Origin of the sequence: Vibrio sp. T13N (assembly GCF_032970445.1) — a bacterium.
In the GTDB taxonomy this organism is placed as follows: domain Bacteria; phylum Pseudomonadota; class Gammaproteobacteria; order Enterobacterales; family Vibrionaceae; genus Vibrio; species Vibrio diabolicus.
The window spans coordinates 1-57,671 of the sequence record NZ_JAWJYE010000004.1 but is presented as its reverse complement, the minus strand read 5'-3'; the positions used below and the strand labels follow the sequence as shown (position 1 = coordinate 57,671).

The following is a 57,671-nucleotide window of genomic DNA, read 5'->3' as shown; positions in this document are numbered from 1 at the left end:
TTGTGGATCTTTCCTCTATTACTTTTGATCTTTTTTATCCTATTTTCGATCAAAATGATAAAGCGTCAATAATGTGACCACTATTCCACTATGGGAAATAAATCGTGCAGATAACAAACAGAATGTTATCATTTTTCCGAATTTATGAAGATTCCAGTATAAAGAAAATCAACGATTTGAGCTGGAGAAGTAATAAAAGAACTAAGTAGGTGCACGCAGTGGATTCAGTTATATTACAGTTAAAAAAAGACTTTTATTCGCAGATTCGTGCATTGCAAACCTCGAAACTGCCTCAAGTTACATCGTCTCTCGCCGTATTAACCGAAGAAGAAATTCAAGAACTCGAAGCGGTATGGATAGAGCTTACGGTTTGGAAACGTAGCCAAACACATTAAATCATCACCCCTACATACAACTCATTATCAACCCCRGACAAAATTTGTCTGGGGTTTTTTATTGTAGTTTTTCAAAATTGTTATACTATAACAATTCGTCAGCGCGGGGAGTTGTTCTCTTTGGCTGTCTTTAGGGGATAACTGCTCTCAATTGTGATCTCTATATTGAAAAATGCGGTATCAATCCCCATAGTTGAAGAGCAATGAGTGAATCCCATGAATGCAATAACGAAAACGCATCAAGCGCATCAAGCAATAAATCGAGTGAGTATAGATATGGCGGAAGTACGTGCCAGAGTAGATTTTAAAGTCGGGGCTAAAAGTAATATCGATGCTGAAATCCTGTCTTTTCGTGGCCTGAAGACAGATAAAGAGCATGTGGCAGTTATCTTTAGGCAAGCGGATCAAACGCAAGAAACGCCTTTGGTGCGTATGCATTCAGAATGTCTTACTGGTGATGTTTTTCACTCATCCCGTTGTGATTGCGGTGAGCAATTAGAAGAAACCATTCAACGCATGGGCGAATCTGGCGGTATTATTTTATACCTACGTCAGGAAGGTCGTGGTATTGGTCTATACAACAAAATTGATGCGTACCGTTTGCAAAGCCAAGGTATGAACACCTATGAAGCAAACAACCATTTGGGTTTTGACGATGACCTGCGTGATTTCACTGAAGCAGCGCAAATGCTCGAAGCATTAGGTGTAAGTAAAATTCGCCTTGTGACCAACAACCCTAAGAAAATCCGTGAATTAGCAGAATACGGCATCGAGATTGTTGAGGTTGTCAATACCTCTGCACATATTAAAGATGGTAATGAAAGCTACCTAAAAGCAAAAGTTTCTCATGGTAAGCACAATCTAAAATTCTGATTTTATTTATTAAATTATCAGTTTTGCATGTTAAAAGCCTCACAATGATGAGGCTTTTTTTGTATCTAGAGTTGAAAATAAATTGTAAATTTGTATTATCTCGTGACTAATAGTGCAAATAAGAATAATTAGCACTACGAATAAAACAAATAAATTGCTCAACAAGGATGCTTCAGATGAATGCAAAAACAGTTTTAGTCCAATCTATTGCTGCATCACTCCTCATTGCCAGTGGTTCTACCGTTGCTGCCCAAGTAACGAAACAACAAGTCGTTGAACATTATGCAGACGTTGCACATGCAGTCTTTGCTGACTCAGTGACAACGGCGAAAACGCTCGACGTAAAAATCGACGAATTTCTAAAATCGCCATCAGCGGATAAGCTTGAAGAAGTAAAACAAGCGTGGCTAGACTCTCGCGTTCCGTACCAACAATCTGAAGTATTCCGTTTTGGTAACGCGATTGTTGATGACTGGGAAGGGCAGTTAAATGCATGGCCACTTGATGAAGGCCTAATTGACTACGTAGCGACAGATTACCAATATGAACTCGGTAACGAAGGCGCTGCTGCAAACATCATCGCAAACACCAGTTTACAGATTGGTGCTTCTAAACTAGACGTTTCAAAAATTACTCCAGAATTGCTAGCGGATCTCAACGAAGTAGGTGGTTCTGAGGCAAACGTTGCGTCAGGTTACCACGCGATTGAATTCTTACTTTGGGGTCAAGACCTAAACGGCACAAACGCAGGCGCAGGTCAGCGCGCTTACACAGACTTCGTTGTCGGTTCTGAGTGTACGAATGGTCACTGTGACCGTCGTGGTGAGTACCTAAAAGCGGCAGCCGATCTACTGGTTCAAGACCTTGAATGGATGGAAAAACAGTGGTCTGCGGAAGTGAAAGGCAACTACCGTGAAACACTTCTTAATGATTCTGCTGATAATGGCCTACGTAAAATGTTGTTCGGTATGGGGTCATTGTCTTTAGGTGAGCTTGCTGGTGAGCGCATGAAGGTGGCGTTGGAAGCAAACTCGACAGAAGATGAGCACGATTGTTTCTCAGACAATACGCACAACTCTCATTACTACAACGAGCAGGGCATCTATAACGTTTACACAGGTCTTTACAAGCGTGAAGACGGCACATTGCTTTCTGGTCCGAGTATTGCTGACCTAGTGGCTCAAAAAGACAAACAAGCAGCTAAAGAGATCCAGAAGCAGTTTGATGTTACGCGTAATCAAGTTGGTAAATTGGTTACGTCTGCGGAGAAGAACAACCAACACTTCGACCAGTTAATTGCAGCGGGTAATGCACAAGGCAACACGTTAGTGAATGACACCATCATGTCATTGGTTGCTCAAACCGGTTCAATTGAGCGTGCTGCGGGTATCATTGGCATTGATAGCCTAAGCCCTGATACTGCTGACCACGAGTTTTAATCAAAGTACAAAAAATAATTGAAAGGGCTCGTTTGAGCCCTTTACCGTTTTAACTCGCTGTTATCCCACCCCTCTTGTTGTGTTTTAGAGCAATGATATGAAGCCTTACTTAATTTCGGTCTTGGCCGTGATCTTTTCTTCTACTGCTATCGCGTATGATGTGAAATCTGGTGGACAAACGAGCGTGAAAAAAGAAGGCGCCAACGCGTATTCTCTTCCTGCCGCGAACCTTCCTATGAGTAAACGTCTTGATTTTAGCGTGGGCAATAGTTTTTTCCGCAACCCTTGGGTACAAGCGCCAGCGTCTACCGATGCCAGAGATGGTTTGGGACCTCTTTTCAATACAAATGGTTGTCAAAACTGCCACATCAAAGATGGTCGTGGTCATCCTCCAGAGCAAAATGATTTGCATGCGGTGTCCATGTTAGTGCGTTTGAGCATCCCTGCGATGACGTCAGAACAAAAAACAGCGTACATCAGAGACGGCGTTATACCTGAGCCGACTTATGGCGGCCAGCTCCAAGACTTTGCCCTGCAAGATCAAACGCCAGAAGGAAAAATCGAAATCACGTACACCGATGTGCCAGTGAAGTTTAAAGACGGCACGACGGTGACACTAAGAAAACCTCATTTGAATATTACCGATCTAGGTTACGGCGATATGCACCCTGATACGGAATTTTCAGCGCGTGTTGCACCGCCAATGATCGGCCTTGGTTTGTTAGAGAGTATTCCTGACGAAACGCTACTTGCATGGGCTGATGCACAAGATGCAAATAAAGACGGTATCTCAGGTAAAGTAAACAAGGTTTGGGATATTGAGAAGGACGACTTCTCGATTGGTCGTTTTGGCTGGAAAGCCGGACAACCGACGTTAATGCAGCAAAATGCAGCAGCATTCAATGGTGATGTGGGTCTGACGAGCCATTTATTCCCCAATGAAAACTGTACCTCGAAACAAAGTATTTGTGACGACATGCCAAATGGCGGCAAACCCGAAGTGAGTGAAAATATTCTCGACTTCGTTGAGTTTTACAGCCAGCACTTAGCCGTACCTATTCGCCGAAATATGAACGATCCTAGCGTGAAACTCGGTCAGAAAATCTTTGCGGCTTCTGGCTGTGAAAGCTGCCATAAGACCAGTGTCAAAACGGCGAAGCGACCAGAGTTACCAGCGCTTTCTGAGCAGCTTATCCATCCATATACAGACATGCTTCTGCATGACATGGGTGAAGGTTTAGCCGATAACCGTCCTGAGTACTTAGCAAACGGCCGTGAATGGCGAACGGCACCCCTATGGGGCATTGGTTATACCGAAGAAGTAAACGGGCATAGTTACTTCTTACATGATGGCCGCGCCCGTAATCTGATGGAAGCGGTATTGTGGCACGGCGGTGAAGCGGAAACGGCCAAACAAAACGTGCTAGCACTGAACAAAAAAGAACGTGATGCATTGATTGCGTTTCTGAATTCTCTATAAGGAAGCAACCATGAAAAAAACACTGTTAGTGAGTGCGATTGCCGCAACGTTAAGTTTGGTTGGTTGCCAATCGACAGTCGGTTCAAGCTCTGCCAAGCCTGAGAGTACAAGTCATATTTCTCAAGCGGTCTACGAAGTTGAGTTTCAATCTGCGCAGACGTTTTTAGCGCAAACCACAGAACTTGAACAAAGCTTCGCGGATTACTGCTCATCAGAGACGAAAGATGATGCGCAAGTAAAACAGCAATGGCACCAAACTATGCTGACGTGGATGGCATTACAAGGTCAAGAGCGTGGCCCTGCTACGGCGTTGGAGCAAAGTTGGAATGTCCAGTTTTGGCCAGATAAAAAGAACACCACTGGCCGAAAAATGTCTGTGCTGACGAAATCTGACCAAGTTTGGAGTGCGGAAAAGATCTCCACGCAAAGTGTTACTGTACAAGGCCTAGGTGCACTAGAATGGCTGCTTTACGATAAAGCGTCGACCTTATCTAGCAACAGCAATACCTGTGCGACAGGTGTTGCAATTGCTGAAAACCTAGAGAACAAAGCGCAGATCATCGCAGATTCTTGGGCACAAAATCCTTGGAAGTCGTTAGAGATGACGGAATGGAAATCCGAATACATTTCGCTGCTCTCTAATCAGCTTGACTACAGTATGAAAAAGCTGAGCAGACCGTTAGCTAAAATTGGTCAGCCTCGTCCTTACTTTTCTGAATCTTGGCGTTCAGAGACGTCGCTTTCAAACTTAAAAGCAAACCTTGAAGCAATGGAAGCGCTGTATCTTGCCAACGGTAATGGTCTAGATACTCTACTAAGAGAGCAAGGCCATGCAGGTCTCGCAGACCGTGTTGTTCACCAGTTTGAAATGGCGTTGGAAACATGGCCGGAAGATAAGAGTTTGTTCACGGCTTTACAAAGTAAAGAAGGCTACCGCATGGTACTCGCTCAATACAATAAGCTAGAGCAATTGAAGTACTTGATCCATGAAGAGGTGGCGATCGAGCTTGGCGTGGTTATAGGATTTAATGCAACCGATGGTGACTGATCAAACCCGCCGAACCTTACTGAAAGCCGCACTCTTTGGTGCGGCCGCACCTATGATGCCATTTGGTTGTGCTTCAACACGTTCACGTCAACCAGCGTTGATTGGCTGCTCAATCATCGGCCGAGATAAATACGCAGCGGTAGTGGCCGATGAGCATGGTATGCCGCTATCTTCGTTGCCGATTCCTGAGCGTGGTCATGGTGTGGCGACCAACCCACAAGGTCACGCTGTGGTCTTTGGTCGTCGACCAGGAACTTTCTTCATGGTGTTTGATTATCGCTCTGAGCAGATGATCAAGCTGCAGCTAGCAAAACCGGATCGCCATTTCTATGGTCATGGTGTTTACTCCCGTGACGGCACGTTGCTATTTGCGACAGAAGGAGAAAGGGGCACAAGCCGTGGGATCATCGGTGTTTATGATGTGCAAAAGAAATATCAAAAAATCGATGAGTTAACGGGTTTTGGCCTTGGCCCTCATGAAGTGATCATGATGCCTGATGGCGCATTAGCGATTGGCGTCGGTGGCGTACACACCAACGGCCGTGAACCGCTCAATCTTGATAGCATGAGACCAAGCCTGAGTTACCTTTCACAAGAAGGTGAGCTGTTGGATCAAGTCTCTTTACCAGATCATAAGTTGAGCATCCGTCATTTAGCGCATGATGGTGCAGAGACGGTACTGTGTGGTCAGCAATATCGTGGAGAGCCGGATGAATACCCAGCTTTACTTGCGATGCACACTCGTGGAGGCGTGATGCAATCTTTGCATGCGGAACCCGAAGAGTGGGCGAGATTTAATCACTATGTCGCGAGTATCGCGGCGACGGATGAATGGATCCTTGCGACTTCTCCTCCGGGCAGTTGTTATGGGATATGGTCCAAAGCTACAGGGAAGTTGGTTGAGTTAAGTGCTTTGCCAGATGCATCGGGAGTGGTGACATATGGAAAGGAATTCAGGGTCAGCTCTGGTGCTGGCAAAGTGATTGAGCAAAGGCCAACGACACATGAAAGCGCTTCTTTTAGTGGTGTTCAATGGGATAACCATTGGTCAAAGATTGTTTGAACCCAAGTAGATAAAGAAACTTGATGTTAATTTCGACATCAGATTCTTAATTTTAAACCTGCAAGCTGTGAGATATTTGCCATACTTTTCATTATGGCAAGTAGCGCAAGGATCGTTTCAGTGTTTGCTAGGGTTTTAATCATGACGGCACTTATGGTGCCGTTTTTCAGCTTTTCTACCGTCGTTTCTCTCGAAGCTTCTGCACAAACAGAGCAAGAGGGAGCGGTACAAAAGCTGTCTGTCGAAAAAATGATCCATTATCCAGAGGTGATTGACCAGCTTTATCAAAGTACTAATTACCGTTTGAACTGGGAAAATGAAAGCGATATTGAGCAGTTTCTTTTTCAAGTAAACCTGGTTGCTCTTGCTGGCGTCACGGACGAATTCGAGAATCAACTCCATCGTATAAACCAAGTTCGATGGCAGGGAGATAACCTCGACTTTGATTTGGTAATGACAGATTCACTCTTGATGTATCTCAGCTATCTCGAGCAGCTCCCTGAAGAAGGTATCAATTGGTTATTTGCAAACAAAGCCCACGTGATTTTACCTGCTCCTAGCATCGATACTTTGTCCGTACTGAGTAACGAAATTACGGTAGGCAAACTTAGTCAATTCTTAGCAAGTCTTCGTTCTCCTTTACAAACGGACGAAGCTTTTTATTCCGCTTACTCCTCTTTATCCGAGCACGCTCAGTATCAATATCCAATCTATGAACAAACGGGCCTTGCCCGTGTCGGTGACCAATTAGAAAATAAACCGCTTCTGATTGAGCGTATGGAAGTGGTTGGTGTGGATGTATCGTATTTAGATATCACGACCCAACAGTATGATGAAGAATTAGAGTTAGCGGTGAAAGAGTTTCAGCGTATTCATGGCTTGAAAGAGGATGGGGTGATTGGCCCGAATACCATTCGATGGATCAACTTTTCTCCTCAAGAACGATTGCATCTATTGGCGCTGAACTCAGAACGTTCAAGGATTTGGTCCAAAGACAGAGATAATGTTGTCTTTGTAAATGTACCTGGATACGAAGTAACGTATTGGCACGATGGTCAACCGTTGTTCGAGTCTAAAGTTGTGGTTGGCAGAGCCTCAAGAAAAACACCAATCATGTCGGGGACTCTTGACTCCGTCATTCTCAACCCCACATGGAATGTGCCATGGACCATAATGGTGAAAGACATCATTCCTAAAGTGAAACGTAATCCGATGTATTTGATTAACCATAACATTCAAATCATCCGGTCTTGGACGTCAAACGAAATTATTGACCCTACAACCATCAATTGGGCGACGGTGAATCCGAGAACATTTCCTTATCGTATGCGACAGGCATCGGGCTTACACAATGCATTGGGATTGTATAAGTTTAATATGCCAAACCCCCAAGCTATCTATTTGCATGATACGCCAAGTAAAAACTTGTTCGAACGAGATAGACGCGCATTCAGTTCCGGGTGTGTCCGCGTTGAACATGCCGACCAACTGGCGGAGCTCTTATTCAAAACTCAGGGATTAGAAGAACGCCTAGCGAAAAAACGGGAAAGTACGCGTCGCTCTAACACGTCGGTTCCTTTAGGAGAACGCATCCAAGTGCACATTATTTATCAAACCGCATGGCTAGAAGAGGGAACACTTTACTACCGAGATGATATCTATAAATACGATCACCGTAGTTGAAATCTTTAAATAAAATTTACAAAACTAAGAATCTTCTGTTTGTTCAATAATTAAGCGTTAATCACCACATCTTAAAATTAGGGTGGAGCGATTTATGCATTTGACGTGACAAATGTGTTTGGGTAATGTCCGCGACTTGTTTAGTTATTGAGCATTGTTTTTTGAAATGGTAAGTCGTAATTTTTCCCGCCGAGATTTCCTTAAAATGACCGCTGGTGGCGTAGTATTGGCATCTGCCTTGCCATCGATTTCATGGGCTTCATTCCCTGACGAGCCACGTGAGTTGGCGATGAACAACCTTAATACTGGAGAGCTCCTTGAAACATGCTATTTCGATGGTAGACGCTATCTTGATGATGAACTAAAAAAGCTGAATGAGTTTTGTCGTGATCACCGTCGAAACGAAGTTCATCCGATGGATCGACGCTTGTTCGATCAAATCAGCCAGATTCAAAAGCTGATCGGTACAGATGCAGAAGTCATTGTAATTTCTGGTTACCGTTCGCCTTTGACCAATGCGTCCCTGCGTAAAGGGGCTAGCGGAGTGGCAAAGAAAAGTCTTCACATGGAAGGTAAGGCCATAGACTTCCGTCTTGATGGAGTGAAATTGTCTACTGTACGCGATGCAGCAATTAGCTTGAAAGCTGGTGGTGTTGGGTATTATCCAAGTAGTAACTTTGTCCATATCGATACAGGTGCTGTGCGTTCTTGGTAAGTCAATAGTAAGCCTCAGCAGGTCTTGAAGTCGCATGGGGTTAGTGTCATAGTTGCGCCAGTTTTAACGCAAATTTGTTTGGTAATAGGTTTTCTATGGCTCTGAAATACCAAGTTGTCCCAGTGACATCTTTTTCTCAAAACTGTTCTATCGTCTGGTGTGATGAAACGATGAAAGGCATCGTTATTGACCCAGGCGGTGACGAAAAGCAACTTGCTATGCTCATTAAAGAGCTTGGCATCGAGATCGTCAACTTGGTGCTAACCCATGGTCACCTAGATCATGTTGGCGGAACAGAGCCGCTGGCTGCAATGCTTGGTGGTACTGAGATCATTGGTCCTCATAAAGCGGATAATTTTTGGCTACAAGGTCTAGAAGGGCAAAGCCAAATGTTTGGTTTCCCATTGACTGAAGCTTTTGAACCGCATCAATGGTTAAATGAGGGTGACACTGTCACATTTGGTAATCAAGTATTAAAGGTATTCCACACACCAGGTCATACCCCTGGTCACGTTGTTCTTTATAGTGAAGAAGCGCGATTGGCGTTTGTGGGCGACGTATTGTTTAACGGTAGCATTGGCCGAACTGACTTCCCACAAGGTGATTTCAATACCTTGATTAGCTCTATCAAAGAGAAACTGTGGCCTTTAGGCAATGATGTCACGTTTGTCCCTGGTCACGGCCCTCAATCGACTTTCGGTCACGAACGTAAAACTAACCCGTTCGTTGCTGACGAGATGCCGCTTTACTAAAAGCGCGTGTAGTAAGCATTATTCTGGCTCGGCGGCAGCTAAGTATCGCCGAGTCAGTCCCACAAAATCCTCTGCTTCACGATCTAGGTCACTGGCTGATATAAACAGATCGTAGCCGTAAAATCCTCTTTGATATTTCATACGGTTGGCGAGCATCGCCAGTAAGCCTTTATACTCAATCCCATTGCTGTTTATGTATGGCTTAGGATCAAGCACCATATCTTCAAACTTATCTTCACACTGATTTTGCTTCGCACCTAAATAAAGTAGTGCGCGTTGGCTAAGGAGAATTTCTGTCGCTATACGAGGGCAGATCGAATCCAAATAAGGTGAGTAGTGTTTTAGACGAATACCAATCCAAGGTAGCGGCTGATGCCACCCTTCCTGCTGGTAGCTACAAATACCTATTGACTCAACATTTCGCCATCGGACGACCCATCCGCCTTTAAAAAGGTGTTGTTGGAAGTGAGAAGCTGTCAGCGTAAAAGTGACTTGGCTTTTTTTGATCATCAAGATGGCGAAACCAACAATTGCAGACATCAAAATGACCGACAACATGGCTTGCTTCCATCCCGGAGAAATGACAACCAAAAACAAGGTTATCAGTGCAACGAGCAACAAAAGTATTCTGTTGATAGGGGAGTCGGGTTTGAAATGTGAATTTGTTAGGTGCAGCGTTTCCATGCTTATAACCTCATCGAATACTTGATCAAAAATGCGTGGATGACTAAATGTGCATTGACTTGCATTTGAAATAAAAGAAACCTCTGTTTTTATACCCAGTATTCAATAAATCCGTTCATAAAATATCTGATTAAATAGTAGACGTTCTATGCTTTGAGCGCATTTTTCATCGCGTTTCGCCGCTAAAACCTACAAATTGCTTGTGAATTTTGGTATAAAACGCGCTTCAAATTTTCATCCCTGCTGAGATGCAGTGAACTGGAGAAATATTCAATGAGACTTGCTCATAAGCGTAAAGTGCAGATGAAACTGCAAAAACGCATTAAAGCGACAGTAGCAAACTTAGCTGCAGCACCTAAAGCAGTGAAGCCTGTTGCCGAAAAAGCAGTAGCACCTTCTGTTGCTGAAAAAGCTGTTGCGGAGAAAGTAGTAGCTGAGAAAAAAGTAGCTGCAGTGAAAACAGTTGATGTTGCCCTTACTCCTAAGCAACAACAAGTATTAGACATCGTTGTAGCAAATGCTGAAGGTATTAACCCTAAAGGCATTGGTCTAGCTGCAGGTCAAGAAGATACTAAAGCGGCATCATGGGCTACTGGCGCACTGAAGAAGCTTCTTGAAGAAAACCTAGTTCAAAAAGAGCAGTTAGCAGGTAACAAAGTTATCTACAAAGCAGTTTAATTACCGCTACCGTTCTAGCTTGAATACCTCGGCCAATGCCGGGGTATTTTTTTATCTTCGTATTGAAAGTAATCCATTAGGTATTGATTTTAACGCTGCCAATAAGTGCTTTGTCACATTTTCTTAAATACTATGTAAATTTTTTGGCAGAGAAGTACGTACGTATCATTTTTCTTTTTACATCGTTAAGGGAAAAGTAACTCATTAATTTTATGATGGTTAAACTTGTCGCATAACAGCTGTCCTACGTAGTTATACGTAATACCTAAGGCTAATGTCTTATTGATGAATTACTCGCTTCCGTGTTCATGCCCATTTCGCATTCGACAACATTGTTACATCTTTTATACCGAATACAGCCAATCCTAATGAAATGGATGACAACAATAACCTTGGTGATAAAGGACGTGAACGATGAGTCTAATCCAAAAATCTTTAAAACGAGTGCTCAAAACAACCGCTGTCGTTGCCGCGATGACATTCGTTGTGACTTCTGCAAATGCTGCTGAAAAAGTCTATCGTTTAAAGCTTGCTGAAACTTGGGGACCTAACTTCCCTATTTTTGGTGATGCGACAAAAAACATGGCAAAAATGGCAGAGGAGATGTCCAACGGGCGTCTGCAAATCCGTATTGATTCCGCAAACAAGCACAAAGCGCCTTTTGGGGTGTTTGATATGGTTAAGTCTGGTCAATACGACATGGGCCACTCGGCGTCTTACTACTGGAAGGGCAAGGTTCCAAACACACTTTACTTCACTTCTATGCCTTTCGGGATGTTACCAACTGAGCAGTATGCGTGGTTTTACTACGGCGGTGGTATGGAGCTGATGGAGAAGGTGTACTCTCCACATAATTTGATGTCTTTCCCTGGCGGTAATACCGATACTCAGATGGGCGGGTGGTTCCAGAAAGAGATCAAGTCCGTCGAGGATTTGCAGGGTTTGAAAATGCGTATCCCAGGTTTTGCTGGTGAGATTTTGGCAGAGTTAGGTGCAAAACCAACGAATATCGCCCCTGGTGAGCTATATACCTCTCTAGAGCGTCGCACAATTGATGCCTTGGAGTGGGTTGGTCCATCATTGGACTTGCGCATGGGCTTCCACAAAATCGCGCCATACTACTACACAGGTTGGCATGAGCCAGCAACTGAGCTTCAGTTCCTTGTTAATAAGCGTACTTGGAACCGTCTACCTGATGATCTAAAAGCGATTTTACAAGTAGCAATGAAAACCGCCGCTTACGATATGTACACGCAATCGAAACACGAAAGTGGCAAAAACTGGGCATCTATCAAATCTGAATACCCAAATGTTGAAGTCAAAGACTTCCCGCCTGAAGTAGTAGCTGCGTTGCGAGAAGCAAACGATCGTTTGTTGAAAGAGCACGCAGAAAAAGATGCTTTGGCGAAAGAGATTCAAGAGTCGCAAGCGAACTACATGAATCAAGTTCGACCTTGGTCAGACATTTCACACCGAGCTTACTTAAACAGTCAAGCTCAACAATAACGTTATGACGCAGGCGACGCCGAGAGGTTTAGCCTGCGAACGAAGCCCAAGAAAACTTCATAATGAATGCTCCGCACCATAGCGGAGCGTATCCAAACGTTCCACGGAGTTCGGAATGAGAAGTCTTATTTATATTGAGCGATTATTTAACCGCTTTAGCGATTTTCTCGGATGGTTGTCCAGCATCCTGTTTATTTTATTGTTGGTGAATGTGGTTTACGACGTTGTGATGCGATATGTATTCAACGATGTATCCATTGCATTCCAAGAAATGGAATGGCATCTATTCTCCGCCGTATTTCTGCTTGGTGTGCCTTACGCGATTAAGTCTGGTGGCCATGTTCGCGTCGACATTTTTTATGAACGCTTATCTTACAAAGCACAATCCATCATCGACATCATAGGCACGCTATTTTTCTTATTCCCTTTTTGCCTACTGGTGGCTTGGTTTGGTGTCGATTTCGCCAAAGAAAGTTACGCGCTAGGCGAGACGTCTGGTGATCCAGGCGGATTGCCATATCGTTGGATCATCAAAGCGATGATTCCGCTGTCATTTTTCTTTATGGCAGTCAGTGGCATTGGACTGCTGCTGCATTCGATCAACAAGATTGTTAACCCTCATCTTATCTATGCCGGTAATAACGGTAAGTCGTAAAAGGAAGTCATTATGATCGGTATAGTGATGTTTTTTGTCGCGCTCTTTGCGCTTTTATTGGGATTCCCCGTTGCCTTTACTTTTGGCGGTATTGCACTGATTTTTGGTGTTTGGGCTGAAGGCATCGAGATGTTTGCTTTCATGCCATATCGTATTCAATCCATTATGGAAAATACGGTGCTAATGGCCGTACCATTGTTTGTCTTCATGGGACTAGTACTTCAGAAGACGAAGCTTGCAGAGCAACTGCTTGAGTCGATGGGACGTCTGTTTGGCGGCGTCCGTGGTGGTATTGCTATTTCGACAGTATTAGTTGGCGCATTACTTGCCGCGTCAACGGGCGTAGTCGGCGCATCGGTTGTTGCTATGGGGTTGATCTCATTGCCTGTGATGCTTAAATACAATTACGACAAAGGCTTGGCGTGCGGGACTATTTGTGCGTCTGGTACCTTGGGACAAATTATCCCGCCTTCTATCGTGTTGATCTTGTTAGGGGATGTACTCGGTGTTCCGGTCGGGGACTTATTCCAAGCTGCAATCTGGCCCGGTATCACGCTCGTCGGCGCCTATGTTATCTACATTCTTATTTATGCGAAGTTGAATCCTCAAGCGGCACAGGCGATAGAGCGCGATGAGTCGATTAGTCGAAAGCAAGAAGTGTTCACCGCGCTGAAAGCCGTTTTACCGCCACTAGCACTGATCATTGTGGTATTGGGCTCCATCTTTGCTGGGATTGCAACGCCAACAGAGTCAGCGGCTCTGGGCGGTGCTGGTGCGATAGTTCTGTCGTTACTGTATAAGCAGTTTAGTTGGTCGATGATTTATGATGCATCGAAAGAAACCGTTAAAGTAACCGCAATGGTCTTTGCTATTTTGCTAGGGGCAACCGCCTTCTCAATGGCATTTACCTACACTGGCGGTGATTATCTAGTCGAAGAGTGGATGTTAGAATTGCCTGGAGAAAAGTGGGGCTTCCTCATCATTACCATGGTGGTGATTCTGATTTTAGGTTTCTTTATCGACTTCGTTGAAATCTGTTTTATCATCGTGCCAATTATTGCGCCGGTCGCTGAGTTGATGGGCATTAATATGACGTGGTTTGCGATTCTTATCGCAATGAACTTACAGACGTCATTTCTAACACCGCCATTTGGTTTTAGTTTGTTCTATCTAAAAGGCGTCGCACCAGCAGGTGTTACTACGCGAGATATTTACAAAGGTGTGATGCCGTTTATCGCGATTCAAATTGTCGTGTTGGCTTCTTTGCTGTTTTTCCCAGGCTTTTATGGCATGAGTTGATCACTCGATAATAAAAGAGATTTTGTGAACTGAGAGTTTTTACCTTTTGAGACAAGTTGTTAAGCTGCTATTTATGTCTAGGCGGACGAAGTCGAGTTATTTGTGCTGCTAAGATAGTGAGCTGTAAAGCAGCGTTTCATGGAGGAAAGGGATGCCTCTCAAAGCAAAGTTAATTCTGCTGACATTGATACCCGTGGTATTGGTGTCAGCGAGTATCAGTTGGATTTCTATCTATCAAACCAAGACTCTTGGCAAAAGAGAGGTAGAGATCTTTCATCAAAACCTGATCCAATCAAAAGAGGCGGCGCTCAAAGACACGGTCGACGTCGCCTTTGACTCCATTTCTTATATCTACAACGATCCAACCTTAGAAGAGGGCGTTGCTAAAACACGCGTGAAAGCGATTTTAAACCGTTTAAGCTACGGAGCAGACGGCTACTTTTTTGCTTACGATAAATACGGCACCAACCTTGTACATCCTGTTCTTCCAGAGCTAGTCGGGGAGAACTTACTCTATCTTGAAGACGAGAATGGCGATCGTCTAATCGAAGCTTTGTTGTATCAAGCTCAATCAGGTGGTGGATTTCATCAGTACCTGTGGCAAAAGCCATCTACGGGTGAGGTCGTCCCAAAGCTTAGCTACGCCGCATGGCTCGATAAGTGGGAATGGATGATAGGGACAGGGCTCTATATTGAGGACGTCAGTCAAGAAGTCGCCAATATGCGTGCTGCGGTGAACAAAAATATCGAAACGACTTTTTTCTCGGTCGTCGTGATCTTAGCGGTGACCGTTGCTGTAATTATCGTTCTCACTTTAGCGATTAATCTGCATGAACACCGTCTTGCCGATAAAAACCTTAAAGAGTTGGCACATAAAACCGTCATGTTTCAAGAGGATGAGAAAAAGCATCTAGCGAGAGAGTTGCATGATGGAATCAACCAGCTGTTAGTTTCTAGTAAATGTCATTTGGATTTAATGAGTCATAGACTGGAAGACGAAAAACTCAAATCCCACTTAGATAAATCGCAACGCTCATTGGTCACCGCGATAAATGAAGTAAGGCATATTTCTCATCAACTTCGCCCTAGCGCCCTTGATGATATCGGCTTAGAGGCGGCACTGACCACTTTACTGCAAGACTTTCACTCTCACTCTGGGATTGATATCGAGAGTAATTTTGATACTCAGCAGTACAAACTGACGTCGGAGGTCGCGACGACCTTGTATCGTGTTGCTCAAGAGTCTTTGAACAACATCGAAAAACACGCAAGAGCGAAAAAAGTGACGGTTACTTTGCAAAAAATGGGCAATATGCTGCAATTACTCATACGTGACGACGGTGTTGGCTTTGTGGTTAACCAAGCAGTGCACCAACAAGGGATTGGGTTAAGGAACATGCAAGAGCGTGTAGAGTTCATTGGTGGTGAGTTTGAACTGATGAGTGAGCTTGGTTTAGGAACAGAGATTACCGTGCTGCTTAATTTGGATGAATTAGTTTATGGATAAACCGATTAGTGTGGTGATTGTTGATGATCATCAAGTGGTCTTAGATGGCTTCATGGCTCGCTTGGAGTTAGAGCCTGACATTGAAGTGGTCGGTACGGCAAGCAATGGGCTGGAAGCGATTGAAGTCGCAAAGCACCTTCAGCCTGATGTCATCTTGATGGACATTAGCATGCCGATAATGAACGGTATTGAAGCGACAGGGGTAATTAAAGAAGAGCGACCAGAGAGCAAAATACTTATGCTGACCATGCACGATAACCGTGAATACATCATGAAGGTCATGCAAGCTGGCGCAGTAGGGTACATGCTCAAGGAAATCTCGGCCGAGAAAATGGTGCAAGCAATAAAAACGGTGAATCAAGGTTCAACGTATTTCTGCGAGTCTGTCACACAAACGCTTTTTACCCAAGAGGTGGTGCCAGCCACTCAAAAAACGAATCCACTCAGCCGCAGGGAAGAGGCGGTGCTTAAATTAGTTGCTCAAGGAAACAGCAGTAAGAAAATAGCCACACTACTTAACATTAGCTACCGAACGGTAGAAACGCATCGCCATAACATTAAGCACAAGTTGGATTTACATTCGACGGCAGAGCTAGCGAAATATGCGTTTGAAACAGGGTTAACGGAGTAGGAGAGTAGTGCCCGCAAAAAGCGAGCACGTGAGAGCGAAATTAATCAACTTTTGTAATGCTGCCAAGCTCTAGCATTGGAGCGACATCGATATCCTCTGCATTCATCATTGTTGAGATGCGCTGAACGGAAGATAGCAGCAGAGACTGCTCCCATTCTTCCAATTTTTGGAATCGATTAATGAAGTGTTCCTGCAATGGCGTTGGTGCTTGCTTTAGGGCTTCTTGGCCTTTGCTCGTAAGTACAGCATGCACTTTACGCTTGTCTTGAACACTGCGCTGACGCTCAACAAACTGGCCTCGTTCTAGTCTATCTAGAATGGTCGTTGCGGTCGCTTGGCTCATGTTAGTGTGGCTAGACAACTGTTTAATCGTTACGTTATCTAACTCATTGATAGCACGCATCAAAATCAACTGTGGAGCGGTCAATCCAGACTCTTTGCTCAGCTTTTTAGAATGTAAATCAATAGCGCGGATGATCTGACGAATCGAGACCAATACTTCTTCGTACTTTTCCAATTTATTCATCCAGTCTGTAGGGAACATTTATCGAGGCGACACTAACTTAAATGCGCCCTTATTTAAAGGGGTGGAATCAAAAATTACCACTACAATTTTAAGTAGTGTCTCCAATTTCATTTTGTCGCGTCGTGTAGACAAAATAAGAAGACCTAAAATTATTATAGCAATAAATGTTTGTGGTCTAACTATTGCGCTAGTGGTTTATCCTTTTAAAGGCGGAAATTGCTGAGTGAAAAGTAAGTTATTGGATTTTTTCATAGCAAAAAGATAGACAAAAACGTGTCAAATGATAGGATCTTGCGCCTTCACGGAATGTAAAACGTATCGTGTTCGAAAGATTTTTTTGTTTGGTACGTAAAAACAGTACAAAAATAGAGAGGAACGATGACAAAGGGTATAGATAAGTACAGTATCGATAGTACCGACTATACGGTAGGTCAAGACAACGTTCAAAAATGGGGTTTTGATGTTCATAACCCAGTTTTTGGTATTAGTGCAGGTTTAATTGCGCTGTTTCTTGTCGCTGCATTAGTTCTAGATGCACATACCGCAAAGACGGCACTTGATGGGCTGAAATGGAAGATCATTGGTTCATTCGATTGGTTGTTCATTATTGCAGGTAATATTTTCGTTATTTTCTGTTTGGCACTTATCGTTTCGCCAATGGGTAAAATCCGCTTAGGTGGTAAAGACGCTGTTGCCGATTACTCGTTCATGTCATGGCTTGCAATGCTATTTGCGGCTGGTATGGGTATCGGTTTAATGTTCTGGAGTGTCGCAGAACCTGTCGCTTACTTCACTGGTTGGTATGAAACGCCACTCGGTGTTGAAGCAAATACACCAGAAGCAGCGAGATTGGCACTGGGTGCGACGATGTTCCATTGGGGTCTTCACCCATGGGCAATTTACGGTGTTGTAGCACTTTCTTTAGCATTCTTTGCCTACAACAAAGGATTACCGCTGTCTATGCGCTCGATCTTCTACCCGCTTCTGGGTGATCGCGCGTGGGGCTGGGCTGGTCATATCGTGGATATCTTGGCCGTTCTTGCGACCTTGTTTGGTCTTGCAACGTCACTGGGCTTAGGTGCACAACAAGCGGCAAGTGGTATTCATCACGTATTTGGTGTTGAGCCAGGCCTGGGCCTACAAATCGTCGTCATTACCGTTGTAACTTTGCTTGCTGTTGTTTCAGTCGTACGTGGTATTGATGGTGGCGTTAAAGTCATTAGTAACATCAACATGGTTGTGGCGTTCTTGCTACTGATTCTTGTTGGTCTTATCGGTTGGGCGGCGAGTTTAGGCTCGATTCCAACCACACTTATGGCATACGTAGAGAATATTATTCCGCTAAGTAACCCGTTTGGTCGTACAGATGAAGCATGGTTCCAAGGCTGGACAGTATTCTACTGGGCTTGGTGGATTTCATGGTCACCATTCGTAGGTATGTTCATTGCGCGTGTTTCTCGCGGTCGTACCGTTCGCGAATTCATTACAGCCGTTCTATTGGTTCCAACCGCTGTTACTGTTGTTTGGATGTCAGTATTTGGTGGTCTAGCGATCGAGCAAGTTGTTGATAAAGTAGGTGAGTTGGGCACGAATGGTTTGACTGACGTTTCACTTGCTATGTTCCAAATGTTCGATGTTCTTCCATTTGGTAGCATGCTTTCAATCATTGCTGTTGTGTTGGTACTTGTGTTCTTCATCACGTCTTCTGACTCTGGTTCACTTGTTATCGACAGCATCACAGCGGGCGGTAAAGTCGACGCTCCTGTACTTCAACGTGTTTTCTGGGCATTTATGGAAGGTGCAATTGCGGTTGCTCTACTGTGGATTGGTGGCTCAGAAGCAGTTCAAGCGCTTCAGGCAGGTGCAATTTCTACAGCACTACCGTTTACCTTCATTCTGCTTGCAATGTGTGTGAGCTTATTGATGGGTATGAGAACAGAACGTCAATAACTCAGGCATTTTATAAATCTGTCTGAGTAACAAGTAATCAAAAGGCCAGCATTTTGCTGGCTTTTTTTGTGCGGTTTTTATGACGGTGAGACAAAAAAATGACACATGAAAGTTCATATTTTACAAAGAGTTAATGTGCTATTTTGTTTTTAAAAATTAGTGAATAGTCGTGAAAAAGTGTGTAATATTCACACACCTTAACTGTTCTCCCAACTCAAAAACTATAAATATGAAATTATCATTAAAACAAAAGCTTATTGGCGCAAGCCTTTCTGCTGTTGTTGTGATGGCAACAGCACTTACTTGGTTGTCGGCTGGTCAATTATTTGATCAGACTCGTTCAGGTGTCTATTCACGTGCGCAAAGTCTAAGTACTACTGCGTCAGAAGGAATTTCTGATTGGGTCAATATCCGCAAAGATATTGCTACCGCATTCAACGACTACTCGACAGAGCAAGACGTTGTCCCTTTCCTACAACAAGCTCGCAAGGCTGGTGGCTTTGATGACATCTTCCTTGGTACACCAAACGGTGATATGTATCGCTCTCACCCTGAGCGTAACCGTGCTGATTACGACCCTCGTACTCGTCCTTGGTACAAAGATGCTAACGCCGCAGGTAAGCAGATCATCACAGCTGCATATCAAGATGCAATCACTAACGCGCTGCTTGTAACCATTGCTGAGCCAGTAATGAAAAATGGTCAGTTTGTTGGTGTTGTTGGTGCAGATGTACTGATCGATCAGCTCATCAGCGACGTGATTAACCTAGATGCAGGTGAAAATGCGCATGCGATGTTAATCGATATGAACGAAGGTACGTTCCTAGCGCATCCTGATAAAAGCTTAACGCTTAAGCCTATCACCAGTGTTCTAAAAGACTTTTCAGAAGAGGCAATCGAGCGCGCTGCAGATGAAGGTCGTATCGAAGATACTGTAATCAAAGGCCAAGAGAAGCTTTACTACTTTAATAAAGTACCTGGCACGCATTGGATGTTCGCGATTGAAATGGATCGCGCAACGGAAGAAGCAGGGCATGCGGTATTGCTACGTGACCTATTGATCACTGCAGTGATGATCACCATTGTGGTTATTCTTGCGGTATCTTGGTTGGTTGGTTTCTTGTTCCGTGACTTGAGCCGCGTATCAAATGCACTTGAGGAAATTGCATCTGGTGAAGGTGACTTAACGCAACGACTAGAACCACGCAGTGATGATGAAGTAGGTAAACTGGCTGAAAACTTCAACCGCTTTGTTGGCAACATGCACACGATGGTGACCAAGCTTAGCCACGTATCATCTGCGCTTTCAGAGCAAGCACGCACGACGGCACAGCAAGCTGAAGAGCGCAGTCAGCGTATCTCTTACCAGCAAGATGAGATCAACATGGTTGCGACGGCTGTGAACGAAATGGCAGCAGCGACACAAGAAATCGCAGGTAATGCAGATAGCACGGCAAGTAACTCAGAGGAAGCGGTTCAAGCTTGTTCACACGGTTCTAGCCAAGTGACTCAGACGCAAGGTTCTATCCAGAACTTGGCGCAAGAAGTTCAAGTTGCCACTGATGTGATTCAAGAGCTAGAAGCACACGGAAATAGCATCAATACCATTCTATCAACGATTCAAGGTATTGCTGAGCAAACTAACCTACTTGCACTTAACGCGGCAATTGAAGCAGCACGTGCAGGTGAACAAGGCCGTGGCTTTGCTGTGGTTGCGGATGAAGTTCGCGTATTGAGCCAACGCACTCATGCTTCAACGCAAGAGATTCAAGAAACTATCGAGATGCTACAGGGCACAACAGCGAAAGCGGTTGGCATCATGGGTGATAGCCGTCGTCTGGCTGACACCAGTGTTGATGATGCGAACGCGGCTGCAGCGAGCTTGACGCAAATCCATACTGCTGTTGAGCGTATCAGTGACATGGCAACGCAGATTGCATCGGCGGCAGAAGAGCAAGCATCGGTAACAACCGAGATCACGCGTAATACTGAAGGCATTCGTGACGTTTCTAACGAGCTGTCGGTAGAAGCTCATCAAGCAGCAGAACAAGCTGCCCACCTATCTGAGCTTTCACACGAATTAGAGCAAGAGATTCAACGCTTTAAGCTGTAATCGGATACCGACCTAAATAAAAAGGAGCCATTTGGCTCCTTTTTTGATCGCTTATTAAGCTAGAAAGATGTTATAGCCAGAACTCACTGATCGGTTGGTCTTCGCTATAATGATGGGCGATTTGCGCTTGTAGCAGTTCTGCCGTAGCAATTGCATCGGTTAATGCATGGTGAGGGGTATAGTCTGGCAGACCATAACGGCGTCGAGATTGCGCTAACCGAACCGATTCTGGCTTTTTCCCTTTTAAACGCTCCCAGAGTGAGCCGGAGCGTTTCTGTTGAATGGTTTCTTCAAGATGCAGCGTATCTATCACTGGAAACTCAATTCCTTCCCCTAATCGGCTTTTGAGTGCTTTATCCAGAAATTCTCTCTCGATACGACGATAATGCACAACAATGATTTTTCCGCTTAAGCATGGTAGTAGCTCGCTTAAGATGTCACCCAAGTCAGGTGCATCGATCAATTCACTGTGAGTAATACCATGTATGATTACTGAGTCTTCATCGAGTGCTCGCTGCGGGCGAACTTTCCAATGACGCGAATTGCGCAAAAAAATCCGCTTCAAGTTAAACGGCACTAAACCAATGGTAATGATGTCATGTTTTTCGGGGTTCAACCCCGTCGTTTCGAAATCTAGCGCGACGAACTCCACCTCAGACAGGGGGGTCTCTGGTGCAGGTGGTTTATTGCTATAAAACGCAATTAAATTCTCATCTTTAGCCATCTCCAACTTTTGTTCAAATTTCGTTGGCCACTGAATGGTTGGCTTCTGAAAGAGCTTTTTGATCATGTTCAACCTCACTTAAAGCTCTTGTTCGCTTGGTAGCGGAACTTAAGGAAGTTCTGACCATTGCTTAGGATTTGGAAAGCATCTTTTAGGTTGCGACGTTCAAATTCAGAGAGATTTTCTGGTTCGATATTGTTATCTGGGTCAATGCCTAATTCCACGTCCGTCGCTTGGTGACGAATACGCACCATGGAAATAAACTCTAGTGCGTCTTTTAAGTCTTGTGCACGACCTTTTGGCAAAATGCCAGCATCAATGATGTCGTCGAGACGCTCAAACGAGTTCTGTGCACGTGATCCAACCGCTAGAGAGTGAACGCGAATTAAGTCGACCAGAGGAGCCGTACCGCGACGTTTGAGATTGATGGAGTTGTTGTGTCTGCCATCTTTCTCCATCACAAAGTCTTTAAAAAAGCCAAGTGGCGGCGTTCGGTTAAGTGCGTTACGAGCCAGACAGGCTAAGAAGCGATTGTTTTTACGCGCACGACGAACAATAAAGCTGGTTAATTGTTCTGCCCATTTTAAGCGACCGTAAACGCCATCCAGATCGAAAAAGATAGACGCGTTGAGTAGCGCTTTCGGGTTCGGGTTATCAATCCAGTCAGCGAAGCACTCTTCCCACTCTGAACGAGTCATGCGCCATAATGGGTTGGTTGCCATAATATCGCCCGTACAATACTTGTAGCCACAGGCATCTAATCCATCACTGACATATTTCGCTAAAGCTTCGAAGTACTTACCATGTTTCTCTTCTTGGTAGGTCTCATCTAGAATGATGGCGTTATCTTGGTCAGTCACCAACAGTTGCTCATCACGTCCCATTGAGCCAAGTGCAAGGAAACAATAAGGAATTGGTGGTGGGCCAAGCTCTTCTTCAGCCATTTCTAACAGACGCTGTTTGAAGCTTCGACCAATCACGGACATCGCACTGCCCACCATGTGTGAGTTGGCATCTTCGTTGACCAGGCGTACAAAGCTGCTTTTTACTTCTTCAGCAACAACTGCCAAATCTTCGATGGTCTGTTGTTGGAAAATGCTGCTCACCAATAAGAGCGAGTTTTGTGATTCATAACGAACAATGTCGGTTGTTTCGATAATACCAATAGGCAATTGGTTTTTAACCACAGGCAGATGGTGCACGTTGTAACGCAGCATGGTTAACATTGCTTCATAGATGTAGGCATTGTGATCAAGAGACATGACTTCAGTGGTCATCACACTTGATACATCGTCCTGTGGAGACAAGCCTTCGGCCAACACACGGGTACACAAGTCACGGTCAGTAATAATACCAAGTACCGGAGACTGTGGATCATCTTCGTCACGAACGAAATCTGGATCGACGATAAGTAGAGCAGATACGTTGTCATTCGCCATCTGCTGCGCGGCTTGCTGGATTGTCTGTCCACGATCAATCGTATGAGCATCGCCAGTCAGCAAGGTTTTCACTTTCGATGTCGTCAGGTCATTGGCATCTTTGTTTTCTGAAATAGCTTGGCGTAAACGAGCACTATTTTCCACTTCGACAAAGTCTGCAAAGGAATCAAAGTTGTCGTATATCTCTTGGAAAACGTCACCAGGAATACAGTAGAGCAGAGTATCTTCAATGGCTTTTACCGGAAAGCGTACTTTGTTGTTGGTTAGCATTCCCATCTGGCCAAATAGGTCACCTTCATCAAGACGGTTATAAAGCTCTCCTTTGCGTCGATAAACCTCTACGACACCGCTTCGCACCACGTAGAGATCTTGGATATAGTCTCCAAAATGGATAATTGGGGTATCTTCTCGGTAGTACGAGATCTCGACACTCTCTGTCACCTTGTTTAGTGTTTCTTCAGGGAGTTCATTGAACGGGGGGTACTTGGCGAGAAAGTTATAAATCTCGAGAAGTTCTGCATCCATCGAAGGTGCCTTTTAGTTCGCAAATAATAAAGTAATCTTAACTTAGTTTTAAAACAGAGTCTTATCTGAACCGTGATTTTCGTACTCAGTCATAAGATTCTGACATATCGCACGATAAGGAATCGGCATTTCTACTACTATATAGTCACTTAAAAGGTGAGCGGACGTGGTCGACATATTTTGGGCCAATGCTTGATTTAGAGGCATAGCAGATTTCAAATCGTTACCGCGTCTGTAAACTAAGTTATTTTTGTTGAACTAAGCCACTCAAGGTGATTTTGGGGCGGTGTTTAAATAATTCTCATGAAAGGAAGTCGAATGGTGAGAAGTTTATTGCTTGCGTCTTTAGCTGCTTTGCCAGCAGCAACTAGCGCGGCGGTCATGGACCAAGCAGAAAAATTTGGGTATGAACACATTCACTTGGATGTGGGTGCCGGAACCACAAATGAAGAGTGGTTAGATAATTCGAACGCGACCACAATTGGACTCGGTGGTAATTACTTATTTACTGAGAACTGGTTGTTTAATGTCGATTACTCGGCGCAGTTTTTCCATCCGGACGACTTTACTCTTCGCATTGACCGTTTGTTGTTTGGTGGTGGTTATCGTTATGGGATTACGGATCAATTCGATATCTACGGTAAATATGGAATAGGTGCAATCAAAGCGAAAGCGACGGACGACAAAACGGATAATACGTTATCTTCAGATAGCGAATTGCTTCAAGCCGTCACCGTTGGGGTGAATTACTTATTCAGTGAAAAACTTATTGCGACGGCCGAGGTGGAAGTTAACCGCAGTGATATCGTCGATGAGAACAATTTTAAGATAGGTTTTAACTACCAATGGCATGATGTTATTGGTACTGGTCTTTTTTATCAGTTTAGAGATACCGATTACAGCGGTGAGAGCTCTGATTATGTCAATGAAGTGGGGCTGAGTTTGAAGTTTGTCTACTAGCGGACAGGTTCATTTATTGGCAATAAATAAAAACAAAAAGGTCAGCTTATGCTGACCTTTTCTTTTAATAAAGTATGCGACTATCGATTATAAAACCGCTGCAATGCCTTTACATAGAGGACCCATATTTGACTTCGTCATACCAGCAACACTGATTCGGCCTGAACCGACGATGTAAATACCGAACTCTTCTTTCAGACGGTTTACTTGCTCTTTAGATAGGCCAGAGAAAGAGAACATACCATTTTGACGTTCGATGAAGCTAAAGTCTGCGTCCACACCTTCTGATTTTAGTGTCGCTACAAATAGTTCACGCATCTCTTGGATACGGTCACGCATTTCTGCTACTTCAGCTTCCCATTCCGCACGCATTTCGGCATTGCCAAGAATGTGAGTCACGACCGCGCTGCCGTGCGCTGGTGGGTTAGAGTAGATAGAGCGAATAATGGCTTTGACTTGCGAGAATGCGGTTGTTGCGACTTCTTCTGATTCCGCTACTAACGTGAAGGCACCAACGCGTTCGTTGTATAGGCCAAAGTTTTTCGAGAAAGAGCTCGCGACTAGGATTTCTTTGTTGTACTTAGCAAAAGTACGAAGACCCGCCGCATCCTCTTCCACACCTTTAGCAAAGCCTTGGTATGCGAAGTCAAATAGAGGAAGCAATTTCTTCTCTGCGACTAGTTTCGCCAATGTTTCCCATTCTTCAGCAGTTGGGTCGATACCTGTAGGGTTGTGGCAGCAGCCGTGTAGAAGCACGATGTCACCTTCAGATGCAGATTGCAGATCGTTTAGCATTGCATCGAAGTCTTTGTCTTTTGTTTCAGCGTTGTAGTAGCTGTATTGTGCCGTTTCGATACCAGCAGCAGTAAATACGCCGTTGTGGTTTGCCCAAGTAGGGTTGCTGATCCAAATTTTTACATCGCCAAGTTGGCGTTTAATGAACTCACCAGCAACACGTAATGCACCGGTACCACCTGGAGCTTGAGCTGTTTTAGCGCGTTTTTCGTTTACAATTTCCGCATCAGAGCCGAAAAGCAGTTTTTGTACTGCAATGCCGTACTCTGCTGTGCCTTCGATAGTTAGGTAAGACTTGGTTTTTTCAGTTTCAACAAGCGCTGCTTCAGCTTTCTTTACTGTTGCAAGAACGGGAGTTTCGCCTTGCTCGTTTTTGTAAATACCTACGCCAAGGTTAATTTTGTCTGCGCGAGTATCTTTTTTAAACTCTTCAGTAAGGCCAAGAATAGGGTCAGCCGGAGCGGCAACTACTTTTTCAAACATAATCTTCATCCATGTTAATCGAAGGGGTGTGCTAACATTTATACCTTTCAGCAATATTGGTTACAACCGTTACTGAAAAGAAAACCTAAAAAAGTTGCGATTTGAAACAGAATTCTAACATAACTAAAGTTTTTGCCATGGAAACGTTTGGTAGGCACAGAGTTTGAAGGGGATTTATACCATGGTTGATGAAGTTTTGTTCACGTACCAATCGTTTGACTTCAGTGCTTTGCGTTAGTGATTTACGTTGAGTGGCGGTTACTAGTTGAGACAAAAACGCCCCACTAAAGGTGGAGCGTTTGCTTGTAAGAAGTATAGATGTCGGCTGATGTTATTTCTTCAGGTCGATTTCAGACTCAACCGCATTGGTTTCGATGTCTGGGTTAGAAGAAAGCTTCTCAGTCGCCCAGTCGTTCATATGCTTTAAGATTGCTTTTAATGCGTGCTTCTCTGTTGGGACTTCCGCTTTTTCGACTTCAAGCTTTTGTTTCGGGTGTGTGCCCGTCGCATCTTCCGCTACGTGTAGCCAATCTGGGTGCCAGTAATAAGGTTGGCCGGAAGGAGAACTCCAAGAATGTACGCCGTTGGATTCACCTTTGTATTTAATGTCTTCTTCGTTGTATTTCGCCATTATTGTTTTCTCTCATAATCCATGAGTTGAGGTGTGCATCACCATTACTATCTAAATGTAACAGATGTAATGAAAATTAATGTGATAACTATCGACTTATTTTGTCATTCGATAGCTACAGACGATGCGTACTTCTCATTCAGAAGAATTTACTATTTGGCAGGTTTTGGCTTTATCTGCGTTTAAAGCATACGACGATGGATTCGCCTGCCTAACGCTATTCTTGAACGGTGATAGAGCCTAAGCTACTCGTCATTCAAGTGTTTGAGAATCGCCGCTTTTGCATGCTCTTCTGTCGCTGCTTCTCCGTCAGGGACTTCAAGGTCAGCCTTTTTGTGTTCACCCAAAGCATCTTCAGCGATATGCAACCAATCAGGATGCCAGTAATAAGGGGTTGTGCCGCCAGGATGATCCCAGCTATGTACACCTTTATGTTTCCCGCGATAAGAGAGATCGTCCATTGTAAATACTTTCATCGCTTCCTCCCGGCTTAAAAGATAGATGTCTAAGTGGACTTTACACTCTCAGCTCTGTGGAATGCCTTGCTTTTCAGACAAGGCAAGATCTAAGACCACTCGGACGTATCAGTAAAAGTATGGAACATAAATTCTCACTTCGTCGTCGAAATTGCTATTAACAAGCTTGATAAATTACGTTGCTAAATTGACTACTGCCATATCAGAATGCTGGCGTGAAGTATGCTATGGTGCGGCTGCAAGTGAAATGAGGGATACATGAATCGATACCGTCAATTGGCCGAATTGTTTAAGGCACAAATTCAGCAAGATACTTGGAGAGCAGGGGAGAAGCTGCCTTCAATACGCGTCACCAGCCGCAATCATTCCGTAAGTGCAGGTACGGTATTACAAGCCTATCAATTGCTAGAGGCGCAAGGCTGGGTGATAGCAAAGCCTCAATCTGGTTACTATGTGACTGCCGATCTTGAACGTCTCACCAATACGAATGGAATTAAAAGCAACAATACTCCATGCACTAAGTTGAATGATGAGTTGTATTCGTTTTTGAAGCACCAAGCAACATCGGATGTTGTTCATTTAGGCTCGGCGTTTCCGGAACCGTGTTTGTTTCCTTTAGAGTCGCTTAACCGTAATTTGGCCAGCTCGGGACGAAAAATGGGGCCGGATAAGTTGCTAGGCAACCTACCTCCTGGTGCTGAGTCGTTAAGGCGACTCGTCGCACAGAGGTATATTCATCATGGGATATCACTAACCCATGATGATGTGGTTATTACTTCCGGTGCGCTAGAAGCATTGAACTTGAGTTTGCAAGCGGTCACCCGACCAGGTGATACCGTCGTTGTCGAATCCCCAACGTTTTATGGCGCACTTCAAGCGGTAGAACGGTTAGGTCTCAAGGCTATTGAAATCAGTGTCGATGATGAGAGTGGGCATTCGCTTGAACAAATCGAAGCAGCTTTTGCCAATGAAGATGTTCAGGCTTGTTGGTTAATGACGAACTTTCATAATCCAACCGGGGCTTCTTTGTCTGATGAACACAAACGATACATTGTTGAGTTAGCCAATCGATATGATGTGTATCTCATCGAAGACGATGTGTACTCTGAGCTGTATTTTTCTGACAAAAGGCCGAACTCATTAAAGACCTTTGATGAGCAAGAGCGAGTCCTTCATTGTGGTTCTTTTTCTAAGAGTTTATGCCCTGGATATCGCTTGGGTTGGGTGGTGAATAAGCGTTTTAACGAGACTATTCAAAAGCTCCAGTTAATATCGACATTGTCTGGGAGTGCCCCTATTCAGCAGGGAGTTACACACTACTTACAAAACGACAGTTACGACAACCACCTGAGAAAGCTGCGTAAGACACTGCAACACCGTCAAGCTGACTTCGTGGATTTACTCGCAAAGCACATACCTAAAGAGGTTACCTATCAACGTCCTGATGGTGGTTACTTTCTTTGGCTGAAATTGCCAGATGGAATATCAAGTAAAGCGGTATATCAAGCACTATTGTCTGAGCATGTTACCGTCGCTTATGGCAAACTCTTTTCGATAAATGATCAATACGAAAACTATTTAAGACTGAATACATCGCTTCCTTTAGAAACGAGTTTGGAACGTGCTATCAAAAGGCTAGGTGATTTGCTTCGCGAATTACTCAGAATTGAAACTTATTAAACTGCTTAGTGTTTTTTTGCTCCAACTGTATCAGCGCCATTTTTGCAAATTGTGCTTCAATCATTATTCAGGTCGACAGACCTTGGACGATTAAGCAGGATTTAAGATGAAAAAGCAGTTGGTTAAACATGAGTTAAGGTTAATCGCCGTTGCTATTTTTAGTGCGTTTTTACTGGTATTTGCGCATCTCATTTTGGCGAAGTCTTTCTCTCATATGGCATGGACAGAGTACACCGCGGCCGTGATCCCTTTCGTAATGTTTGGCTTATGTATTGTGGGCGTAAAGTATGCTGAAAAAGCGGACAGAGATAAGGAAGAAGACTAACTCAAGCTTGAGTTACTTAGCAGATGGTATTGACGGTTGAGCACAAAATAAAAGACCTCCACTAGGGAGGTCTTTTCTAATTCTGTCTCATTAAAAAGTGATTAGAAGTTCGCAGAGCGAGGCGTACGTGGGAATGGGATCACGTCACGAACGTTGCCCATGCCTGTTACGTAAGATACTAGACGCTCAAAGCCTAGACCAAAGCCTGCGTGTGGCACTGTGCCGTAACGACGCAAGTCGCGATACCAGCTCATGTGCTCAGGGTCGATACCCATTTCGCGCATACGTGCATCCAGTACGTCTAGACGCTCTTCACGCTGAGAACCACCGATGATTTCACCGATGCCAGGTGCTAGAACGTCCATTGCCGCTACCGTCTTACCATCATCGTTCATACGCATGTAGAATGCTTTGATGTCTTTCGGGTAGTTCTTAACGATTACCGGCGCTTTGAAGTGCTCTTCCGCTAGGAAACGCTCGTGCTCAGATGACATATCGATACCCCACTCAACTGGGAATTCGAACTCACGGCCAGAATCCAACAGGATTTGGATCGCGTCAGTGTAGTCAACTTGTGCGAAGTCAGAAGAAACAAAGTTCTCTAGACGGCTAACGGCTTCTTTGTCGATGCGCTGAGCAAAGAACTCAAGGTCATCGCGACGCTCTTCAAGTACTGCTTTGAATACGTACTTAAGCATGTCTTCAGCCAGTTTCGCAACGTCGTCCAGTTCTGCAAACGCAACTTCAGGCTCAACCATCCAGAACTCTGCTAGGTGGCGGCTTGTGTTTGAGTTTTCAGCACGGAAAGTAGGGCCGAAAGTGTAAACCTTGCTTAGTGCACAAGCGTAAGCCTCCGCGTTTAGCTGACCAGATACCGTAAGGAAAGTTTCTTTACCGAAGAAGTCTTCGTTGTAGTCCACTTTGCCAGCGTCTGTACGAGGCAGGTTTTCCATGTCTAGCGTAGAAACGCGGAACATTTCACCTGCACCTTCTGCATCTGAAGCCGTAATCAGTGGCGCAGATACCCAGAAGTAACCTTGCTCGTGGTAGAAGCGGTGGATTGCTTGAGATAGGCAGTTACGTACACGAGCTACCGCACCGATTACGTTTGTGCGCGGACGTAGGTGCGCTACTTCACGTAGGTACTCAATAGAGTGACGAGTTTTTGCCATCGGGTAAGTTTCTGCGTCTTCAACCCAGCCAACCACTTTAACGCCAGTGGCAGCAAGTTCGAAGTCTTGGCCCTTTGCAGGAGATTCAACAATCTTACCAGTTACTTCAACAGAGCAGCCAGTCGTTAGCTTTAGTACTTCGTCTTCGTAATTATTAAGATTATTTGGGACCACGGCCTGAATCGGGTCGAAACAAGAGCCGTCATATATGGCAAGGAAAGAGATTCCAGCTTTGGAATCACGACGTGAACGGATCCAGCCACGAACAGTCACTTCGCTGTCTACTGCTAGCTGACCTTTCAATACGTCTGATACAGGCGCGTAAGTCATGTTTTCAATATTCTCCATTGAGGTAAAAATTCAACCCAACACTTATTAAAGTACTTGTCTAATAACATTTTTGTTCAAAAAACAAGCTAAGTGCTGAGTTGGGTAGCATTTTACAGATTCAACGAGACATATTACCTGTCAATTCGCTCGCATCAACCTTTATATTCATTTTGATGGGGAGAATCTCTCTATTTATTCACTCTTTGATGCTCTGAAAGTGTGAATTGGTTAAGTAATTGCTCTAAACGTTCGGATAGATGCTCTAAATCAACACTAATATCACGCGTGTGCGATGCTGATTGCGATGTGTCGTCAGCATGCAGTGTGATCACATCAATTTTGGATTGAATACGCTGACTGACGTCGGATGTGGTTTGCGTCTGGCTTTGAATGTTTTCCGCATGTTTCAGAACTTGATGCATTTCATCGACAACGTTATGCATCGTGACTGAAAGTGTCTCGACATCGACTGAACGTTGGTGAGCAAACTGGCAGACAGTATCCACAGAGGCTAAGGACTCTTCACTCCCTTGCTGGAATTGAGAAATGATATGCTCAATGTTGCCTGTGGCTTCGGCGGTCCGAGAAGCTAGGTTACGCACTTCCTCCGCGACGACGGCAAAACCGCGTCCTTGCTCTCCGGCTCGGGCGGCTTCAATTGCAGCATTCAACGCGAGTAGGTTCGTTTGTTCTGCAATGCCTTTAATGACCCCAAGAATGGATGATACTTCTTCGGTTCTTTGGTTTAACGAACTGATTTTTTCCCGTACGCCGTCAATATTGCTCACCAAGTGTTTGATGTCTTCGCTCACGCTGTGTGCTTGGCTTGCGCTGTGAGTGGCAACATCAACGGTATGGTTGACTAGAGCTGTGGCGTTATTGGTCGAGTCTTCAACGGCGGTTTGTTGTTGCAACATGTCGGTGATGTTGCTTTGTACGTCACTGGTTTCCAATTGTTGATTATTGGCCGCTTTGTCTGTTGATTGTGCAACATCCGTTAACTGACTGGCTGAATTGGCAAGAGAGTGGGAGGTGTCTTGTACACGCTCTAAACTCTCGGATACCGTATCCATAAACGAATTAATCGCGGTAGAAAGTTGGCCTACCTCATCTTTTTGGTGATGAACAAGTCGTTGAGATAGATCTTTACTATGGCTCACATTCGCCATGAATTGCGACGTTTTTTGTATTGGGCGAACAATGATCTTACGAATCAAACTCATCGTTATAATAAAACCAACAAACGCGATAACGGCCATTATTCCCATCGCAAACATTGCCTGTTTATTGATCATTGAATTGACGTGGTTCATGTTGTATTCCAAACGAATCGCGCCCAATACTTCGCCTTCTGGTGCTACATGGCAAGAAACGCAGTTGGTGCCACGATAATTTTCGCTTGATTTCATTGGTAGCGCGACAACTAGTCCGTTCCCCCAATTGGCTGAAATTGGCTCAATGACCAGTTCGCCATTTAAAGCTCGTTGGTCAATATCATCGACTGGTTGTTGGTTTGCTTGTCCTGGTCCGTAAAGCTTGGTGACGGTATCGGCCCGCAACACGCGAACTTCTTCAATCCCTTCTTGAGCGAGTGCTTTTTTTCGCAAAGTTTCTTTTTGCGACATGGTGCCTGTTAGCATCATCATGTTTAGGCTATCGAAGTAATTACTGGCCTTATCATGAAGCTGTTCACTGAGAACATCATTGATTAAGGTTTTTTGTTGATGGTATTGATAAGCCGTAGAGGCAGCCAGAACACAGCTGAAGACGGCAATTAACGCGAGCAAGAGCTTAAAAGTGATAGTTGAGCGCATAAATTTATAAGTGTAATTGGAACGAACTGCACAATCTTAATGTGCACAAATGCGCACTGCGAACAACGAAATGAATGATTGTGACCCCACTCATGTTGGGGATATGTAATTGTGATGTGAGTGCTGTGTAATCAAATGTTTGGCGCATGACAGAAATACGACGATCAGGACAAAGGTTTAATTATTTTCGCTGAGAACAAACGGAGTTTTGCTACGCTTGTATTGAGTAGCACTTGTCTGTTGGCAGTGAATTCCTTAGTATTGCGTGTCTTTTTAAAGCCTGAGAATCAAGATGAAAACAGAATTGTACAAAGAGTTTATGTTCGAAGCGGCACATCACTTGCCACATGTACCTGAAGGCCATAAGTGTGGTCGTTTGCATGGACACTCTTTCTTAGTTCGTCTTTATGTAGAAGGTGAGGTAGACCCGCATACTGGTTGGGTAGTGGATTTCGCTGAAATCAAAGCGGCATTCAAACCAATTTACAATCGTTTAGACCATTATTACCTGAACGACATTGAAGGGTTGGAGAATCCGACGAGCGAGGTGCTAGCAAAATGGATTTGGCAACAGCTTAAGCCAAGTTTACCGTTGCTAAGCAAAGTTGAAATCAAAGAAACGTGCACAGCCGGTTGTATTTACAAAGGTGAATAAGTCACTTTTTATTGAGCATTGAAGACAAAGGCAAGCCATGAGCTTGCCTTTGTTGTATCTGGATATTCCCTATTTTTTATACTTTTCTTGCTAGCTCAGTGGATGACGTAAAATCCACTCTTTTTCGTTCTCACCAAACGTTGTTTTCTCTGTATTGATGAATCCACACGCATCAAGAAAACTGATAGCGTATTGCTGACTCTGTGGCACAGTGACGCAAAGAGAGGTGCTTTCAGGGTCAATGGTATACGCATAAACGAACAGTTTGCGTAACGCTTCACTCCCAACCCCTTGGCGTTGGAAACGTCGATCAACCATCAAGTACTTGAGCCCCAGTTCGTGCCTTTTGGCAAAGGGCGCATGTTGGGAGAAGCCTTTATCGATAACAAGATAGCCAACTAATAGATCGTCAGAATAAATCGTAAAGAACGCTTCAGACTTATTGCGTTTTTGATAAGCCACTTCAAACGGCGTAGAAAATCCTTTCTGCTCTTCCTGCACATCCAATTGCATCAAACTCGAAAAATCTTTCAGTTTGGTGGGTTTAATAGCAATCATCGTTCAACCACAAATTGGCGGCATATCCTCATGCCGCCACGAACTTTAATAGAGTATTCCCTCTAGTTTAAGTAACTCACGAGGTTAAGAAAAGCTAGAAATGCAGAGGATAATAATAACCTTGGTGAATATAAGCACCTAATGTTGTGAGTAAGTGAGCGCTATCGGCGGTTTCTACGCCTTCAACAATGACTGTACACCGATACGTATTTCCCATGGCGATTAACTGACGCAACGTTTCCACTTTCTTATCGTCCGACTTTAAACCAATCACAAACTCCCGATCTATTTTCAAATAATCTGGATTGATTTTACTGATGAGCGACACGTTGTTGTTGCCAGTGCCAAAGTCATCGATACTGATTTTACAATCCAGTGCTTTTAGTTTCGCGACATTGCCATAAATCTCGGAGGTATAGTACATCGATGCATTTTCCGTGATTTCAATCGTCAGTAAACGACAATCTCGGTTAGATAGTTCTCTGTGTAGGATTGAAAAGTTGCGTCCTCGCAGCAAAGAAGGACAAATATTGATGCTGATAGGAATAGGCAACGCTTTGTGCTTAGTATAGATGGACTCTATCACCAGTAAGGTATGAGTAAGGAGCAGCCCATTTCGGATCAGTGTCTCAATAAACCGTTGCGTATTTTTTACCTTAAACCGCGAGAGCGCTTCGTAATGCACAATCTTTTGCGCTGAAGTGTCATAAATCGGCTCCAGTTTGATTTTAAATTGTCGAATTGCACACAAATAAGCCATAAAGGCTTGTAGGGAGCGATGACGCAGTATTATTAGAAACAGCAAGCTTAATAAAATGATGCTTTGAAACGGTCCAGAGATGTAATACACCTCTTTATAGCCGCTGTTCTTCACGTGATAGTTGAAAAAGCGTTCATTGGTGTTACCAATTTCTAAAGAGGTCCCTGTATTGGTTGATAGCTTCATGCCGGAAAGAAAAAAACGCGAAATATGATTTTCAACGTTGTCGGATAAGTTAATGTTTTTGACACGAACCAAAACGGTCGCGTTATTCAAGTCAAATGATTGGGTCGTATAATTGCTATTATTACTCCACTCTTCAAATGCTTTTTTGCTGACAGGGACAACGGTTTCGGGGGTGACTAAACACCGGATATTGAAACGGTCCAGCATCATGCTCGATTCGACCAGCTTTACATTATCAAAGAGCGACTTCAATTCACTTTCATCAGCAAAGCAGCTCTTTTGGGAAAGGTTCTCTGCAATTTCGAAGGCGTTATCCAGATAATTATGTTTCACAATGCTGTTTATCGCGTAATAACAGATGGCAAAGAAAATGATCGCTGTGATCAACACGACCCACAGCGTATCTGAATAGATCTTTTTATTACGCAGACAAATACGAAGGGCTTTGCCAAGGCTGTTTGTTGTGTATTGATTGATCTTGTGTTGATGGTCGATGCCATTCTGATGGTTGTTTTGCATAGTAAAAGGGATGAAGTATCCGGTCCGGTGAATATTTTCGATAATATTTTTTTTTGTGGTTACGTGTTCTTCCGTGAGCTTGCGAAATTTCTTTCTTAGAGCGGCCACCGCGTTTTTAAAGCCATTTTCAGGCAGTGTCATTTTGTATTGTTGAGTGATTTTGCTTTCTATCAATCGCTGGCTAATTGGCGTATTTAAGCTGCCGTATTTGGCGATGGTTGACAGAATGGCGTACTCATTTGGGTTGACAGGAACGGAGTGGTGGAGTGATTGATTGAGCTCTAAAGATATTTCGTTTTCGGACAAGCAAACGCAGATTTGGTTTCCAATTTCAAACCTAATCATGTGTTGGTGTGCTCCAAGTTTAATTTTTGGCTACGTTATCAATAAAGCTAGGAGAGGGATGTGATTTTTTACGGGGATATCCATAATAATTGGATATATTCAAGGTTTTAGGTTTTTTTATGCAGGGCGTAGTAACCCATTATTCATAGTTAATGAGGTATAAAAAACCCGAGCAGCGGCTCGGGTTTCGTCGATATTCAGCAAGGCTTATTAACAGATAACTTTTACTGCTAGGCCGCCTTGAGAAGTCTCACGGTATTTCGCGTTCATGTCTTTACCTGTCTCTAGCATGGTTTCGATAACTTTATCTAGAGAAACAGTAGGAGCAGAAGAACGACGCAGTGCCATACGAGTTGAGTTGATTGCTTTTACAGCTGCAATACCATTACGCTCGATACATGGAACCTGAACCTGACCTGCAACTGGGTCGCAAGTTAGACCTAGGTTGTGCTCCATCGCAATTTCAGCCGCCATACATACTTGCTCTGGGCTACCACCCATAAGCTCAGCAAGGCCCGCTGCTGCCATAGAACATGCCACGCCAACTTCGCCCTGACAGCCAACTTCTGCACCAGAGATAGACGCGTTACGCTTGTAAAGACCGCCAATTGCACCAGAAGCTGCGAAGTAACGGATGTAGTCTTTCTCAGTTACGGTTTGAATAAACTTGTCATAGTAAGCCAGTACCGCAGGGATGATGCCACATGCACCGTTAGTCGGCGCAGTTACAACACGACCACCTGCTGCGTTCTCTTCGTTTACTGCAAAAGCAAACATGTTTACCCAGTCAACAACAGACATTGGATCGTTTGTTGTTTTTTCAGAAGTAAGCAGTTGCTGACGAAGTGCAGCTGCACGACGAGGTACACGTAGTGGACCAGGCAGAATGCCTTCTTCGTTCATACCGCGATCCATACATTCGCGCATTGTGCGCCAGATGTTTGCGAAGTAAGTACGAGTTTCTTCGTCAGAATGAAGCGCATGTTCATTTTTCATGGTTAGCGCACTGATAGACAGGCCGCTTTCATGACATTGCTTTACAAGCTCTTCTGCCGTTGTAAACGGGTAAGGAACTTTTACTGGGTTCTCAACTTCTTTACCGAAGTTTTCTTCATCAACGATGAAACCACCGCCGATGGAGTAGTAAGTTTTTGAGTACGCTTTTTCGTCATCAATCCAAGCGTGGATTTGCATGCCGTTTTCGTGTAACTCAAGGTTTGTTTTGTGGAAGTTCATTCCACCTTCACGTGGGAACGATACTGTGTGACAGTGCATGCCAACAGGAAGGCGTTCAGTTTCTTCTACGCGAGCGATAAAGCCCGGGATAGAATCGATATCAACTTTCTCAGGAGTGTTGCCTGCAAGACCCATGATGATAGCAATATCTGTGTGGTGACCTTTCCCTGTCAGTGATAGTGATCCATAAACGTCAACGGTGATTTTAGTGATGTCGCGCAGTTTTCCCATTGCGCGAAGATCATCAATAAACTCTTTACCCGCTTTCATTGGGCCTACAGTGTGTGAGCTTGAAGGTCCAACACCGATTTTATAGATATCAAAAACACTAATCATATCGATTACCTCAGAAGAAAGCCTCCCAAGGGGAGTTGGGAGGCTTAATTTTATCGTTATATTTTTGGATTAATCATACCGTGCTAGGGCAGGGATGATTAAAGAGCGCCGTAGATTACAGAACTAATGGCAGCAAGACCACAGATTGCTGTGAAAATTTGCACAGGTGCTGAAGTTTTGTACTTAGCCATCGCTGGAACTTTTTGCATTGCGAAGATAGGCATCAAGAATAGGATTGCCGCAATCATCGGTGCGCCCATTGTTTCAATCATACCTAGGATGCTTGGGTTAACGATAGCAACGATCCAAGTTGTGATTACGATGAAGATAAGAGACATCTTCTCGATCTTGCTTACTGGCGATTTTGAACGAGATTTCACTAGACCAACTAGACCTTCATGCGCACCTAGGAAGTGGCCGAAGTAGCTAGAAGTGATAGCCGCGAAAGCAACCAGTGGACCTAAGTAAGAGATCAGTGGAGACTCATGAACGTTTGCTAGGTAAGAAAGAACAGAGATGTTTTGCTCTTGTGCTGTTGCTAGTTGCTCTGGAGACAGAGAAAGTACAACAGAGAAAACGAAGAACATTACAAAGCCCATTAGCATCATCGCTGCGCCACCAGTGATAGCGTCAGTTTTCTTAACTGCGTCATCACCGTATACACGACGTTGTTCTTTAGAGAACTGAGAAATGATTGGGCTGTGGTTGAAAGAGAACACGATAACAGGGATTGCTAGCCATACGATAGCTGGCATTGCACCCCAGTCAGGTGATACTTCCATCATTGAAGTGTTCCAACCAGGAATTAGGTACACAGACAGCGCTAGTAGGATGAACACTAGAGGGTAAACCATCGCTGAAGTTGCTTTCAGCATAAGCTCTTTACCGAACACTACGCCCGCTGTCATTGCAGCGATAAGTGTACCGGAAAGTAGCCAGCGAGGAATAGATTCCATACCCATTTGGTTAACTAGGAAAGAGTCAACCGTGTTTGTGATACCAACACCGTAGATAAGTACGATTGGGTAGATAGCGAAGAAGTAAGCGAACGTAATAAGGTTTGCGCCAGTCTTACCAAAGTGCTCTTCTACTGTGTCAGTGATGTCCGCTTCTGGGTTTTTCGCAGAAAGAACGAAGCGAGCTAAAGATTTGTGTGCGAACCAAGTCATTGGTGCTGCGATTAGGGCTAGGATTACTAATGGCCAAAAGCCACCTGCACCTGCTTTAATAGGAAGGAATAGTACACCGGCACCTACTGCCGTACCAAAAAGGGACAGACACCAGGTAAAGTCTTTGTAAGAAAACTTACTAGACGATTGTGCGGTAGAAACCGCAGAAGTAGTTGTATTCATTTTTTAGTTACTCATTTTGGGAACAGGAAATAAGTCGGGAGTAATTTTGCAAGATTTTACACTAGGAAAATTAGATCTAAATCATTTATTGCTTACGCTTATTGAATGATATGTCAAAAACCTGCTTTTTATCACGAAAATGATGTGCTACTCGTGATTTCTGCTAATGAGTAAAATTAGAAAAACTTATCGATAGGGCTGTTTGTATAAATTTATTTCACCGCAAGCGTTTGCGGTGAAAACGGCAAATTAATCTAATGTGAATGAATGTTTATGAAGCAACGTTTTATTAATATTGATGCGCATGATGATCGCATCCATAAAAATACCGATATCAGAAGTTTTTAATGTGAAATGATATGTTTTTGCATCGATTCGATGATTTGTGCGGTCATGCCCCAGATGAAATGCTGTCTATATGGGATAGCAAATACACGATGACTGCTGTTTTTTAGGTCAAACTTGGTGCTGTACAATTTTGTCGGATTCAGAATGTGGTTAGCAGGAACTTCAAAAACAGACTCCACCTCATTTGGGTCAATATGCGTTTTATACTCAGGAGAAATAAAGGCCAAAAACGGTGTCACATTAAACTGACTAATCGTTGGCAATGTTGGAAGCTGGCCAAATACATGAATATGTTCATCTTCTATACCGACCTCTTCTTTGGTTTCTCTTAATGCCGTATTGATTAGATGATGATCTTCCTGCTCAAACTTACCGCCGGGGAAACTGATTTGTCCCGGATGATGACGCAAGTGCGCTGCTCGCTTTGTCAAAATGACCTGTAGCCCCTCCGGGCGTTCTACAAAACCAATTAAGACCGCTGCGTCTCGCAGTGATTTTCCTTTCATCCATTTCAGTCGCGCGAGGGACTCTTTGTGGTAACCCGTTGGAAGCCGAAATTGAAAGTTTTGCAGTAATTGAGTTTTGTCGATAACCAAACCAAATCCTTATTTATTGTGCCTAACCACTATTTATTATACTCAATGGCCGCAAGAGGCGTGGTGCTATCGCCGTTGGTACGGTATTAAAGTAGTAGTACGGCAATACCAAAGCATGTCCATTGGTTCTTTCCCTGCTTTGTGTCGTGTGTCTCACTCTGCTTGGGTATAATAATTTGAAACTTATAAGGTTATAAACCATTCTTTATTTTAAGACGTCACTATAGGGCAAGTATTGACTGATGAAAGGGATTATTTTCACCGAGTTCATGGAGTTAGTGGAAGAGAAGTTTGGTCTCGATGTGTTAGACCAAGTGCTCGACCTTTCTAATGACGAAGGGATTTATACGGCGGTTGGTAGTTACGATCATAAAGACTTGGTTAAATTGATTGTGAATCTCAGTAAAGTATCTGGCATTCCACCTGAACAACTGCAAGAAGTATTTGGAGAGTGCGTTTTTTTGAATTTACTTCGCTCGATTCCTAGTCACGCGAGTTTGCAGCAGTGTGAAACGACATTTCAATTTGTTCGCCATGTTGAAGATTTTATTCATGTCGAGGTCAAAAAGCTCTACCCAGATGCTAATCCTCCTCAGTTTGATTTTATCAGCGAGACTCAATCAAACATGGTGTTTGATTATCGAAGTGCGCGGTGCATGTCTCACGTATGTTTAGGTCTAATAAAAGGTTGCGCAGCGCACTTTGGTGAAGTTATTCATATCAAACACCAAAACCAGTCAGAAGATGGTAGCCAGGTTCGCTTTTGGTTAGAGGCACAATAAGAACGATATGACAGGAAGTTCCTCGCTAGAAAGGAAACTCAAACGAGAAATCGAATCAAGAAAAGCAGCTGAGCGGTTATTGGAGCAGAAGAGCTTCGAACTTTATGAATCTACTCAACAGCTAAGTGTTGCTTTGAAAAAGCTTGAGTTGAAATCAAAAAAGGATTTACGCAAGTTTGAGTTCGAAGAGAAAGTTGACGCGACGCTGATTAAGTTTGGTCGAACTTTTTTGTCGAGCACGTTTGATGAAGCCATGATTGCCAGTTTTATTGAACAGCTCACTTCGAACTCAATCATTTCTGCGGCTTACTTACATCTTGATTCCACAAAACTCTCTTCTTTGCGCAGACATCATTTTGGTCATTTACAGCTTCGCCATGAGAATACGATTAAGACTGTCCCCAATTGGCAGGGGGAGAACTTGCATTTGCCTATCATCATTGACAAGCAAACAGTAGGGGAGTTGATCTTCTCTGTTCAGTTGGATCAAATCGATCAATCGTTTATTTCCAAACAGATGGAGCTGGTATCGGATTTGGTTCATGGGGTCATTGGGCGGCATTTGAGTTTAGAGCGAGAAGTGGAGCTGCGAAAGCGAGCAGAGGAATCGGAAAAAGCGACGAAAGAGTTTGTCGCAATGATTAACCACGAGTTGCGTACACCTCTTAATGGCGTATTAGGTAGTGCTGAACTACTAAGTCGAACACAGTTAGGTGAAGAGCAACGCCATTACCTAAACAATTTGACTCAATCGGGAGACTTGTTGAGGGTTATCATTAACGATCTTCTCGACTTCAGCAAGATGAATGCCGGTATGATGGAAATCATCGATAAGGTCTTTGCTTGGGAAGAGCTTGAAAAAGCCATCATGGGGGTATTTTCAGCTAAAGCAGCAGAAAAGCGAATTCATTTCTCCATCGATAAAAAGCTCGGTATTCCCGAGTTTTTAGTTGGTGACTTAGAGCGAATTACACAGATCTTGGTCAACTTGGTGGGAAATGCTATTAAGTTTACTCATTTGGGAGGGGTGGTGCTGCGAGTGGAGTGGATAAACGGTATTGCGCATTTTGAGGTTGAAGACACGGGTATTGGCATCCCGATAGAAGCACAGCCCTCATTATTTGACCCATTTGTGCAAGTAGATCGCTCGGCGAAGCGCAGTTTTGAAGGCTCAGGTTTGGGCCTTGCGATTTGTAAAAATCTAGTGGATTTGATGCAGGGCGAGATTAGCTTTGAAAGTGAAGAACGCAAAGGTACCACCTTTAAAGTCTCTATTCCTCTAAAGGAGGGGCAAGCCCAAGGCGCAGCAGAGGGGGAATTAGCTACTATAGAGCGAAGTGATTTGGCAGGACGCTCAATATTGGTGGTTGATGACATCAGAATGAACCAAGTGATAGTTACTCAAATGCTGAAAAAACTCGACATTACGCCTGATTTAAAAGCCAATGGGAAAGAAGCCTTAGAAGCGGTGAAAAACAAAGATTACGAACTGATATTTATGGATTGCCGAATGCCAGAAATGGACGGTTATGAGGCGACGATGTATCTGAGAGAACGTGGCTTTACTCATCCTATTATCGCATTAACCGCTGGCACTACCATCGAAGAGCGTCAAAAGTGCATTGATTCAGGCATGGACGACATCCTCACTAAGCCGTACACCGCAACCGATATTGAACAGATCATGTGTAAGTGGCTTGAGCAGTAGACGCTGCCTCTTAAAAAACGGATTCTTGTTAGCCAACGGCTAAAAGCCAAAGTACCTGTAAATAAAACACACAAAAAACGCTCCACACTGGATAATGCCGATCGCTTAACGATGTTTCTTGTGTCATTCCAGCGAGCCTTGGCGAGACTAGGAATCTAATAGCGCATGCTGAGCGGCTAATGAAACAAATTTGACCATAAAGTGCTCGGATAGAAAAGCCTACATCACGCTCCTTCATCGCTGTACAGGATGACGAGATACAGAAATATGCCCACTCGCTGTTAAACGAGCGGCATTATCCGTACTGGAGGCGTTTTTGCTTGTTTTCGTTAGCAGGATTCATAGACCGTTGCCATTTGACGAAACCTACGATTGCAGCGCTGGCAAAATCTTTGAGAGCTTATCCAACGTTTCTTGATATTCAGAAGCGCAATCGCTATCTGCAACGACGCCGCCGCCAGCCCAAGCGTACAGTTTGTGATTCTCCGCTACGAGAGTGCGGATGGTGATGCTGGTATCCATACGACCATGGCGAGAAATGTAGCCAATACTGCCGCAATACGCGCTACGTCGATGCGGCTCTAATTCTTCAATGATCTGCATTGCGCGAACTTTAGGTGCACCCGTAATTGAACCGCCTGGAAAACACGCTCGCAGCAAATCTGCAGGAGAGTATTGCTCATCCAAATTCGCACGAATGGTGCTCACCAAATGATGCACTGCGGGGAAGCTTTCAATCTCAAACAGCTTTGGCACGTGAACGCTACCCGGTGACGCAACTCGACCAATGTCATTACGCAGCAAATCGACAATCATTAGGTTTTCTGCCTGATCTTTTTCCGCTGTCTGCAAGTCATGGGCATTAGCGTTATCTTGCCTTGGATCTTCGCTGCGTGGTCGAGTACCTTTGATTGGTTTCGTTTCAATGACGCGATCTTTGAGTTCTAAAAAGCGCTCTGGAGAGATACTCAAAATTGAAGACTCAGGCATACGGATAAACGCTGAGAATGGCGCTTGGTTGGCGGACTCCAATTTCAGATACGCTTGCCACTCACTGCCTTGATACGGTGCGTTAAAGCGCTGCGCCAAATTGATCTGATAGCAATCACCGCTCAACAAGTATTCTTGCACCTTGTCAAAGCGAGTAGCGTAGCTCTCTTTCGTCATGTTTGACTGCCAATCACCAGACAGAGCAAAGTCAACGCTTTGCTCCGCTTCTTGTTTTTCTAACCATTGCCAAGCTTGCTCGATATTCTGACCGACTAAGCATGCTTTTTTAAGCTTGTGGTCAACAACGACGGCCCATTCATACAGACCTACCGCCATATCAGGCGTGTTGAGATCTTTTTCGGCCAGTTCTGGCATCGTTTCTACGCGTCGACCTAAATCGTAACTGAAGTAACCGAGCGCTCCGCCGACAAAAGGCAAATCCAATTCTTTATTTAACTCAACGTGAGGAAGCCACTGTTCTTGCAACTGATGAAGCAGCGCAAATGGGTCATCTTGAGTTGAATAGGCATTCGATGGCGTTTCAACTTGTGTGCTTTCGGCAGTGGTTTCTAACGTTGCAATTGGGTTGGCAACCAACACATCGAAGCGACTATCGATATGCGTTTCTGATGCAGAACGCAGCAACATCGCCCAAGGCTGGTGTTGAATGCGAGAAAAGAGGTGAAGAGCAAACTCTGGTGCGTATTCCAGCGCTTTAAAATCAATGAATTGATTGTCCATGTTGTTCATTTGTGTAATTTGTGACAAAGAGATCGTTCACTGCATGGCATGTCATGGGCAGCAAGAGTATCATATTCCTCTGTATAGCCAAACTCCCTCTATTCATAGGGTTTTGAGATGGTTTACAAGTAGGCGACTTCAGCGTTTCGTGTGTCGATATCAGCCGTTCGACAATTGTTTATAAAAAACGAAGCTCAAAAGAGCAATAAGCTCAACAAACACGATTGAAGCCAAGCCAATAATGGAAGCATAACTATAACGAGGCATGTAATGACGGTAATACGCAAGCAGGATGTGATCAGCAGTGTCGCTGATGCGCTACAGTATATTTCTTACTACCACCCGCTAGACTTTGTTCAAGCTCTTGAAAAAGCCTATCACCGCGAAGAGAGCCAAGCCGCTAAAGACGCGATTGCTCAGATCCTAATTAACTCCCGAATGTCCGCAGAAGGTCACCGACCAATTTGTCAGGATACTGGTATCGTGACGTGTTTCGTCAACATCGGTATGGGCGTGCAATGGGACTCAACCGACATGACGGTTCAGCAGATGGTAGATGAAGGTGTTCGACAAGCGTATACGAACCCAGACAACCCGTTGCGTGCGTCAGTACTTATGGATCCTGCCGGTAAACGTATTAATACCAAAGACAACACGCCTGCTGTCGTACACATCAACATGGTACCGGGCGATAAAGTTGAAATTCAGATCGCGGCGAAGGGCGGCGGTAGTGAAAACAAAACTAAGATGGTGATGCTAAACCCATCTGACGATATTGCTGAGTGGGTAGAGAAAACACTACCAACAATGGGCGCGGGCTGGTGTCCACCAGGTATGCTTGGCATTGGTATTGGCGGTACGGCTGAAAAAGCAGCGGTATTGGCAAAAGAATCTCTAATGGAACACATCGATATTCAAGAGCTTATTGACCGTGGCCCACAAAACGCAGAAGAAGAGCTTCGTCTTGATATCTTCAATCGCGTGAACAAACTTGGTATCGGCGCGCAAGGCCTTGGTGGTTTGACAACTGTTGTCGACGTTAAGATCAAAACGGCGCCAACGCACGCTGCTTCTAAGCCTGTTTGTTTGATACCGAACTGTGCGGCGACTCGTCACGTGCACTTCACGCTTGACGGCAGCGGCCCAGCAGAGCTAACTCCACCTAAACTAGAAGATTGGCCAGATATTACTTGGGAAGCGGGCGAAAACACGCGTCGCGTAAACTTAGACACGATTACTAAAGAAGAAGTACAAGAGTGGAAGACAGGCGAAACGGTTCTTCTATCAGGTAAAATTCTGACTGGTCGTGATGCTGCGCATAAACGTATTCAAGGCATGCTAGATAATGGCGAAGGTCTACCAGAAGGCGTAGATCTAAACGGTAAGTTCATTTACTACGTAGGCCCTGTCGATGCAGTTGGTGATGAAGTCGTTGGTCCTGCTGGCCCAACAACATCAACTCGTATGGATAAATTCACCGATATGATGCTAGAAAAAACTGGCATCATGGGCATGATCGGTAAAGCTGAGCGTGGCCCTGCAACGGTTGAATCTATCAAGAATCACAAAGCGGTTTACCTAATGGCTGTCGGCGGTGCTGCGTACTTGGTTGCGAAAGCGATCAAGAAAGCTCGCGTTGTCGCATTTGAAGATTTAGGTATGGAAGCGATTTACGAATTTGAAGTTGAAGATATGCCAGTAACAGTGGCTGTCGACTCAAATGGCGTTAACGCGCACCAAATCGGTCCTGACACTTGGAAAGTGAAAATCCAAGAGATGGAAGCGTAAGGCAAACGGTAATCTTACATTGTCTCAGTAGAGAGAATGTGACAAGGTGCTGATTTACCTAGCAAACATTTGACAAAAGTGCAGCGAAAACTGCACTTTTTGTCTATATAATGTAGATATAAACCTCAGGGCATAGCAATCAAACGTTATGCGAACAATAATTAGGAGACGGCATGCCTCGTTTTATTCAGATTCTACAAATTATTCTTGCTGTAGTGGTAGGTGGCTTTGTTGGCTACGACTTGATCCTTCACGGCATCAGCATTTTTGATGAGAAGTACGTGACCATCACATGTGTGTTGTGGCTGATTTTAGAAATCGCTCTATTTGTTATCTATAAATTAATCGAAGACGACTAGACTCAAAGAAAGCAGGTTTCTGTTCAACACAGTAATCAGCATAAATAGGGTCACTAATGCTTTAGTGTTGATTAAGTAAGCCTCTGAACCACTCAGGGGCTTTTCTTTTTTCACCCTGCTTTAAGCGAATGTTTTGTTCATCTTTTATTAAGGTATATAAAGTTAAACTCATAGAATTCGGGATAGAACAGTATTCATAGATCGAAATTCGAAGTCGCTGACAACGTTGTTTTAAAGTGGAGTAAGATAAAGAAGCGTAATGAAGAGAATAAAGAAAGAAGTTAATGACTTTATCAACAGAGGTATGGACTCTAATGTTCGAATTGCTGTCACCGGACTTTCTCGTGCCGGTAAGACGGCATTCATCACGTCATTAGTGAATCAGCTTCTTCATACTGCAACCCATGACAATTTGCCTCTTTTGACTGCGGCTAGAGATAAGCGCCTTATTGGGGCGAAGCGTGAGCCTCAATCGAATATGATGGTGCCACGCTTTGCTTACGACGAAGCGATGAGCCAGATCCATGCGACCCCACCTCAATGGCCAGTACCAACACGGGATGTGAGTGAGATTCGCTTAGCGCTCAAGTACAAACCAAATAAAACCACGAAAAAGCTGTTGAGTAAAACCGCAATTTTAAATGTTGATATTATCGACTATCCAGGAGAGTGGCTGCTCGACCTGCCTTTATTGGACATGGACTTTGCGACGTGGTCGCAAACTCAGTTTGATGCACTTAAAGGCCAGCGTGGCGATTTAGCCAAAGCTTGGCTGTCTGAATTAGAAAAGGTGGATCTTTCTGCTGAAGTGAACGAGAAACTACTCGAGAAAGTTGCGCATACATACACCGAGTACCTTCATGCCTGTAAAGACGCAGGTCTTCATTGGGTACAGCCTGGCCGCTTCGTATTACCTGGTGAGCTCGGAGGCGCGCCAGTGCTACAGTTTTTCCCGTGTCGTGCTGATTCGGAAAGCAAGGCGCTTAAGGGCAGCAACTTAGCGATGCTCGAAGCGCGTTTTCAGGAATACCAACAGAAAGTAGTGAAAGCGTTTTATAAGCATCATTTTGCGACCTTCGATCGCCAGATTGTGCTGGTGGATTGCTTGCAGCCTCTCAATGCTGGCGATGAAGCGTTTTACGACATGCGCCAAGCGCTAGAACAGATCATGCATAGCTTCCGTTATGGTCGTAGTAGCTTTTTGCGCCGTTTATTCTCACCAAAAATCGACAAAGTGCTGTTTGCTGCCACAAAAGCGGATCACATAACGCCCGATCAGCATCCCAATTTAGTGTCTTTGCTACAACAAATGGTGCATCCAGCGTGGCAAACCGCAGCCTACGAGAATATCGAGATGAGCTGCATGAGTATCGCTTCTATCCAATCAACCACGACGGGATTTATTTCTTCTGGAGATAAGACGATTCCGGCGTTACAGGGTACGACGTTGGATGGTGAGCCGATGACGATGTTTCCGGGAGAAGTGCCGAAAAAGCTACCAAATGCGGCTTATTGGCAAAACAACGGGTTTGATTTTACGTCATTCCGTCCAATGCCCTCACCGAATGATGAGCCAGTGAAGCATATACGCTTAGACAAAGCACTGGATTACCTGATTGGAGATAAATTGAAATGAGTGAGTTGAAGCAAAAACAAGTTTTCTCTGAAAAGGCAATGGAAAAAGAGCAGCAATCGAATCAACCGGAGTTGACGGCGCAGCAAACATTCGGCGAAAAAGAAACATTCGTACCTGTTGAAGTTAAAGAAGAGCGCCAGGAGACCGAACAGGAATTGCAACTCGAGCATGTCATTCGTCCAAAACCGGGCAGAAAGTGGCTCGCGACTGGCGCATTTGCCACCTTCGCTGGTTTGGTTGGCTGGCAAGCGGTGGACTCGGTTATAACCGCAATTCAAACTTCTGATTGGCTGGCTTTAAGCTGGACGGGGTTTATTGCTGCGATCGCTTCGCTTGGTTTAGGGGCGATGGGTAAAGAGCTTTGGAAACTGCGCAAACTACGAAATCATTTTAGTGTTCAAGAAGAAGCCGAAGCACTTGTTAATAGTGAGAGTGTGGGGAAAGGGAAAGCCTTTTGCGAAACAGTGGCAGAACAAAGTGGTGTGATGGCAGAGAACCCGGGCTTTGATCGTTGGCAGAACAGCATTAACCCTGCTCATAGTGATGCTGAAATCCTTGATATGTATGACTCGATGGTTGTGAGCCAACAAGACAAATTGGCAACGAAAGTCGTATCGCAGCACGCAACCGAGTGTGCGGCCCTAGTCGCGGTGAGCCCTCTGGCTGCCGCTGATATGTTGCTGGTGGCGTGGCGAAATTTCAAAATGATCGACAACCTCTCCAAGGTATATGGGGTAGAGCTAGGTTATGCCTCTCGCATCAAGCTACTAAAAGCGGTATTTGTCAATATGGCGGCGGCTGGTGCCAGTGAGCTAGCTATTGATGCCAGTATGGACTTGATGTCGATGGACCTTGCAGGCAAAGTCTCCGCTCGTGCGGGGCAGGGGCTAGGCGTTGGTATTCTCACTGCACGTTTGGGCTTGAAAGCGATGACCTTATTGCGTCCACTACCTTGGTATCCTGACCGTCAGGTTAAATTGGGCACCATACGCAAGGCTGTGGCGGCGAAAGTTGCATCAATTACGATGAAACCGTAACGAATATCAACTTTGATGGATAGGATTGCTTGACGCCATTCCAAGCATGATAGAAACTACTGTCAACTTTTCCTGACAGTCGTGAATTGGGATATTTTCAGTGCGTCTTGAAGTCTTATGTGAAGATCGACTCGGCTTGACCCGAGAACTGCTCGATATTTTAGCGTCTAAAAGCATCGACTTGCGTGGTATCGAAATCGATATTAGCGGTATTATCTATTTGAACTGCCCAGATATTGATTTTGATACGTTTAGTGAGCTGATGGCTGAAATCCGCCGTATTCCGGGGGTGAAAGACGTACGTAAAATCCAGTTTATGCCGATGGAGCGCCACAATACGGAGTTGCTCTCGCTAGTTGATAACTTGCCCGATCCGGTTTTTGCCATCGACCTTAAAGGTGCCGTAGACATGGCAAACATGTCTGCACTTTCACTGCTTGGTCTTCACACGCAAGAAGTAATTGGTACTCAGATCGGAGCTTTGCTGCCAAGTGTTCGTTTTTCTCGCTGGTCTGAAGGTGTGAATGGCAGAACGCGGGAAAACCTTGTGATTGATGGCTTGGACTATGTTCTTGAGTTGATGCCAGTTTATATCCGAGACGAAGCGCAAAACTCGACTCTAGCGAGTACTCTAATGACGATTCGCTCTAGTCAGCAAGTTGCCAGAATTGAAGAAGCGCTGCCACTGCATAATCCCCTGGGTTTTGAGCACTTTGTTGGAATATCGAACCGCCATAAAGCGCTAATGAATCAAGCTAAGAAGCTGTCTGTGCTTGACCAGCCACTGTTGATTGAAGGCGAAACGGGGACCGGTAAAGAAATGCTTGCTAAAGCTTGCCACAGCCGTTCTAGCCGTGCGAGTAAGCCATTCTTAGTTTTGAGTTGTGCTTCGATGCCTGACGATGTGGCAGAAACCGAACTTTTTGGTCACGCGCCGGGTTCATTTAATCATGAACAAGGTCACAAAGGCATCTTTGAGCAAGCAAATGGCGGGACGGTATTTCTTGATGAAATCGGTGAAATGAGTTCGCATCTTCAAATCAAGCTGTTACGTTTTCTACAGGATGGTAATTTCCGTCGTGTCGGTGCAGAAGATGAGATGCATGTCGATGTTCGTATCATCGCTTCAACAAAACATAACCTTGCCGAACTTTCTGAGGCAGGAATGTTCCGTGAAGATTTGTATTATCGTCTCAACGTACTTACGCTCAGCATTCCTCCGTTACGTAAGCGCTCAAATGACGTTGCGCCATTGCTTGAGTTATTTGTGGCGAAACATGCTCAACAGCTTGGGATTGATAAGCCAGAGTTTGATGATGGTCTAGTTGATGCCCTTGCAAATTATCAGTGGCCAGGAAACATGCGCCAGCTGGATAACATGGTTCTTCGAGCGCTCACAGAAATGGATGGTGGTATACTAAACGCGGAGCACTTCAATTTACCTCAGCCTCAATCAGTCGGCGCAGGTAGTGCAACGCTTAACATCGACGGTTCATTGGATGAGATCATGCGTGACTATGAATCTCAGGTTCTGGAGCGTTTGTATCAGTCATTCCCATCAAGCCGCAAGCTTGCTAAGCGCTTAAATGTATCGCATACCTCAATCGCTAATAAACTGCGTGATTACGGTATCCGCAAGAATTAATCGAATTGAACGAACAGACGGAATTGATCATTTGTAATGGAAGATAACAGCTCATCTATCGCCGTTCATAAGTTGGACGGTGACTTGCTTCTTCGTACCGCTGAAATCGGTGACGCAGATATGATTGCCGAGTATTTTCAAGCGAACCGAGAATACCTGAAACCGTTTGAGCCGAAACGTGAAGAGGCTTTTTTCTCAGTGAACGGTTGGTTGCAAAAGCTTATCAAGCTCAATGAGCTGCATCGAATGGGGTTGGGGTATTATTGCCTCTTGGTCAGAGCCTCTTCGGGTGAAATGCTAGGTACGATATCCTTTAGTAATTTGAGTCGTTTCCCTTTTTATTCTTGTAACGTCGGATACTCTCTCGCTGAAAAAGCACAAGGGCATGGTTATATGCGTCGTGGATTAACTATGGCTTGCGACTACATGTTTAACGTTCAGAAACTGCATCGTATTCAAGCCGGGTACATGCCTCACAACAAACGTAGTGAATCTGTGCTAGAGCATGTAGGGTTCAATCGAGAAGGGTATGCAAAAAATTACCTTTTGATTAATGGTGAATGGCAAGACCACGTTCTAACGTCACTTATTAATCCGAATTGGCAACCAGAAGGGCGATAGTATGGAGCGATTGGAAAAGCAATTAGCACTTGTAATCGAGCTCGATAAACTCAAAAGTATTTTGCGCCGAACTCGAGTTAAAAGTGCTGAAGGGCGTCTCGAAAATAGTGGTGAGCATAGTTGGCATGTCGCACTGATGGCAATATTGATGGAAGAGCATGCAAATGCACCTGTTGATATTTGCCGAGTGATGAAAATGTTATTGATACATGACGTAGTAGAGATCGACGCGGGGGATACCTTTGTTTATGATACTGCCGCGTCTCAAGAGCAGGCAGAAAAAGAAATTAGAGCGGCAGAACGCTTGTTTGGTATGTTACCCAGCGATCAGGAGCAAGAATTATTGGCGCTTTGGCATGAATTTGAAGCCGCGCAGACCGATGATGCTAAGTATGCAAAAGCACTCGATCGGTTAATTCCAATGCTCTTGAACTACCATAATAATGGTCAGAGTTGGAAGGAGCATGGCGTCTCTCGTGAACAAGCACTTACCATTAATAAACGAATTGAATTTGGCTCTGTTACCTTATGGGACAAAGCGAAAGAGTTGATAGAAGAAGCCACAGAGAAAGGTTGGCTGAAATCGTAATAAAGGAGACTGAATGTCTTATTTGCCTTTGGATGAATACCAAAGAAAATGGATTTTTACGCATCAGTCGATGCCTGTGCCAGAAGAAGATTTGGCTTTTATTAAGCCGATGAGCCAAGCTCGTTCAGCACAATTTTGGAAAGAAAATATTAGTGCTCAAAGCCCCGATATGGATCGACTTAGCTCCCAAGATTGGCCAATGAATGAGGCGAACTGGTCTGAAGTCGTTGATTGGATGGCTGCGTGGGAGTTGGATGATCCGGACATGCCAGCGGAAGTAGAAGCACATATCGATTGGCAAGACGATGTGACCGTTTACTTTTGCTACGAGAAGTACAATGTCATCGAAACTAAGTGGTCGATTTTTAAAAAGCATTGGAAGAACTTTCTCTTTTATGATGATGGTCCAATATTGATTGGACGTCGTCGTTCACAAGCGCTTTGGTTTGACTCAAAGGGCAATGTGAAACTCGGTGTTCGTCAATAACGAGTTATACTGCAAAGCCACCTTTTCGAGGTGGCTTTGTTTTTCTAAAGGCTGGATAATGGACTCAACACGCCGCCAGCCCCGCGCTCGATAACGTGAGTATAGATTTGGGTGGTTTTTACATCGGTGTGACCAAGCTGCTCTTGTACTGTTCTAATGTCAGCACCAGACTCCAATAAATGCGTGGCAAAGCTGTGCCTGAGTGTATGGCATGTTACTGTTTTCTCGATACACGCATCCGTTGCAGCGCGCTTTACCGCTCTTTGTATTGCACTTTCATTGATATGATGCCTTCTGAGCTCTCCGGTGTCCCGATCTGTACTTAACTTTGTTGATGGGAATAAAAAGTGCCAGTTAAAATCTAGCTCCGCTTTTGGGTATTTACGTCGTAAACCTTCAGAGATGTATACGCCCGCATAACCAGGCATGTGCCTATCTTTAAAGTAATAGTTTCTTGCTAAATTAACTTGAGCTTTGAGTGGTTCATGCAGTTCTTTGGCTAATGTGACTGTACGATTTTTACCTCCTTTTCCTTGCCAAACGCGAACTGCACCATAATCATAATCGATGTCTTGAACTCTTAAGCGTAAACATTCCATAACTCGAAGCCCTGAGCCATAAAGCAACTGAATATGGAGTTTATACCTCGGGTCGATATGTTGAACGAATCGTCGGATCTCCTCCCTAGTTAACACAACGGGAAGTTTCTTTTCGGTCAGAGATTTCTGAAATCTCATATCAAGTGATAGTGGAGTTTTGAAATAATCACGATATAAAAATGATATTGAGTTCAGTGCCAAAGCTTGCGTTTTTACCGCAACTTTTTCTTTTACCGCTAAGTAACTCAGGAACTGAACGACATCATCTTCTGCTAGTGTCGAAGGGTGGGCAAGCTGGTGGAAAGTGATAAAGCGTTTTATCCAAAATAGATAACTTTCGATGGTTTTATTCGCATAATGACGAGTAAGCATGTGCTCTTTTACACTAAGTAAAAACTGACTTTTCATGATAAAATTGACCTGTTTATTTATACAGCCCCTTCAGTCTATCAGCTCTTTTGTAATTAGCGTGCATTGCGCCGTCTAATTGCGCGCGCGACCACACATATTCATACTGTTTTTCTATTTGTTTCATGTATATAGGTGCTACGATTCATAGCGCTTTTGATCAGAAAGAGGGCGGTAGCTTGCCAGAAAGGAGGCAAATTGCCGTATAGAAAGCGTTATACAAAACAGTTAGGTTTAATATGGTGAAAAATATTTGCAGTGTGTGCATATTGGCTGTTTGTAGCTTTAATACATGGGCTGGTTGTGATGAAACTAGTGCGCAGTGCCTTGTGTTTGTTGACGGATTAGAACATACCGAATCCTGTCGAGTTTCTATTTGTGCTAACACCAGTGAATATCAAGCAGATGTAATCTTAGAAAATGGAGGCTCGGTTACTGTTCGTTTGGATAGTCAGTCACAAAATATTAGTATAGACAAACATGAGGGAACGCTAGTTCCTTTCGCAATATTGAAAGAAAATTTAACTTGCTACGTAGCGTCTGAGATAGGTACAACATATTGTGTAAAAGACGTTTTGCTCTAGAGATAATGCTTTGTATAACAAACAATTCAAGCAGACCCTCAACGCTCGCCGATTTTGGTTTGCGTCGTTTTCGGTGTTGCCGAGCAATGCGGAAAGTAAGCCAGGGCGTTTCGGGCTACTTAATTGGGCGTTAGGCGATAGGAGAAATATTGAACATGAGAGACAAGGTTGTGCTATTTATCGAGGCTACGACATTTTTGCTATTACTAGTAATAGGTATCGCGTGGGCTATGCAACCTTCAGGTGATTTTGAACCATACTTTGTTGTTTTTAGTCTGGTCTTTGTTGCAACAGAGATATTTCGACGCTATTTCATGCCGAGTGGGAGTAAGCATAAATTTACTCCTGCTGAGCTTGTCCAGCATCGAGAAAAACTGCGCCCAATCTTTGAAAAAGAAATATTTAGGTGTCGCCACGAGAAGCTACGAAAAGATGCAATAATTCGACACGTTGACCGTGTAGATTCGTACCCAAATACTGATGAATCAAAGTCGGGTATATCGCCTTGGTTTAAGGTTGCTTTAGTTGACACTTACCATAAAGGAATAATGGTTATTTTGAGTGCTGAAAGGTTGTATATCCATGATGGAAAATATACTAATGAAAAAAGTAACTCTACAGAAGAGATACGAGCCTATTTAGTCGGGAAAATACCTTATGAGGACATTGAAGCAGTCAACATAGATGGTGATGAATATTATTACTTTCCTCATATCTACTGTCACTTTAGCCATAATAACGAGCCCTATGAAGAGCTCGTTTATTGCCAAGAAGTTGATATGAATAATGGTCATGTGCATTACAGTGAGCTAGTATCTTTTGCTGATGTGCAGAAACAAAGTAAAGAGTTCGCTGAAAAAATCGCCTAACAAACTGTTTAAGAGTGATTCGCAACGCGTGGCATTTTTACTATGCGTTGCGTTTAGTGTTTAAGGTGGCATGCGGAAGCATCGGTATTGCGTTGCTCACACCTTAACAGGGCGTTATGTTTCAATACAAAAAAAGCCAGTGGGTAAAGTACCTCCACTGGCTTATTATATGGTGCGGGTTGGGGATTCGAACCCCGGGGACTATCTCGAGAACATCTGTGAATCATATCAAGCAATAACTGAATCTTTGGTTACCCGCAGTACCCCTGAGCCGCACCATTCAATCATCGTATTCAAGTCCATAACTGGCACTCCCATAACTGTACATGCTAAACCTAAAATTGCGCCTGCGTATACAACCAGAGACAAGATACCGCTCGTCAAGTCTTCAACGAATGCTGATTCTCTCAATTAGTTTATATCAAGTTCAAAACTCAATATTAAAATCAGTTGCATAACAATAGCATGATTTAGATAATATTCAATGGTTTGTAAGGTGTTGTTAGCGCCAGAACATAACAAAGCATTTAAGAGTGATTCGCAACGCTTGGCAGTTTCGCTTCGCTCAAGTATAGCCAATCGCCGCTCACACCTTAATGCGGCGTTAAATTGCAATGGAGTAAAGTAGAACAAGAATGGATAAGTACACATTTATATCTGAAATGACTAAAGCGTTAGCTTGGCCCGCAACGTTGGTCGTTGTTTTACTGCTGTTGCGCAAGCCTTTGGTTTCGTTGATTCCATTCATGCGTAAATTGAAGTTCAAGGAACTAGAAATGGAATTTTCAGAACAGGTTCAAGCGTTAAAGTCTGAAGCTGAAATCGATGAAACTTCTGAAATTGATACACCAGCAATAAATATTCTCCCTTTTTCCACACGAGCTGCGGTATTGGAGGCATGGATGGAACTAGAAAATGTTGCAGCATCACTAGCTGCTTCTTTTTGGAGTTCATCAAATACATCTCCGTTTAAAAACTATCCGAAGTTAGGACATTATCTGCATCAATGCGGTGTTTTAAGCGATACACAACTTAAGTCGTTTGATGAACTACGAAAGTTACGGAATCAACTTGTGCATACGCAAGAAGTGGAATTAACAGAAGATGATGCAAAGGCTTATATTTTGGTTGCGTCAAACTTAGTTAACCAAATTAAGGGCAAGTAATCAGCAATTTAACAAACAGTTCAAGTGGGATTCAGCACGCGTGGCATTTTTGTAATGCGGTGATTTTGGTGTTGAAGTGCCATGCGGAAACTTGGTCATTGCGTGCTTCACCCCTTAACTGGGCGTTATACAACATTCAAATTAGGAGCAGTGGATGTGATTGATACTTATCAAACATTGATTGCGGGAGTAGTTGGTTTCGTAGGCGTGATCATTTCAATTCTTGCTAATGGTTTTTTTGCTAGAAAACAGCATGGGCAAGGTATCGCGCAGAGAAGAAAATCTATCATTTCAGCGATTAAAGCAGAGTTGAATGTCAATCTTACAAGTTTTGAGGGGCGTGCGGAGATACTTAAAACTCCTTCAAATGGAAAGCGAACGGCATTTCCGGTCAAAGTATTTAATGATGTATATAAAGAGATGTTGGGTCAAATCGGCTATTTAACTGAAGAAGAATGTCGCTGTATTATAAATATCTATTTGTTACTTGAAGAGTTTCCCAATAGGGTAAAACTACTGCTGTCTGATTCAGAGTATTCGATTGATGATTTCATTGTTATAACGGACCCTAGCCATAGGTGTAGTTTACAAGAAGCTCATGTGGAGTACGTGAAAATGATAAATTCAGCAATAAAATCTTTGGGTTAGTTGCTACTGTTGTATAACAAAGCGTTTAAGACGGATTCACAACGCTTGGCAGTTTTGGTTTGAATCAGCTTTAGTGTTTACGCCGCAATAGTTTAGGTTTGGTGGTCGCGTTGTTCACCACTTAACGCGGCGTTAGTTGCCAACGAGGAAAAATGTACCTAGAGCAGAATGTTTAGGGCTAATGTCCATGTGTTTTTGGCTAGGTTTTCGTATTTCAATTTCTAGTTATTTGGGTTTGTGAAAATCGTGCTTTGGTTTCTTTCTTGGTTTGGGTTTTCTGCTTCAGAAGCCGCTTTATTAGTTGAAAGTCTGCTCTGCTGCTTTGCCGTTCCAAAAGGTTTGTTTGTTGTTCAAAGTCCGTTTTCTACGGCGTTGTAAATTCCAAGTGGTTTCAGTGACAGGTGCTTTGAAACTGCGCCTGATTTGGGTTTCTTAATAAAACACGTAAAACTAGTGTTGGCAAAGCGGTAATTAACATCAAATCAAAGCTTTAGGTTTGGCAACTAACAAAGCATTCAAGAGGGATTCACAACGCTTGGCGGTTTTAGTTTGAATCAACTTTAGTGTTTACGGCACAATTGCTTAAGTTGGGTGGCGGCGTTGTTCACCCCTTAATGCGGCGTTAAGCGTACACATCGGAACCGATGTCTAAAGGAAACTATGAAAATAACAACATTAGTGGATAACACTCGGCTGGACGGTAGGCAAGATTTGGCTGTTGAGCGGGGGTTATCATTACATATTGAAACTGAATCATTGAATATACTGTTTGATATGGGGGGAGGAGATACGTTTTGTCAAAATGCGCCTTTACTAGGCGTTAATATCGAATGTGTTGATATTGCGGTTATATCGCATCGACACCATGATCACTGTAATGGTGCTGTAGATTTTGTTTCTCACAATTCTAAAGCCAATGTGTTTTTGAAAGATTGTGAAGAAAAAAACTACTACTTTAGTGCTTATGGTTTCAAAAATGATGTTGGTATCAATACAGATTTACTAAAAGACAGCAATGATCGCCTAGTATTCGTTAGCCAAACGACTGAAATTGCGCCGAATGTATTTGCTATTACTGATATAAGTACCAAACACGAAAAGCCAAAAGGAAACCAATATCTATATACGCAATCTCAAAATGGATGGGAGTCCGATACATTCGACCATGAACTACTACTAGTGATAAAAGAGCATGATGGTTTAGTTATATTTACTGGTTGTGCTCATAGTGGAGTTCTTAATATGGTTGACACTGCTGTTAGCTATTTTCCGGGTGAGAGAATTAAAGCAGTCGTTGGGGGCTTTCACCTAGTTGGGTTGCCACTATTCGATAGTATCGGTGGGACTAAGCAAGACATCAAAGACCTTGGTCTCGCGTTGTTACAATACCCCATTGATAAACTATATACAGGGCACTGCACAGGTAAGAAGGCTTATGGTTTGCTAAAAGAAGTACTCGGAGAGCGTTTAGAGGCAATCCCCACCGGAAGCTGTATTAATGTATAGCGAAAAGTACGCTTAACAAGCAATTTAAGAGGGATTCACAACGCTTGGCACTTTTGCTTCTACTTCAAATTTAGTGTTTATGGCACAATGCGTTAGGTTGGGTGTAGGCGTTGTTCACCCCTTAATTGGGCGTTATTTCCGCAACGGATCTCTCAGGCTGAATGTACGTGGTTGTAGCCTAAGAGTGAAAGTGGCGGGGTAATAGGTTGGAAAAGCGGCGAAAAGGGCGAATATTGGTCATTTCCATGCTAGCCTTAAAGCGCTTT

General features: G+C 44.0%; 52 protein-coding genes (1 of these 52 running past the window's edge). 36 read left to right on the top strand and 16 right to left on the bottom strand.

Features of this window, described 5'->3' with window-relative positions; genetic code table 11:
* From nrfF to R2S67_RS07840, 10 genes are all read left to right on the top strand, one after another.
* Positions 1–72, top strand: partial view of a heme lyase NrfEFG subunit NrfF gene (nrfF, locus tag R2S67_RS07885; protein ID WP_005394762.1) — the final stretch only. The gene continues 339 nt to the left of window position 1, outside the view; the window shows 72 of its 411 coding nt (coding positions 340–411); its start codon lies beyond the left edge, outside the window; it ends in the stop codon at positions 70–72.
* Positions 73–218: 146 nt separating this feature from the next.
* On the top strand, positions 219–395 hold the full coding sequence (locus R2S67_RS07880; RefSeq protein ID WP_005394761.1) for a hypothetical protein: 177 nt from the start codon (positions 219–221) through the stop codon (positions 393–395).
* Between the two features lie 216 nt (positions 396–611).
* Positions 612–1,268: a GTP cyclohydrolase II gene (locus tag R2S67_RS07875; RefSeq protein ID WP_005394759.1), complete on the top strand. Its 657-nt coding sequence runs from the start codon at positions 612–614 to the stop codon at positions 1,266–1,268.
* 176 nt (positions 1,269–1,444) lie between these two features.
* A complete protein-coding gene (locus R2S67_RS07870; RefSeq protein WP_047009973.1) occupies positions 1,445–2,707 on the top strand; it encodes an imelysin family protein in 1,263 nt (420 codons plus the stop codon).
* A 97-nt stretch (positions 2,708–2,804) separates the two neighbouring features.
* Positions 2,805–4,187 carry a di-heme oxidoredictase family protein gene (locus R2S67_RS07865; RefSeq protein WP_317343108.1) on the top strand — a complete coding sequence of 461 codons (1,383 nt, stop codon included), beginning with the start codon at positions 2,805–2,807 and terminating at the stop codon, positions 4,185–4,187.
* A gap of 10 nt (positions 4,188–4,197) precedes the next feature.
* Positions 4,198–5,235: an imelysin family protein gene (locus R2S67_RS07860; RefSeq protein WP_074191508.1), complete on the top strand. Its 1,038-nt coding sequence runs from the start codon at positions 4,198–4,200 to the stop codon at positions 5,233–5,235.
* Positions 5,216–6,298 carry a DUF1513 domain-containing protein gene (locus R2S67_RS07855; protein WP_317343105.1) on the top strand — a complete coding sequence of 361 codons (1,083 nt, stop codon included), beginning with the start codon at positions 5,216–5,218 and terminating at the stop codon, positions 6,296–6,298. The genes R2S67_RS07860 and R2S67_RS07855 overlap by 20 nt, the downstream gene beginning before the upstream one ends.
* A 141-nt stretch (positions 6,299–6,439) precedes the next feature.
* Positions 6,440–7,981: a murein L,D-transpeptidase gene (locus R2S67_RS07850; RefSeq protein ID WP_065646586.1), complete on the top strand. Its 1,542-nt coding sequence runs from the start codon at positions 6,440–6,442 to the stop codon at positions 7,979–7,981.
* Positions 7,982–8,147: 166 nt separating this feature from the next.
* Entirely contained in the window at positions 8,148–8,696 is a 549-nt protein-coding gene (locus tag R2S67_RS07845; protein ID WP_048625700.1) for a DUF882 domain-containing protein, read from the top strand.
* A 95-nt stretch (positions 8,697–8,791) separates the two neighbouring features.
* The gene (locus R2S67_RS07840) at positions 8,792–9,448 is read left to right on the top strand and encodes an MBL fold metallo-hydrolase (protein WP_048625699.1); all 657 of its coding nucleotides are present in this window, start codon (positions 8,792–8,794) and stop codon (positions 9,446–9,448) included.
* 18 nt (positions 9,449–9,466) lie between these two features.
* Here R2S67_RS07840 and R2S67_RS07835 read toward each other — a convergent pair whose 3' ends face one another.
* Positions 9,467–10,132 (bottom strand): DUF2982 domain-containing protein, encoded by a 666-nt coding sequence (locus R2S67_RS07835; RefSeq protein WP_258659006.1) that lies wholly within the window; start codon positions 10,130–10,132, stop codon positions 9,467–9,469.
* A 273-nt stretch (positions 10,133–10,405) separates the two neighbouring features.
* Between R2S67_RS07835 and R2S67_RS07830 the strand changes: the two genes are divergently transcribed.
* The 6 genes from R2S67_RS07830 (at position 10,406) to R2S67_RS07805 (ending at position 16,408) form a co-directional block, all read left to right on the top strand.
* Positions 10,406–10,810, top strand: coding sequence for a hypothetical protein (locus R2S67_RS07830; RefSeq protein ID WP_005394736.1), 405 nt, complete (start codon positions 10,406–10,408; stop codon positions 10,808–10,810).
* Positions 10,811–11,224: 414 nt separating this feature from the next.
* Positions 11,225–12,316: a TRAP transporter substrate-binding protein gene (locus tag R2S67_RS07825; protein ID WP_005394734.1), complete on the top strand. Its 1,092-nt coding sequence runs from the start codon at positions 11,225–11,227 to the stop codon at positions 12,314–12,316.
* A gap of 115 nt (positions 12,317–12,431) precedes the next feature.
* The gene (locus tag R2S67_RS07820) at positions 12,432–12,971 is read left to right on the top strand and encodes a TRAP transporter small permease subunit (protein ID WP_047009966.1); all 540 of its coding nucleotides are present in this window, start codon (positions 12,432–12,434) and stop codon (positions 12,969–12,971) included.
* Positions 12,972–12,983: 12 nt separating this feature from the next.
* Positions 12,984–14,270, top strand: a complete 1,287-nt coding sequence (locus tag R2S67_RS07815) for a TRAP transporter large permease subunit (RefSeq protein WP_005394731.1) — start codon at positions 12,984–12,986, stop codon at positions 14,268–14,270.
* Positions 14,271–14,421: 151 nt separating this feature from the next.
* Entirely contained in the window at positions 14,422–15,777 is a 1,356-nt protein-coding gene (locus R2S67_RS07810; RefSeq protein ID WP_012841643.1) for a cache domain-containing protein, read from the top strand.
* Positions 15,770–16,408 (top strand): response regulator, encoded by a 639-nt coding sequence (locus R2S67_RS07805; RefSeq protein WP_005394727.1) that lies wholly within the window; start codon positions 15,770–15,772, stop codon positions 16,406–16,408. The genes R2S67_RS07810 and R2S67_RS07805 overlap by 8 nt, the downstream gene beginning before the upstream one ends.
* Positions 16,409–16,448: 40 nt before the next feature.
* Here the strand turns inward: R2S67_RS07805 and R2S67_RS07800 are convergent, their stop codons facing one another.
* Entirely contained in the window at positions 16,449–16,925 is a 477-nt protein-coding gene (locus tag R2S67_RS07800; RefSeq protein WP_031780419.1) for a MarR family winged helix-turn-helix transcriptional regulator, read from the bottom strand.
* A gap of 387 nt (positions 16,926–17,312) precedes the next feature.
* On the opposite strand from R2S67_RS07800, the gene R2S67_RS07795 reads away from it, so the two are divergent.
* Complete coding sequence (locus R2S67_RS07795; protein WP_005394723.1) at positions 17,313–18,884, top strand: BCCT family transporter; 1,572 nt, start codon at positions 17,313–17,315, stop codon at positions 18,882–18,884.
* A 229-nt stretch (positions 18,885–19,113) separates the two neighbouring features.
* Positions 19,114–20,997: a methyl-accepting chemotaxis protein gene (locus R2S67_RS07790; protein ID WP_124008283.1), complete on the top strand. Its 1,884-nt coding sequence runs from the start codon at positions 19,114–19,116 to the stop codon at positions 20,995–20,997.
* A gap of 70 nt (positions 20,998–21,067) precedes the next feature.
* On the opposite strand, the gene R2S67_RS07785 is transcribed toward R2S67_RS07790, so the two are convergent.
* Together R2S67_RS07785 and R2S67_RS07780 are read right to left on the bottom strand one after the other, a co-directional pair.
* On the bottom strand, positions 21,068–21,787 hold the full coding sequence (locus tag R2S67_RS07785) for a 3'-5' exonuclease (protein ID WP_080936826.1): 720 nt from the start codon (positions 21,785–21,787) through the stop codon (positions 21,068–21,070).
* Between the two features lie 8 nt (positions 21,788–21,795).
* Positions 21,796–23,685 carry a DUF294 nucleotidyltransferase-like domain-containing protein gene (locus tag R2S67_RS07780; RefSeq protein WP_005396868.1) on the bottom strand — a complete coding sequence of 630 codons (1,890 nt, stop codon included), beginning with the start codon at positions 23,683–23,685 and terminating at the stop codon, positions 21,796–21,798.
* A gap of 318 nt (positions 23,686–24,003) precedes the next feature.
* Here R2S67_RS07780 and R2S67_RS07775 point away from each other — a divergent pair, with 318 nt between their 5' ends.
* Complete coding sequence (locus tag R2S67_RS07775; protein ID WP_012841646.1) at positions 24,004–24,645, top strand: outer membrane beta-barrel protein; 642 nt, start codon at positions 24,004–24,006, stop codon at positions 24,643–24,645.
* An 87-nt stretch (positions 24,646–24,732) separates the two neighbouring features.
* Here R2S67_RS07775 and R2S67_RS07770 read toward each other — a convergent pair whose 3' ends face one another.
* The 3 genes from R2S67_RS07770 to R2S67_RS07760 form a co-directional block, all read right to left on the bottom strand.
* Positions 24,733–25,923 carry an amino acid aminotransferase gene (locus tag R2S67_RS07770; protein WP_012841647.1) on the bottom strand — a complete coding sequence of 397 codons (1,191 nt, stop codon included), beginning with the start codon at positions 25,921–25,923 and terminating at the stop codon, positions 24,733–24,735.
* A gap of 331 nt (positions 25,924–26,254) precedes the next feature.
* Positions 26,255–26,554 carry a hypothetical protein gene (locus R2S67_RS07765; RefSeq protein WP_005396873.1) on the bottom strand — a complete coding sequence of 100 codons (300 nt, stop codon included), beginning with the start codon at positions 26,552–26,554 and terminating at the stop codon, positions 26,255–26,257.
* A 245-nt stretch (positions 26,555–26,799) separates the two neighbouring features.
* Entirely contained in the window at positions 26,800–27,030 is a 231-nt protein-coding gene (locus tag R2S67_RS07760; RefSeq protein ID WP_005396877.1) for a hypothetical protein, read from the bottom strand.
* Positions 27,031–27,288: 258 nt separating this feature from the next.
* On the opposite strand from R2S67_RS07760, the gene R2S67_RS07755 reads away from it, so the two are divergent.
* Positions 27,289–28,710: a PLP-dependent aminotransferase family protein gene (locus R2S67_RS07755; RefSeq protein WP_317343099.1), complete on the top strand. Its 1,422-nt coding sequence runs from the start codon at positions 27,289–27,291 to the stop codon at positions 28,708–28,710.
* A gap of 106 nt (positions 28,711–28,816) precedes the next feature.
* Positions 28,817–29,035: a hypothetical protein gene (locus R2S67_RS07750; protein ID WP_012841649.1), complete on the top strand. Its 219-nt coding sequence runs from the start codon at positions 28,817–28,819 to the stop codon at positions 29,033–29,035.
* 101 nt (positions 29,036–29,136) lie between these two features.
* Here the strand turns inward: R2S67_RS07750 and asnS are convergent, their stop codons facing one another.
* Together asnS and R2S67_RS07740 are read right to left on the bottom strand one after the other, a co-directional pair.
* Complete coding sequence (gene asnS / locus R2S67_RS07745) at positions 29,137–30,537, bottom strand: asparagine--tRNA ligase (RefSeq protein ID WP_046876186.1); 1,401 nt, start codon at positions 30,535–30,537, stop codon at positions 29,137–29,139.
* A 188-nt stretch (positions 30,538–30,725) separates the two neighbouring features.
* Positions 30,726–32,351: a methyl-accepting chemotaxis protein gene (locus tag R2S67_RS07740; RefSeq protein ID WP_006741436.1), complete on the bottom strand. Its 1,626-nt coding sequence runs from the start codon at positions 32,349–32,351 to the stop codon at positions 30,726–30,728.
* A 292-nt stretch (positions 32,352–32,643) separates the two neighbouring features.
* On the opposite strand from R2S67_RS07740, the gene queD reads away from it, so the two are divergent.
* A complete protein-coding gene (gene queD / locus R2S67_RS07735) occupies positions 32,644–33,006 on the top strand; it encodes a 6-carboxytetrahydropterin synthase QueD (RefSeq protein WP_005376896.1) in 363 nt (120 codons plus the stop codon).
* Between the two features lie 90 nt (positions 33,007–33,096).
* Here the strand turns inward: queD and R2S67_RS07730 are convergent, their stop codons facing one another.
* From R2S67_RS07730 to R2S67_RS07710, 5 genes are all read right to left on the bottom strand, one after another.
* Positions 33,097–33,564, bottom strand: a complete 468-nt coding sequence (locus R2S67_RS07730; RefSeq protein ID WP_046876185.1) for a GNAT family N-acetyltransferase — start codon at positions 33,562–33,564, stop codon at positions 33,097–33,099.
* A gap of 94 nt (positions 33,565–33,658) precedes the next feature.
* On the bottom strand, positions 33,659–35,374 hold the full coding sequence (locus R2S67_RS07725) for an EAL domain-containing protein (protein ID WP_317343092.1): 1,716 nt from the start codon (positions 35,372–35,374) through the stop codon (positions 33,659–33,661).
* Positions 35,375–35,584: 210 nt separating this feature from the next.
* Positions 35,585–36,946 (bottom strand): L-serine ammonia-lyase, encoded by a 1,362-nt coding sequence (locus R2S67_RS07720; RefSeq protein ID WP_005396900.1) that lies wholly within the window; start codon positions 36,944–36,946, stop codon positions 35,585–35,587.
* A gap of 98 nt (positions 36,947–37,044) precedes the next feature.
* Positions 37,045–38,298, bottom strand: coding sequence for an aromatic amino acid transport family protein (locus R2S67_RS07715; RefSeq protein ID WP_317343091.1), 1,254 nt, complete (start codon positions 38,296–38,298; stop codon positions 37,045–37,047).
* A 344-nt stretch (positions 38,299–38,642) separates the two neighbouring features.
* A complete protein-coding gene (locus R2S67_RS07710) occupies positions 38,643–39,242 on the bottom strand; it encodes a CoA pyrophosphatase (protein WP_046876183.1) in 600 nt (199 codons plus the stop codon).
* A gap of 242 nt (positions 39,243–39,484) precedes the next feature.
* On the opposite strand from R2S67_RS07710, the gene R2S67_RS07705 reads away from it, so the two are divergent.
* On the top strand, positions 39,485–40,024 hold the full coding sequence (locus R2S67_RS07705; protein WP_012841652.1) for a heme NO-binding domain-containing protein: 540 nt from the start codon (positions 39,485–39,487) through the stop codon (positions 40,022–40,024).
* 7 nt (positions 40,025–40,031) lie between these two features.
* Positions 40,032–41,732: an ATP-binding protein gene (locus R2S67_RS07700; protein WP_114323198.1), complete on the top strand. Its 1,701-nt coding sequence runs from the start codon at positions 40,032–40,034 to the stop codon at positions 41,730–41,732.
* A gap of 366 nt (positions 41,733–42,098) precedes the next feature.
* Here R2S67_RS07700 and pabB read toward each other — a convergent pair whose 3' ends face one another.
* Positions 42,099–43,463, bottom strand: a complete 1,365-nt coding sequence (gene pabB / locus R2S67_RS07695; protein WP_317343086.1) for an aminodeoxychorismate synthase component I — start codon at positions 43,461–43,463, stop codon at positions 42,099–42,101.
* Positions 43,464–43,733: 270 nt separating this feature from the next.
* On the opposite strand from pabB, the gene R2S67_RS07690 reads away from it, so the two are divergent.
* From R2S67_RS07690 to R2S67_RS07655, 8 genes are all read left to right on the top strand, one after another.
* Positions 43,734–45,251: a fumarate hydratase gene (locus R2S67_RS07690; protein ID WP_005376905.1), complete on the top strand. Its 1,518-nt coding sequence runs from the start codon at positions 43,734–43,736 to the stop codon at positions 45,249–45,251.
* Positions 45,252–45,424: 173 nt separating this feature from the next.
* On the top strand, positions 45,425–45,610 hold the full coding sequence (locus tag R2S67_RS07685) for a hypothetical protein (RefSeq protein ID WP_012841654.1): 186 nt from the start codon (positions 45,425–45,427) through the stop codon (positions 45,608–45,610).
* Positions 45,611–45,869: 259 nt separating this feature from the next.
* On the top strand, positions 45,870–47,246 hold the full coding sequence (locus tag R2S67_RS07680; protein WP_317343056.1) for a YcjX family protein: 1,377 nt from the start codon (positions 45,870–45,872) through the stop codon (positions 47,244–47,246).
* Positions 47,243–48,283: a YcjF family protein gene (locus R2S67_RS07675; RefSeq protein ID WP_199803995.1), complete on the top strand. Its 1,041-nt coding sequence runs from the start codon at positions 47,243–47,245 to the stop codon at positions 48,281–48,283. The genes R2S67_RS07680 and R2S67_RS07675 overlap by 4 nt, the downstream gene beginning before the upstream one ends.
* Before the next feature lie 100 nt (positions 48,284–48,383).
* Positions 48,384–49,928, top strand: a complete 1,545-nt coding sequence (tyrR, locus tag R2S67_RS07670; RefSeq protein WP_317343055.1) for a transcriptional regulator TyrR — start codon at positions 48,384–48,386, stop codon at positions 49,926–49,928.
* A 36-nt stretch (positions 49,929–49,964) separates the two neighbouring features.
* The gene (gene rimJ / locus R2S67_RS07665; RefSeq protein ID WP_317343053.1) at positions 49,965–50,549 is read left to right on the top strand and encodes a ribosomal protein S5-alanine N-acetyltransferase; all 585 of its coding nucleotides are present in this window, start codon (positions 49,965–49,967) and stop codon (positions 50,547–50,549) included.
* Position 50,550: 1 nt separating this feature from the next.
* Positions 50,551–51,138, top strand: coding sequence for an HD domain-containing protein (locus tag R2S67_RS07660; protein ID WP_005376917.1), 588 nt, complete (start codon positions 50,551–50,553; stop codon positions 51,136–51,138).
* Between the two features lie 13 nt (positions 51,139–51,151).
* On the top strand, positions 51,152–51,625 hold the full coding sequence (locus R2S67_RS07655; RefSeq protein WP_012841656.1) for a DUF2947 domain-containing protein: 474 nt from the start codon (positions 51,152–51,154) through the stop codon (positions 51,623–51,625).
* Between the two features lie 44 nt (positions 51,626–51,669).
* Here the strand turns inward: R2S67_RS07655 and R2S67_RS07650 are convergent, their stop codons facing one another.
* The gene (locus tag R2S67_RS07650) at positions 51,670–52,632 is read right to left on the bottom strand and encodes an integron integrase (protein WP_253644787.1); all 963 of its coding nucleotides are present in this window, start codon (positions 52,630–52,632) and stop codon (positions 51,670–51,672) included.
* A gap of 739 nt (positions 52,633–53,371) precedes the next feature.
* On the opposite strand from R2S67_RS07650, the gene R2S67_RS07645 reads away from it, so the two are divergent.
* The 4 genes from R2S67_RS07645 (at position 53,372) to R2S67_RS07625 (ending at position 57,405) form a co-directional block, all read left to right on the top strand.
* Entirely contained in the window at positions 53,372–54,085 is a 714-nt protein-coding gene (locus tag R2S67_RS07645; protein WP_317343049.1) for a hypothetical protein, read from the top strand.
* Between the two features lie 635 nt (positions 54,086–54,720).
* Complete coding sequence (locus R2S67_RS07640) at positions 54,721–55,251, top strand: hypothetical protein (RefSeq protein ID WP_317343048.1); 531 nt, start codon at positions 54,721–54,723, stop codon at positions 55,249–55,251.
* Between the two features lie 156 nt (positions 55,252–55,407).
* A complete protein-coding gene (locus R2S67_RS07630; RefSeq protein WP_089204769.1) occupies positions 55,408–55,899 on the top strand; it encodes a hypothetical protein in 492 nt (163 codons plus the stop codon).
* A 660-nt stretch (positions 55,900–56,559) separates the two neighbouring features.
* Complete coding sequence (locus tag R2S67_RS07625; RefSeq protein ID WP_317343044.1) at positions 56,560–57,405, top strand: MBL fold metallo-hydrolase; 846 nt, start codon at positions 56,560–56,562, stop codon at positions 57,403–57,405.
* The last annotated feature ends 266 nt before the right edge of the window (positions 57,406–57,671 follow it).

Coding starts and splice junctions, on each gene's coding strand:
- R2S67_RS07875 (WP_005394759.1), top strand. CDS start 612: ATGAATGCAATAACGAAAACGCATCAAGCGCATCAAGCAATAAATCGA.
- R2S67_RS07870 (WP_047009973.1), top strand. CDS start 1,445: ATGAATGCAAAAACAGTTTTAGTCCAATCTATTGCTGCATCACTCCTC.
- R2S67_RS07865 (WP_317343108.1), top strand. CDS start 2,805: ATGAAGCCTTACTTAATTTCGGTCTTGGCCGTGATCTTTTCTTCTACT.
- R2S67_RS07860 (WP_074191508.1), top strand. CDS start 4,198: ATGAAAAAAACACTGTTAGTGAGTGCGATTGCCGCAACGTTAAGTTTG.
- R2S67_RS07855 (WP_317343105.1), top strand. CDS start 5,216: ATGCAACCGATGGTGACTGATCAAACCCGCCGAACCTTACTGAAAGCC.
- R2S67_RS07850 (WP_065646586.1), top strand. CDS start 6,440: ATGACGGCACTTATGGTGCCGTTTTTCAGCTTTTCTACCGTCGTTTCT.
- R2S67_RS07845 (WP_048625700.1), top strand. CDS start 8,148: ATGGTAAGTCGTAATTTTTCCCGCCGAGATTTCCTTAAAATGACCGCT.
- R2S67_RS07840 (WP_048625699.1), top strand. CDS start 8,792: ATGGCTCTGAAATACCAAGTTGTCCCAGTGACATCTTTTTCTCAAAAC.
- R2S67_RS07835 (WP_258659006.1), bottom strand. CDS start 10,132: ATGGAAACGCTGCACCTAACAAATTCACATTTCAAACCCGACTCCCCT.
- R2S67_RS07830 (WP_005394736.1), top strand. CDS start 10,406: ATGAGACTTGCTCATAAGCGTAAAGTGCAGATGAAACTGCAAAAACGC.
- R2S67_RS07825 (WP_005394734.1), top strand. CDS start 11,225: ATGAGTCTAATCCAAAAATCTTTAAAACGAGTGCTCAAAACAACCGCT.
- R2S67_RS07820 (WP_047009966.1), top strand. CDS start 12,432: ATGAGAAGTCTTATTTATATTGAGCGATTATTTAACCGCTTTAGCGAT.
- R2S67_RS07815 (WP_005394731.1), top strand. CDS start 12,984: ATGATCGGTATAGTGATGTTTTTTGTCGCGCTCTTTGCGCTTTTATTG.
- R2S67_RS07810 (WP_012841643.1), top strand. CDS start 14,422: ATGCCTCTCAAAGCAAAGTTAATTCTGCTGACATTGATACCCGTGGTA.
- R2S67_RS07805 (WP_005394727.1), top strand. CDS start 15,770: ATGGATAAACCGATTAGTGTGGTGATTGTTGATGATCATCAAGTGGTC.
- R2S67_RS07795 (WP_005394723.1), top strand. CDS start 17,313: ATGACAAAGGGTATAGATAAGTACAGTATCGATAGTACCGACTATACG.
- R2S67_RS07790 (WP_124008283.1), top strand. CDS start 19,114: ATGAAATTATCATTAAAACAAAAGCTTATTGGCGCAAGCCTTTCTGCT.
- R2S67_RS07785 (WP_080936826.1), bottom strand. CDS start 21,787: ATGATCAAAAAGCTCTTTCAGAAGCCAACCATTCAGTGGCCAACGAAA.
- R2S67_RS07780 (WP_005396868.1), bottom strand. CDS start 23,685: ATGGATGCAGAACTTCTCGAGATTTATAACTTTCTCGCCAAGTACCCC.
- R2S67_RS07775 (WP_012841646.1), top strand. CDS start 24,004: ATGGTGAGAAGTTTATTGCTTGCGTCTTTAGCTGCTTTGCCAGCAGCA.
- R2S67_RS07770 (WP_012841647.1), bottom strand. CDS start 25,923: ATGTTTGAAAAAGTAGTTGCCGCTCCGGCTGACCCTATTCTTGGCCTT.
- R2S67_RS07765 (WP_005396873.1), bottom strand. CDS start 26,554: ATGGCGAAATACAACGAAGAAGACATTAAATACAAAGGTGAATCCAAC.
- R2S67_RS07760 (WP_005396877.1), bottom strand. CDS start 27,030: ATGAAAGTATTTACAATGGACGATCTCTCTTATCGCGGGAAACATAAA.
- R2S67_RS07755 (WP_317343099.1), top strand. CDS start 27,289: ATGAATCGATACCGTCAATTGGCCGAATTGTTTAAGGCACAAATTCAG.
- R2S67_RS07750 (WP_012841649.1), top strand. CDS start 28,817: ATGAAAAAGCAGTTGGTTAAACATGAGTTAAGGTTAATCGCCGTTGCT.
- asnS (WP_046876186.1), bottom strand. CDS start 30,537: ATGACTTACGCGCCTGTATCAGACGTATTGAAAGGTCAGCTAGCAGTA.
- R2S67_RS07740 (WP_006741436.1), bottom strand. CDS start 32,351: ATGCGCTCAACTATCACTTTTAAGCTCTTGCTCGCGTTAATTGCCGTC.
- queD (WP_005376896.1), top strand. CDS start 32,644: ATGAAAACAGAATTGTACAAAGAGTTTATGTTCGAAGCGGCACATCAC.
- R2S67_RS07730 (WP_046876185.1), bottom strand. CDS start 33,564: ATGATTGCTATTAAACCCACCAAACTGAAAGATTTTTCGAGTTTGATG.
- R2S67_RS07725 (WP_317343092.1), bottom strand. CDS start 35,374: ATGATTAGGTTTGAAATTGGAAACCAAATCTGCGTTTGCTTGTCCGAA.
- R2S67_RS07720 (WP_005396900.1), bottom strand. CDS start 36,946: ATGATTAGTGTTTTTGATATCTATAAAATCGGTGTTGGACCTTCAAGC.
- R2S67_RS07715 (WP_317343091.1), bottom strand. CDS start 38,298: ATGAATACAACTACTTCTGCGGTTTCTACCGCACAATCGTCTAGTAAG.
- R2S67_RS07705 (WP_012841652.1), top strand. CDS start 39,485: ATGAAAGGGATTATTTTCACCGAGTTCATGGAGTTAGTGGAAGAGAAG.
- R2S67_RS07700 (WP_114323198.1), top strand. CDS start 40,032: ATGACAGGAAGTTCCTCGCTAGAAAGGAAACTCAAACGAGAAATCGAA.
- pabB (WP_317343086.1), bottom strand. CDS start 43,463: ATGGACAATCAATTCATTGATTTTAAAGCGCTGGAATACGCACCAGAG.
- R2S67_RS07690 (WP_005376905.1), top strand. CDS start 43,734: ATGACGGTAATACGCAAGCAGGATGTGATCAGCAGTGTCGCTGATGCG.
- R2S67_RS07685 (WP_012841654.1), top strand. CDS start 45,425: ATGCCTCGTTTTATTCAGATTCTACAAATTATTCTTGCTGTAGTGGTA.
- R2S67_RS07680 (WP_317343056.1), top strand. CDS start 45,870: ATGAAGAGAATAAAGAAAGAAGTTAATGACTTTATCAACAGAGGTATG.
- R2S67_RS07675 (WP_199803995.1), top strand. CDS start 47,243: ATGAGTGAGTTGAAGCAAAAACAAGTTTTCTCTGAAAAGGCAATGGAA.
- rimJ (WP_317343053.1), top strand. CDS start 49,965: ATGGAAGATAACAGCTCATCTATCGCCGTTCATAAGTTGGACGGTGAC.
- R2S67_RS07660 (WP_005376917.1), top strand. CDS start 50,551: ATGGAGCGATTGGAAAAGCAATTAGCACTTGTAATCGAGCTCGATAAA.
- R2S67_RS07655 (WP_012841656.1), top strand. CDS start 51,152: ATGTCTTATTTGCCTTTGGATGAATACCAAAGAAAATGGATTTTTACG.
- R2S67_RS07650 (WP_253644787.1), bottom strand. CDS start 52,632: ATGAAAAGTCAGTTTTTACTTAGTGTAAAAGAGCACATGCTTACTCGT.
- R2S67_RS07645 (WP_317343049.1), top strand. CDS start 53,372: ATGAGAGACAAGGTTGTGCTATTTATCGAGGCTACGACATTTTTGCTA.
- R2S67_RS07640 (WP_317343048.1), top strand. CDS start 54,721: ATGGATAAGTACACATTTATATCTGAAATGACTAAAGCGTTAGCTTGG.
- R2S67_RS07625 (WP_317343044.1), top strand. CDS start 56,560: ATGAAAATAACAACATTAGTGGATAACACTCGGCTGGACGGTAGGCAA.